Genomic DNA, 57,671 nt, shown 5'->3' with positions numbered 1-57,671 from the left:
TGCTTTTGGTCGCCAGCGGGAAAGCTTTGAAACAGACTTGGACATTAAAGGGATTGAGGAACCGGTTCGTGCTGTGTTTATACGCGCGCCATTAATACAGTCTGTTGGAACGGGAGTAGATGTACTGTCTAAGTATAACGGCGAGATCGTGGCGGCCCGTCAGGGTCATTTGCTGGCTTCATCCTTCCATCCGGAATTAACGGACGATTACCGGTTGCATCAGTATTTTGTGGATATGGTCCGCGAATAGCAGAAAGTCAGGTTTGTAGTGTAGGAGGGGTTACCTGTGTTAGATATAAAGATTTTACGTAATGAGCTTGGTCGAGTTGAAAAAGCTTTGCAAAATAGGGGTAAATCTCTGGATCTGATAAATGGCTTTACGGATCTGGATGTTCGTCGTCGTGAGTTGCTTCAGGAAAGTGAAGCGCTCAAAAATCGCCGGAATGTCGTATCCGGTGAAGTAGCCAAGTTGAAGAAGAATAAAGAAAATGCGGATGACCTTATTGTCGAGATGCGTCAGGTTTCTGACCGTATTAAAGAATTGGATGAGCAAGTGCGCGAGCTGGAGGTTCAGATCGACGAACTGGTGATGTCCATTCCAAATATCCCCAACGAGTCGGTGCCTGTAGGTGCTTCGGAGGAGGATAATGTAGAGATTCGCCGCTGGTCGGAGCCACGCGAGTTTTCTTTTACGCCTAAAGCACATTGGGAGCTGGCACAGGAGCTGGATATTCTCGATTTTGAGGCGGCAGCGAAGGTGACGGGTTCCCGTTTTACGTTCTACAAAGGATTGGGAGCACGTCTAGAGCGTGCGTTGATTAACTTTATGATGGATCTGCATAGCAGTGAGCATGGTTATGAAGAAATGCTGCCCCCATACATTGTGAACCGGGACAGTCTGTATGGAACAGGACAGCTTCCGAAGTTTGAAGAGGATTTGTTCAAGCTGCGTGATACCGAGTATTATCTCATTCCTACGGCTGAAGTTCCAGTAACGAACTATCACCGCGAAGAGATTATGAACGCGGATCAGCTTCCAAAAAATTATGTAGCATACAGCTCTTGTTTCCGCTCTGAGGCAGGATCGGCAGGACGGGATACACGTGGTTTGATCCGTCAGCATCAGTTCAATAAGGTAGAGATGCTTAAGCTGGTTCACCCGGACACCTCCTATGAGGAACTGGAGAAAATGACGAATAATGCAGAGCGTGTTTTGCAACTGCTTGGGCTTCCATATCGTGTGCTGGCACTTTGCACCGGGGATATGGGCTTCACGTCTGCCAAAACGTATGATCTGGAAGTGTGGCTGCCTGAGAGTGGCATGTACCGTGAGATTTCTTCTTGTTCGAATACAGAAGATTTCCAAGCACGTCGTGCAAACATCCGGTTTCGGCCGGAGCCGAAAGCAAAGCCTGAATTTGTACATACACTGAACGGTTCAGGACTGGCTGTAGGACGCACAGTGGCTGCTATTTTGGAGAACTATCAGCAAGAGGACGGAAGCGTTGTGATCCCGGAAGTGCTGCGTTCATACATGCGAGGCGCTGAAGTTATTGCTCCCAAACAGTAAGCATTGCATTCGTTTAAAGTCTGTGGTAAAATAATTTTGTTGCGCCCGAGATTATTTTAAATGGGAAGCAACTTTATCCAATTACCACCTGGAGAGGTACCGAAGCGGTCATAACGGGGCGGTCTTGAAAACCGTTAGAGTGCAAGCTCACATGGGTTCGAATCCCATCCTCTCCGCCATATTATAAATGAACCAAGCCATCCGATACGATAGCTGATACATTGGCCTTTGCGCGCTGATGATTAGAGATCGTAAAGAATGGCTTTTTTGTTGTATAAAAAGCCTGTTTTTTTCACACGTTATCAGATGTGGAGGTGCTGGCATGAATCGAGAAATGACAGTAGATCAGCAAAAGCTGGTAGAAGCCTGGCAGGAACAACTGGCGAGACTTTTGAATTCAGGGGATAAATCACAGGTACAAGCAGATGAAGCAGACAATCGCACTATACGCATCCATATCGAGGTAGAGGGCAGACAAATGTACTCCTTTGATTTTGCATGTACTTATGTAGATTCTCGGGAAGTGAAGGTTAGCTTGGTCGATGTAGAACGGGACGGACAGTCTGTGGATGAACGAACAGATATCATTCAACAGCTGGTGTCCGACTATACTCGGCATATTCATCAGTGTGCTCAGTCGTTGCAGTCATTGACACATTCGTAGTCATGAAGGAATGAGGGGGAAGCTACATGACAAAAGCCAAAAACGGACTGGATAAAAACCTGTCTAACATTGTGGATGATTTGGAGCAGCGTCCGGTTAACAGTCATCAGGCACAACAAGTACAGCAGGACCGTAATGACCGCCGTCATCAAGATGCACTTAACCATGATGAAACGGAAGACCTGCACCATCTATAGTCCTACTTAAAATGGTAATAAACGGTTTTGCCGATGTATCAAAATATAGTCTGAGAACGGAGGATGCATAAATGAGCAAGCCTAAAGCCATTCCTGTTCCCGAGGCACAGGACGCCGGTGGAGGAAACGAAAAGCGTGAGCGTAATCATCAACAGGAGCCACTATCCGGTTCCAAAAAGGTGAAGCAGCGGAATCACGTAGACCACCACAACAGAGAAGGATCATAAGCAGTTAGACTTTTTGCCTAAAAATTATGGTAAAGTACAGGACACCCTGGTTAAAGAGCCGGGGTGTCTTTGTGCTTATTGTAAGAAAATTTTCCAATAAGTGTTTCATTGCCTGTGAGTATGCGGTAAAATAGGGGGGTGTGTATTTTTTGTTAGTATTATAAAAGGGGTTAATTACGAGAGGAGAGAATCTACACAATGAGTAAAAAGTTATCCGTCTTGGTACTCACTATGGTGTTGCTTTTGACGGTAGCCCTGGTAGGTTGTAGCAAGAAGTTAGAACCGAAGGAAGCTGTTACGAACGGTACCGCTAATGCAATGAAACTGACTTCTTATGAATCCAAAAGCCAATTTACGGTTAAAGATTTGACGATTACGTCTGCTTCCGTCCCAAGCGAGCAAAGTGCAATGGTGACGAGCATGCTGAAGAATGCGGACATTACGCTGGATGGTGTATACCAAAAAGAACCTTTACAATCTGAAATGACGCTGGGCATTCATTTGAAAGGTGACCTTTCCACCAGCTTCACGATTCCAATGGTTATGACCAAGGATAAATTGTACGTTAAAATTCCGAACATTCCATTTTACCCGCTTCCACAGGAAGTTGTGGGCAAATTCCTGATTATTGATCCGCAGGAGCTGGCTAAACAGTCCGGACAAGAATTTAACCCTGCATCAATGGATCAGGAAAAATCGCAGAAATTTGCGAATGAAGTCATTGCTGCTATTCTGGGTGAGTATGATCAAGCTACGTACTTCTTTGATATTGATCCTAAGGATGCTAAATTGCCACAAGGCATTAAAGCTAAACAAGTCGTACAATTTAAAGTGACAAATGACAACGTGAAGCAAGCGACAAATACATTTATCACTAAGGCGCTTCCTAAAGTTCTTGATGTGATGTCTAAAGACGAATACGCTAGCATGCTGCAAGTGAAGAAGGAAGAGCTGGCTGAAGCGAAGAAAGAACTGCAATCCAACACCAGTGAGGTTAGCAAAAAGCTGGATGAGTTGAAAAACTATTTGACGGTGAAACAGTTCGACATTAATACAGCCTTGAACAAGGATGATATTCCTGTGTATCAAGACCTGAATGCGAATGTAGAAATGAATGACCCGTCCACAAAAGACAATGTGAAATTGTCTGTAACTGGCTACACGCAATACAGCAAAATCAATGAAAAAGCAACATTTAAAGTGGGTATTCCAACAGGGGACCAAGTCCTGACGATCGAACAATTTCAACAAAAAATGCAAACCGTTGCTCCTTAAATAAAGGAACGACGTGATTGTAAAGGCATTATCCATATCATATGATGTAATGCGAAAAACCCGCTTGGCTTAGAGCCAGGCGGGTTTTTGTCATATATAGCTCTGAGCAGATGGTGTACCTGTCCAGGTCTGCCACACGTGATCTTCGGCTAAAAGCCCGAACATGCGATGATCCTGCCATGTCCCTTGAATTTGTACCAGCTTGCGAGCAATACCTTCAGGCTGAAAGCCGCACTTTTGTAGTACACGCTGTGAGCGCTCGTTATGCAGCAGGGTACCGGCTTGTAGACGGTGAAGCGATAGGGCGCGGAAGGCAAATTGTATGGCCAGCTTCAAAGCTGCGGTCATATGCCCTTTGCCTTGTTCATGCTGATCCATCATGTAGCCGATATCGGCGAATTGTCCCATGCCGCGCACAAGATTAGAAATGGAGACATAGCCGATCAGACGCTCGTCCTCCAAGAGAAAGATACCGAACGAATATCCCCGATCCTCCTCTGCTTGACGCAATTTCTGACGGATATATTCCTCCTGTTCTTCCAGCGTGAAAAATGAATCGCCGTGAAGTGGCTCGTACGGCGCATGGGACTCCCTATTTGTAAGCCTGAGGGCAAGTAGAGCTTCACTATCGGCCAGGCTAAATGGCCGTAACAAGATACCTTGAGGCGTATTATACAAGCTCATAGGCATGGGCTGATCTCCTTCCATGGGAAATTAGCAATGAGACGTCAATAACGGCTGCATTACGGTTGTGTATAAGTAAGCGATCCTAACTACCTATCCTCAGGATGAAGATGGTGGGGAAGACAACTTGGCAGCGGACCTTTTTTGCCGGAGCTGACGAAAAAAATCTGTCAGCAGCGAGGCGCATTCCTCTTGAAGAACGCCGCTGATCACCTCAGTGCAATGATTGAATCGAGGCTCCTGTAGTAAATTCATCAGCGTACCCGCACAGCCTGCCTTCGGATCGGTGGTGCCATAGATCAAATAGGGAACCCGTGATTGTACAATGGCTCCGGCGCACATGGGACACGGCTCCAGAGTGACATACAGCCTGCAATCCAGCAGGCGCCAGGCTCCCAGATGCTCGCTGGCCTGACGAATGGCGACCATTTCGGCATGTGCTGTCGGGTCAGCGTCCGTCTCTCGCAAGTTGTAGCCGCGTCCTATGATTTCATTATCTTTTACGATGACAGCTCCGATGGGCACTTCACCCAACGCTTCTGCCTTATACGCTTCTTGAATAGCTTCTTTCATCCAATAAGCGTGATCTATTGTGGTCACTGGTAAAAATGCCCCTTTCAAATGCGAATTATCCAACGAACAAATATTCCGTTGTTAACATGATGTGAATAATTTTGTGGATAACACGACACTTATCCACAGGTTTATCCACAGTTTATAATAAAAGCTGTGTATTTGTGGACGACTTGTGGATGATTATCTTGTTATATTGTAGGCAAACGTTCGCATATTGACAACTGTATACAAGCTGTTTGTATTTATGTTTATCCGGGAAATGTAAATGCTGGTATCACAGGCGCTATTACGGTATCATTGAATTAGCAATTGCCAGTAATCGCCAGCATACGGCAAGAGGTGAGAAATCAGTGTGTCGATAAAAATCAAAATTACGATCATTTTGTCGGGGTCCGTTCTGTTTATCCTTTTGTTAAATATTGCACTCAACTATTACACGACCCACGAAAATTTAAGAAGTGACAGCGAAACGAAAATGGTTCTGACGGCCAAGATTATTGGAGGAGCCATTGAACAAACTCAACAAAGCTGGGTGGCCGTCGACAAGCAGCTTGGATATAAGTTGTGGCTATCTGCCATGCTGGCTGCCAGCCAGCTTGATCCTGATATCGATCATGTTACGCAGGAACAACTCGAACAGCTGACCAAGCGCAGCGGGGATATTGATATTTCCCTGATGGTGCGTGATGGGAAAGAGTACAAAGTTGCCAAATCGTCCAATCCGAAAGAGATCTTGTCTGGCGATCCATTGACAGGCTATTGGAAAAATGCAGTTGATCAATTATATGAGCATGGACAGGCTGGAATGGTGCATGGTCAAAATCTGGATCATTTTTGGACTGGAGCATTTGACTATACAGGCTCAGATGCCACCCATATTAACAAATGGGGATTTTATTATGACAAAAAGCGTAACTATATGATCCGAATCTCCTTTCAGGACAGTGAAGTGCAAAATTTTATACCGATCCTCAACCCCGATGAAATCGTAAAGCAAACCCAACAAGTGGATTACCGCATCATGGAGATAACGGGAATTAACCCTACAACCTTCGGTGGCTCTACGATGGACAACCATGGAAACGACCGAAAATATTATTACATGTACAACAAGCCTATCCGATTCGGCACTTATCAACTAGCGAGGGTACAGGAGGATCGTTTGGCTGTTTCCAAGGCCATGTTCTCCGGGGAGAGTATTGTACAAGACTGCTATATTAAAGGCGAACGGGTCCTCGTCAGTTACATACCATTTTATCCGGCTAACCGTGACGCCTATGTCATTCGTATTGTTATGAATTATGATACGATCTCTTCCGTTATTTATAAGCAATTAATCAGTCTGATTGCCATCTCTATTGTCTTACTGGAGGTTGTGATCATTGGCAGCTATGTGCTAGCAAGTTTTTTTGTCCGCCCAATTCAGTCGATATTGGGAAAAGTGAACGAGATGGCTGACGGCCATTTTGACACACGACTACAGATTAAGGGTGGTCATGAGCTTGCTCAGCTTGGTGAACGCATCAATGCGATGGCCTACAATCTCGGGATGTATACACGGAGACTCGAACAGATGTATGAGGAGAACCGTTCTGTAAAAGAACATCTGGAGTCTGTCATTAATCAGACCGCTGATGCGATTCATGTGACCGATCAGGATGAGCGTATCATCCGGGTCAATCATGCTTTTGAAGCCCTGTACGGCTGGACCAAAAAAGAATTGGTCGGGCGTAAACTCCAGTTCGTACCGCCACAGCAAGAGGAAGAGTACGAATTTCAGAAGGAAAGATTGCTTCAGGGAGAGAGTATGGTATCTATTGAGTCCATTCGAATGCGCAAGGATGGAAGTACGGTAGAGATTAGTATGAGCATGTCGCCCATTCTGGATGAAGAAGGCGAGGTCCTGGGATTCATCAGCGTCTCGCGCGACATTACAGGCCGCAACCGGATGGAGGAATTGCTGCGCAGATCGGAGAAACTGACGACGGTAGGGCAACTGGCGGCAGGAGTTGCGCACGAAATTCGCAATCCGCTGACCACGCTGCGCGGGTTCCTCCAGTTACAGCAGCAAAATAAAGTGCTGAATCTGAAGCATAATGATATTATGCTGTCCGAGCTGGATCGTATTAATCTGATCGTCAGCGAATTTTTAATATTGGCAAAGCCGCAGGCGGTACATTTTCAGAAAAAAGATGTGCGTTATATTGTAAGTGACGTCATTTCCTTGCTTGATAGTCAGGCGCATCTGCTAGGCATTGTGTTCAATCTACAGGTAACGGAGGAGCCTACCCTCGTATACGCCGAAGAAAACCAGTTAAAACAGGTATTCATTAATTTGCTTAAAAATAGTATGGAGGCCATGAGCAAGGGTGGTACGATAACGATTCATTTGTTCTTGGAGGGAGAAAGCGTTAAAATCTTCATACGGGACCAAGGGACGGGTATTCCGGCAGAAATGCTGTCCAAGCTGGGGGAACCCTTTTTCACAAACAAGGAAACAGGTACAGGACTCGGACTTATGGTCAGCCAGCGTATTATACAGAGTCATAAAGGCACACTGGATATTGATAGCATAGAGGGAGAGGGAACGACAGCCCTTGTGCAGCTTCCAACTGCCGAGCCTGAGCCATTGGATGGGCAGCAGAAGGAAGCGTGACAGTAGAAATGGAGGGTACACAGGTTGCGCATTAACAAGTTTATCAGCGAAACCGGTTTTTGCTCGCGCCGGGAGGCGGACAAGCTGGTAGAGAGCGGCCGCGTGACGATTAACGGCGAGGTGGCGGTGCTGGGCAGTCAGGCGGAGGAGGGCGACGACGTCCGTGTGAACGGCAAGCCACTCCGTGAAAAGTCCGGTCACGTATATATTGCATTGAACAAGCCGGTGGGGATTACAAGCACGACAGAAAGCCACATTCGAGGGAATGTTGTCGACTTTGTGGGGCATCCGCAACGGATTTTTCCCATCGGACGTCTGGATAAAGATTCGGAAGGTCTCATTTTACTTACGAATGACGGAGACATTGTGAATAAGATTTTACGGGCGGAAGGCAAGCATGAGAAGGAGTATATCGTAACGGTGGATCGACCCGTCACACCATCTTTCGTGCAGGGGATGTCCACAGGTGTAAAAATACTCGGTCAGCTGACGCTCCCCTGCGAAGTGACGCGTGTATCTGAGTACGTATTCCGCATCATCTTGACGGAAGGGAAAAACCGTCAGATCCGGCGCATGTGTGCTGCCTTTGGCTATGAAGTGAAGAAGCTGCAACGTCTGCGGATTATGAATATTCGTTTGGGGTCGCTTCAGAGAGGCGCCTGGCGTGACCTGACAGAGACGGAGAAGCAGGAACTAGGTGAGATGCTGAATTATACACTCAGCTAAGCCTGAGGGCTTCTCATGGCTGATAGATGGCAGGGTAATGGATAGGGCTAGAATGGGATAGCATAATGAAAAGGCACCGACTGCATAAAAAATGCGGCGGTGCCTTTGTCTATATAACATATACATAATCAACCTTCATTCGAGCTTGAGGTAGGACTGATAACTTGTGTGCCGTTCTGATATTTACGTAGTACGGAAATTTCGACACGGCGGTTTTTGGAGCGTCCTTGACCATCCTGATTACTTGCTAGTGGACGATACTCACCATAACCGATGGATACAAATTTGGTTGGATCAAGCTTCGGATTGAGTAGCAAAATGCGCAAGAAATTCAGAGATCGTTTGGCACTCAAATCAAAGTTGGACGGAAACTGACTATTGGAAATCGGCACATTATCTGTATGACCTGATACGATAACATCATAGCCAGGAAACTGCTGGAGCATGCTGGAGATGGACTTGGCCAGCTTTCTCGCTTCCGGCTTTACCTCAGCCTGACCCGATGAAAACAAGGCGTTATCACTAATAGTTATCATGAGCTGGGATTGGTTCAGTTTTGTATTGAGCAGCGGAGTCAGGCCATTATTTTCAATATACTGATCCATTTGCTTTTTGAGCTTTTTCAAATCCTCTTCTTCCCGCTGGGCGAGTTGCTTTTGCAGTTCAGCCGTAGAAGTGGCTTTAGACTTTATAGGTTGTGTTACCTGTTCTTTATTTTTGCCCATATCTGCGGATTGTGACGATGGATTGGCGGCAGAGTGATCCAGTATGCCAGTGCCGCCACTAAAAGCCGCACTCATGGATTGAGCCATAGTTTCAAATTTTTTGGCGTCGAGTGCACTCATCCCGAATAAGACGATGAAAAGAGCTAGCAGAAGGGTCATCAAGTCGGAATATGGCAACAGCCAGCTTTCGTCGGCATGCTCCTCGTGCGGTTCATGTCTTTTTTTACTCACCGGAATCCCCATCCTTCTTGGTCAGGGTAGCCCGTTCGGTTGGAGTCAGGAATATCGTCAGCTTCTGGCTGATTGCAATGGTGGATATACCTGATTGAATTGAGAGCAGGCCTTCGACCATCATCAATTTAAGCTCCACTTCTTTTTTTGATAACCGTTTCAACTTATTGGACATTGGATGCCACAGGACATAACCTGTAAAAATACCGAGCAACGTCGCAATAAAGGCTGCCGCGATGGCATGAGACAGCTTGGCCATATCACTAAGATCGGCCAGAGCGGCAATCAGACCTACGACGGCACCGAGTACCCCGAGCGTTGGAGCGTACATACCAGCCTGAGAGAAAATCAGCGCGCCGGAGCGGTGTCGATCCTCGGTAGCGTTAATGTCCTCCATTAGAACGTCACGTACGAATTCCTGATCATTACCATCAATAATCATACGCATACCACCACGCATAAAGGGATCGTCGATCTCCTCTACCTTGGATTCCAGCGCAAGCAGACCTTCGCGACGGGTAATGGATGCCCATTCGGTAAACGTGCCGATGAGCTCTTTACGGTCCAAAAGCTTTTGTTCCGTGAAAATAACCTTGAACAGCTTCGGAATCCGTTTGATTTCTTCCATCGGGAAGGCCATAAAAATACTTGCTGCCGTTCCGACAAAAATAATCATGTAAGCAGCGGGGTTGTTGACCAAGTTGATCACTGGCGCGCCTTTGAGAATCATCCCGACGACCAATGACACAATCCCGAGTACAAGTCCGATAATGGTTGAAATTTGCATGATACACCTCATCCATGAGAATAGATTTTGAATCCTTTCATGCCGCCGGGGTCGTCCTTGCCCCAGGCACGTCATTACAAGACGGATTATAGTATTTATCGACAAAACTCTCTTTTTTGTTAAGTACGAATTTCCGGTATAATAAGGTGATTATCTAATGAATGGTGGAAGAATTGGAGGAAATGGCATGGGAGTGAAGCACGGACGGGAGTATGAACAAATTTTGAACGATTTGACAGAGGCTGTGGGACACATTCCGGATAGCTATGAATTTTTCGAAATGGAAGCAGAAGATTGGGACAGGCTGGACCCGGCAGGGCATCAGGAAGTCAATGAAGCGCTGGCTGAAGACCTGTTTTATGCGCTGGGTACAGAGCCCGTTATCGCTGTGGGCAGCGGCGTTGTCATCTATGAACCGGAGCAGCACCGTATCTATGTGCTCATTGGGGATGAGGAGCTAACGTCGGTACCTTTGATTTGAACAGGTCCGTCTTATGGATTTATCAACGGGGCCGTGGTAATATGGACACCACTATATTGTAGTTTTAGTCGCATTCAAAGCGGCTGAAAGGCTTCCGTATAAACGGGGAGGAGTCGTAACATGCCTTTTACACAAGAAGAGATTGAAGCACATCTGGAGAAGCTGGAGGGCTGGGAACTGGAGGAAGGACGCTGGATTGTCCGCAAATATAATTTTTCCAGTTTTATGAAAGGGATTGCATTCGTGGATGAAGTTGCTGCTATATCGGAAGCATTTAATCATCATCCATTTATTACGATTGATTATAAGACCGTGACCCTGCGCTTAACCTCCTGGGATGACGGTGGCATTATGGCCGTAGATATTAAGGAAGCCCAACAATATAATGAAGCTTTTGAGAAAATGCGTAGCAGTCATTGAGCTGATCATGGTCTGCCATATGATAAAAGCGCCTTCGATATACAACAATGCCGTTGTATGCCGAAGGCGCTTTTATCATTGAACACGAGGTTGGGGGTCAGGATGATATACCATACAATGAAACGGCTTTTTGCCATCGGGAGTCTGACGTTCATAGGTATCCGTAATCTCAAATCCGGCTGCCTTGTAAGCCCGAATGGCGCGCCCATTCCAGGTCAGTACCTCCAGATCAATTTCATTCTCCGGGTTGCGTCGTCTGGCTTCCTCGGCAATGGCACGGACAAAATCGGCTCCTCTGCCATGTCCACATAATTGGGGGTGCATTCCCAGACCCAGCCGGGTCACTCCAATCATCGGGAAATATTGAGCAAATCCGGTTAGCGTATTCTCGTCATCCAGTACAGCAACATATTGCTCTTGGCGAAGCGTGGGGCTTCCAAATTCGACTTCAAGTGCCTTCATTTGTTCCCAAGGTAGCCAGCCGTATATGTTGTAGGGTGGATCATAGCGCCACTCACATATCGCAGCCGCCTGCTGTTCGTCCATCGGTACGATCCGGTAGTTAGATATTGAGGCCGGCATGTCTCCCCATCCTCCTTTTACAAGTACTTAAACCATTAACAACAGATTGTAGACAAGTTGCAGGGGATTGGCAAGCGGTGTTTATTTCATACCCAAGTCGGGTATACATTCAATAGGAAGGCTTTACTGCTCATATGCTCCCCCAGCCGTGACGGTAAGACCGACGATGTTCGCAAAATCTGAAACCTTTTGAGGTGTCAGTTCGTCAGTAACGATAAAGTTTCTGATGTTGTGGACATAAAAAACCGCAATTCGATTCCGGCCAGAATCAAATTGCGGCTCAGGGTTAGCTTGCTGTTCGTTAGTTATTCTACGTTGTCGTCATCAGGAGTTTCAGAAGCTACAGCGTGGTAAGCGTCTGTGCTCATAATTCTTTTAGCACCGACATAGCGGTTAGCGTAATAGTTTTCGTTCAGTGAGCTAACAACTACACCACGTGAAGATGAGGAGTGGGCAAATTTCCCTTCACCTACGAAGATACCTACATGGGAAATGCCTCTTCCTGTGGTGTTGAAGAACACCAGGTCACCAGGTCTCATTTCGTCGCGGGATACGGAAGATCCCATTTTGAATTGTGATCCAGATTGATGGGGCAGATTAATTCCCAGTTTGTGATATACATACATTGTGAAGCCGGAGCAATCGAACCCGTCGAGTGTAGTGCCTCCGCTTCTGTAGTTCGTTCCTTTGGCATCTTGGATGACCTGGTCCATCTTAGAGTCTGCAAATGCACTTCCTCCACCGAATGTAAAAGATGTAAAGGCAATGGCGAGACCCATGGCTGCGATCGTTAGCTTCTTCTTCAAAAAAAATATACCCCTTCCAATGCCTGCGAGGTTAGCTTAAGGATTCGGTAGAAGGTTCCCCTATGACCACTCTGTTGCGAGATCAATTCACCCAAACTGGTTCCCCCGCTTCCCAGGTGCCAGGAATTAGGCTTAACTTAAGATGTGCACCTTGGAGAGCAGTATTCACGATAACGATGTTTTTAAGGTAAAGGTTACAATAAAGATTACAAAGTTGTTACTATCAGTTCACTGCGATTATTGTAACAAAGTCGGCTGGCTTTGGCAAATGTTTCATCGCAAAAAGTTACAAAAAAATCTGCTCCCTTTATCGCGGGAACAGATTTTGTTAAGAGTATTCAGTTATGTGCCGTTTGCCTGGATATGACTGGAGATGGATAGTTGTCTTTGGACAGCCAGAAATTGTTCGGGAGGAACGGAGTGAAGGTTCAACCTCTGCCGGAGATATCGGTATGCCATAGTCGGTACTGTGAACTGATGTGCCATAGCCTGACCAGACTGGTAACAAAATGATACGTTTGCTGGAGAATGAGTGCCAGCATGCCAGTCCAAATCATCGCCATCGTGCCGAATAGACCAAGGACGAGCAGTACACCTGCACCGAGCAGAAGCGAAATACCGATAGCCGGGAGGATTTGGCGAAAGAAGGCAAGCAGCGACGATAGTATGGCGTGACCACCTACGGTGCCTAGCTGCATGTACAGGATGCACTGGCGGATGAACCAGCCATAAGCAATCCAACCGATGGCATAGGGCAGCACATGCAGGAGATAGGCGGGAGATTGCAGCGTCCCTGCCACGATAGGGTAGAGCTTTGGCACCACCCAGAAAGCAGGGAGCAGCAGGAGTCCAAGCTCGATGACGTAATAGATCAGCGATGACAAGCCATGACGTTTCATTCCGCGGAAAAAGGACAGACTCTGTGGCTCGGTCGCATGGGTGTGCAGACTTTGGTATATTCCCGCCCGGATGAAGGGGGTAATCAGTGTACGCAGCACCGTTGCCCCCAGTAGTATCCACAGATACATATGAACCTCTCGGTTGTCCGTCAGGGCAATCTGGCTCTCCATCCAAAACAACGTCTGTCCCAGTTCATTTTGACCCTGATCGGGGTAGCGCAGCAGCAGGGGAGTAACGGCGGATTGTACCAGCCGATAGAGAAAAACGCCCCATAGCAGTCGATACAGAAACAGAATGATGACAATATAAAATTGTATGCGCACAAGCGCCCAGCCTTCTTTTATAACAGTACGCATCTATAGACACCTCACCATGACAGACTTCCAAGCAGTGTCTCCAGCAGCTTGGTTACACTTATGCTCCAACGGGTCTGGGTTTTTTCGTTCAGTTCGGCCTTCAGGCTGTTGTTGATATGCTTGTTCTCCAGCGCAATCGTGTACAGTGGATCAACAATCACATGGGAGACCGGAGATGCGCTTTTTAGTCGATAGGTGGTGCTTTTGCCCGTGCCGTCCCATGCCTTAAATATCGTTGTGCCGTCCTTGAAGGTAAATTGAACAGGGACCTTGGGATAATCCGCCCCTTTTTTGCTGAGTGTAATGGTTGCTTCGTATCCATTGGCCAGCTTGCGGTTCGTAATGCGATCCACTGAAAAATCCGCCATCTGGCCGTCGTATACATATTGTTCAAAATAGTGGCTCCACGAACGTCCGGTGACTCTTTCGACGATACGCTGAAAATTCTGCGAGGATGGATGCTTGAATCGGTAGGTCTGGACGTAGGTACGCATAATGCGATCCATTTTTTTCGCGCCGACCTGTCGTTCAATGCCACGCAGCACCAGTTTGCCCCGAGAATAGGCATTTTGTGCATATTTAGCAGCCGAGCCGTACTTCCAAGACTCACGGTTTAACGGCTGAGGGGATGATACCTGTCCAGACTGTAACGGCAAGTTAGGGACGAGCCCATATTCCTGCTCCATGAGTCGTTCCTCTGCATAAGAGGTAAAGCCTTCATCCAGCCATGGTTCCTCGAATTCGTTGTTTGCCACCATTCCATAGAAATATTGATGCCCAATCTCATGAACGACCGTCCGCTCCAGACTATAGCCGGGATTCGGATTATCCGCCGCTGCAGCCGTAATGAGTGTGGGATACTCCATGCCGCCCGCGCCGCTGCCTGCTTTGGGTGGTACAACGATGGACAGGGTCGAGTATGGATAAGGCCCGTACCACTTGCTGTAATAGGAAAGGGCGGCCTTGGCTGCGCTCATATAGCGTCCCTTGAGCTCCTTGTGCGATGGGTCGAGATACAGCTTGATTTTGACACCCGGCACCTCGGCAGAAGAAAATGGCTCTTCTGCGGCTACAAAATTCGGTGAAGCGGCCCATGCAAAGTCGTGCACGTCATCGGCATAGAATTGATATATTTTTTGTCCATTTTGCCGGACTGCTCCACGGGTGGGAAATCCGGTTGCAGCCACGATGTGTGTTTCAGGCACTCGAATCCGCACACTGTAAATTCCGAAATCTGCGTAAAACTCGGAGTTTCCATGATACTGATGCAGATTCCAGCCTTCCTCGGCGCGTCCGCGCTGTCCTGCGGTTTCGTAGACGCTGAGTTTGGGAAACCACTGACCTGCCATGACAAAATCATCTGTTGCGCCCATACGTGCGAAGATGGCGGGTAGCTTTACCTCAAACTTCATATATAATGTAATGCTTTCACCGCCTCGGACCGGCTTGGGGAGACGTACCTTCATGAGCGAGCGGTCGTTCACGTTACCGTCATCCGGCTGCACGTATTGAGTCCGGTGCATGAGGGATAAACCGTCTTCCGTTTTAAGTTCAGTTAGTGTCATGGAGCCAAAGCCGTTCTTGGGCATGGTGTCGCCGCGCAGCTTGCCCCCGGATTCCTTCATGAAGGTGGTTTCCATGGAAGAGAAGGCATTGGGGTACAGATGCAGGTACAGATCGTTCACGGTTTTGGTGCCCGGATGCTTCCATGTAAGCGTCTCGGTGCCCCGCAAAACCTGTCCTTCTTCCAGAGACACGTCAATGTGGTATTCCACCACACGCTTGCTAAGAATCTCCGAAGCAGGCTGTGGAGGACTTTTGGGAACGTCAGGCAGGATGTTTGCCCCCAGGGGCTTGCCCATATTTGGCGCAAGCGCAGACTTCGACTGGGAATCGTACATCGGTTTGCCCAAGGATTGCGAATTCGACTCGGATTGAGGCTGCCAGGCAAACCATAACGTCCCTGCGAGGAGACCGAGGGCTAGTGTAGACAATAAAACGATTTTGGTGCGTGCTGGGGTCATACAATGGATACCTCCCGTTGACAAGCATCTACAGCATGTATATGTTTGCTTTCGGGAGATTATTAGTTAAAATATTTATAGTGTAGAATGATTGTGAAGACGGGAAATGGAGGCTTAGTGACGCATGAGTGAAAATCAGCCGGACGGCAAAAAACAGATTGCACTGAACATTGTCAGTGGCAAGAGTAAACATAAGGGCTTCGGCGCAGGCTCAATCGACCTGAACAGCATGTCCCCGGTCATTATTGACCGCGGCGAGGCGAAAATTGATATCGGTGCCATGCATGCCAAAAGTAAAGTAGAACGCGGGATTAAGTTTTCTACCAATAAAGAGGATGTACCGAACGGACGCCAGGTATGGCTGGTATGGGTAGCCGTGGATCGTACGCCCGAAGGACGTGTGTACGGTGGAGCGACTGCCTGTGAGATGCTGATTGACGACGAAGCCAAACGCGGCTGGAAAATCCTCGCCGATCACGTCAACCGCATGGACTACGCGCTCAAGCGCCGTTTCATGCTGGACGATCTCGGCAGCGAGGATAAAGCTGCGCTCAAAAGCCTGCTGATCTCGCATAACGAGGAATGGTGGGACGCTTCGCCGGAGGAATTGAAGCAGGCGCTGGAAGGGTAATAACTTTGGTTAGGAGCAGTTTCTCCATATTGGGGAACTGCTACTTTTATATGTAGGAAGCCGAAGAATGAATCTCATAAGTTGATGAAATTTCTGCACAACGCACCTTTATTCCTTTGGATATTATCTATTGTGATCATACCTCTTCTGCCTATGAGTTGGTACAACTATGCATTGAAGCAAAGACAAGGTGAAGATTTTATTAATCGGTTAAAAGACGGCTTCTGAATGGATCAGGAGTCGTCTTTTTTTGCCTAGCAGCTTCTTCTATTCACATATTTCAGATATACGCTGATTACAATTATCTTCGTAAAGCCCTCCATGAAAGCAAATCACTTTTTTAATATCGTATGTTAACAAATTTCCAAGAGATTTTTTCGCCATATTGAAATCACAGCAGTATTGCGGGTCTGGAGCCAGTAGCTCGCCGCTTACTACGCGCAGAGTATCTCCTGCAATCAGTATTTGGCTTGGCTTATGGTAAAAACTCAGGTGTCCCGGTGTATGACCAGCAGTGTCTATAGCGACGATCCCTCCGCAGAAGGGCAATTCCTCTCCAGCAATGATGATGGAGTTTACTACAGCTCTTGGGGGATTTTCTAGCGTACGCTGAAATGCATTTTTCCACTCTAACGGAACAGATTCAGGCATAGAGTTTACAGCTTGAGCTATCGCCTCAGGCGTCAGTTTTATAAGTTGCTTCTCACCCTGTATGTAGGGCTTTTCAATAGAGCTGGCACGCACTTGAATTGCGGATGAGCAAGCTTGTATCACATCTGGTAAGCTGCCGATATGATCAAGATCTTGATGTGTAATTAATATCAATGTAAGTTTATCGATTGTAAATCCGATTTTTAAAATAGCCTCTTGTAAAAGCGGTAGTTGCCCGGGGTAAGCTGTGTCTACTAGAATGACGTTATCCGTGTCCCAAATCAAAGTGGGGTAAATGCTCTCCGTCTTTCCCATAATAGTAGAAGAAAGCTGAAGCATGTGTATTCCCTTGTCCAAATGCATCGAATCCCTCCAAAAAGAGTTGATGTAATCCAAGGGAGATCGTATCATGAAAACAAAATATGTAAATCCATATTATAACACAAAAATAATTATTTGTAAATATGTAGTATTTTAAATTTGTGTGACAATATCAGTAATATAAACCTTTTAGCTAACCAGCCAAGATTTGATTTAAGCAAACACCATCTTTTAATCTTTGTTCATACATGGTGGACTCAGCTAATCCTTGCAGAAGAGTAATATTACTTTCATATTCATAAAATGGACTTCTGGCTTCTTCCGGTATCTAGTGAGATCATTTTTATTCCTCCAAAATATATATTTTATTATACGGAATAAAGTATTATATCAAGAGAACATGAACATATTTTTGATATTGTAAAGATTATTGAATATAATCGAAGAAAATGAACTTCTTGAAAGGATCCAATCCATGATTAGTTACAAGCCATTACAAAAGTTATTGATTGATAAAGAAATTAAAAAGCAGGAATTGGTGAAATTGACGGGGATATCGTCGGCAACGATGGCGAAGTTAAACACAATGAGTATGTGTCATTAGAGGTCATTGATAGCGCCTTGACATCATAGAAAGGCATTCACTATAATTCAGGTAGAAATCTGTCCCAATTAGGTTTTAATTTTCTCTTTTGGTGGAACCGGTTCCAATGAAGAGGGAAGTTAAGTCTTATTCACTGTTTATGAATGTAATCTGTAAATAAGGTGGCGTTAGTAGAATGTTTAAATGGTTGAAAAAGAAAGCAACTCCACGTGTTAAAGAATTCGACATCGTAGCGCCGATTAAAGGACAAATGGTTTCCCTTGCAGAGGTTCCAGATCCTGCGTTTTCTACGAAGGCAATGGGGGACGGTATCGCTATTCATCCGTCTGAAGGAAAGGTTACGGCTCCTTTTACGGGCAAAGTGGTTCATGTGATGGAGAAAAGTAAGCACGCCCTGATACTTGAGCATGAATGCGGTGTACAAGTTTTGATACATGTCGGGATTAATACGGTCTCTCTCAAAGGACAGGGCTTTAACCCTTATGTCCAAACAGGAGACAACGTTAAAGCAGGGCAATTATTGATGGAATTTGATATGGATTCTATCCAACAGGCCGAATTATCTCTAATTACTCCGGTCATCGTTCCAGACGGGCAAGAGATGATCAGCCATGTGGAAATATTGCAAGATTTGTCTGTTTCTCCAGATGCACCTGTGTTAAGAGTCCATTTGAAAGGCTAGTCAACATTTAAGTACCTGTTATGCAGGATTATCGGATGAAATCACAGGGTCTAACAGTAGAATGGGATAGGGCTAACCAGGGTTTCTGGTTGGTCTTTTCTTTTTATATGAGAAGAAGATTAATTTTATAGCAAACTAGCTTAAGCGTGGGTACTTAAAATTGACCTCTTACGGCGGGCGGATTATATTGTCCATAGGGCGAAAGGAGGTAGATACTATATGAAAAAGATATATTTCGTCAGGCATGCCAAAGCAACCGGACAAGAGCCTGATGCCCGACTGACCGAAGAGGGTGTCAGACAGGCTGAGCAGTTGTCGTCTTTTATGGGAAATGCAGGTGTAGAATATATCGTATCTAGCCCGTGGGAACGAGCTTTGAGAACCATTCAGCCTTTGGCTGAACAGAAAAAGTTGCAGGTATATACGGACCTACGTCTTCAGGAACGGGTGCTCAGCAGTGAACATTTGGATAATTGGATGGACGTGCTGAAACAGACCTATCTGGATGAGGACTTGAAGCTGGAGGGGGGCGAATCATCCCGTGAAGCAGCAGATCGAGGAATACAGCTTGTTCAGGAGCTTATGAAACGGACGGAAAAAACAATAATCATTGTAACTCATGGGGCTTTGCTGTCACTTCTCATTCGACATTACGATTCGCAGTTTGGGTTTGATGAGTGGAAAACACTTTCGAATCCTGACGTATATTTGCTTGAACTAAAAGAAGCAGAAGCCAAGATTCGCAGAGTGTGGACTACGGGTTGAAATTAGTGAAGCACGTTCACCATAGTGGTTTAAGTATGATTGGAATCGAAAGGGGAGGCGCATGTTGAATGCAAACCGTTTTTTAGAATTGGAAGAGGCGCCGTCTTAAGCTTGGTCTTTGGTGTACAAGTTGAGCTTGAAAAATTAACATAAAAACGGAGTAGGCGGAATGGTGCTGTAGAAAGGGAGAACGATGGGAAGCACCATCCGACCCCGAGGTGGAATTTTATGTAACTTTCAGTTCAACTTGCATAGAGGGCTAAACATATTGCCTCAGTAGGTTTGGAGTTTATTTTTTATCTGAGAACAAATAACAATTATATCAAATCTAATCTAACCAATGTTTTGGAAAGCTTAGAGAAGGGGGGAACTTGGTTTTACAATTGCCTTTAGCCGAATTTAATTGTGCTTGTGTGAGGAAAATACTTCCTTCGAGATTAGCTCCACTTAAATCAGCGTCTCTGAAATCTGCACCGATAAGGTCGGTCATTCTCATATCAGCTTCTCGGAGGTCAGCAGCAATAAGTAAAACTCCTCTCAAATTGGCACCTTTAAGATTAGCCCCTCTTAAATTTGCACCGATAAGGTCTTTTTTCTTAATTTTTTTACTATATTTACTGTGTTCCATGTTTTCCTTAACTTTTTCACGCACTAACTCACTTGTTTGTAAAAGTAAATCATTAACAAGTGCCCTATGGGGTGGTACATGAAGATTTATGAGGGATTTTGGAGTTTGATCAGTAAGTTGCTCGGTTTTCGCCATAGCTTTTTGTAAGTCTGTATAGATGGGTTGAGTTTCTTCTAAGCTAAGGGCTTCATTTAAGTAATAAAGCATTTCGTAAAGCTGTTGCATGATGGGAAATACATTGAACATTTCCTCAGCTATTGCCGGGTTGTCTCGCCAACTTTTTCCGTTGTACATAACTTGAGAAATCTTTTGACCTGCCCCAAAGCAATCATATACAGTACAGCCTCGCAAGCCGTTATTTCTTAGTTTCTTATGAATACCACAACGATAATCCGCTTGCAAGTTTTGACAAGGAGTCCCTCCATCCTTGTTAAAAGCAAAATCAGCAGATTTTGCATAAGGTAAAGCTACACAGCATAAACCAAAACATTTTTCACAATCTGCACTAAAATTTTTTTGAATATTGTTATTGCTTAATTTATTAGACAATTTTACACATCCTTCTACTAACAAATATCAAATTTAATATTATCATCAAAAAAAGATGGAATATTGTTTTAATTATACCCGTTCGTATTTAGGAAGAAAAAGATAACTGTAAAAGTTTGGTGTTGTCTTGCTTATTGTAAACAGACAGGAATTGACCAGTATGTTTTTTATTCAATATAACATGCTGTAATTTGTCTGGAACGGAATCGCGAATTTGTTGAAAGTATTGATCGCATGAAGTAGATAATTCTATGTAGTCTGTTTTTGATTTTAGGAGATTAGCGTATAATAATTCTAATCGTGTACGGCAGTAGGGTCGAATGGTAGACTGATACCTTGGTTGGGGGGGTCTACTCCTTTTTCATCTAGGTAAGCAATGCCAGAATGAACATGCCAAACATGATCATCAAGGTAAGGTCAGCATGTGATCATGAATGCACTTCAACAATAAATAACCCGACTGAGATCAGAGTTATCTTAGTCGGGTTATTTTGCAAATCGGAATATTAGGATATCGTAGGTTACCCTTTTGCCAAATTCAACTGCCATGAAACTCCGTACTTATCTTGAACCCAGCCAAATAGCTGGCTTACGGGCGAGGCCTCGAGCGACATTAGAACTTGTCCCTCCTGCGATAGCTGATCAAACACGCGATGAATTTCTTCTTCCGAGTCACAGGTGACGAACAGCGATAGAGCCGGAGTAAAAGGGTGCTTGTCCTGATGGTTCTGGTCAATAGCCATGAAGGTTTGACCTTTTAGAGCGAATACAGCATGTAACACGCTTCCATCCTCTTGATAGAATACACTGATGATGTTGGATGGCTCAAAAACAGAGGTATAAAATTGCATGGCTTCTTCTGCTTGACCGGAGAACATGAAAAATGTTGTAATTTTTGGACTGGAATCCTGCATAAGGTCAACTCCTTGGACTGGATGTTAGATGTTAACATCTTCTCTCTTTTTTAAAGGAAATATTCAGCGATATAAGAAGCACGTCATGAAGAAAATCATACTCTCGGACAGGGAGTTAATTGGGTCAGGATGTAAGAATTATGGATGTAAAGGGGCGAAATAGCAAAATGCAGTGGCGGTATGGGGATTCGCCCAGTCCACGGGCTGATGTCACGCATAGGATACATCAGCCTAGAGCACAAGGAGTGAACCGCATGTCTTTAATGCCACAGGGTCCTTTCGGACCGCAAACGGGGTTTCCGGGTCCATCCATGCCGCCAGGAACAGGCCCTTCGAGTCCACAATTTCCTGGTACAACACAGGGTCCTTTTGGCCCGTCAACAGGGCAAGGGTCGTTTTCGCCGCCGCCGGGATCATTCGGTCCGCAAGGAGGACCACAAGGCGTTCAGGCTCCGACTGCTCCACCACCGCAATTTACACCACCGAAGCCGCTGGTCTCGGCCTATGCTATTGATCCCGGAGCCATTTCCGGCTGCTTGTTCCGCAACACGTTTATATGGCTGACGAATGGAGAGCGCTTCTGGCTGTATCCGGTCTTTGTAGGCAGAACATCAGTGGCGGGATTCCGGTGGAACGGCCGTTTCTGGACATATTTTGGGATAGACACCAACCGCATTGAGTCGTTTAGCTGCTATTGGTAAGCATGATGTTGCGGTTGATGTAAAAAGAAAACAAAAAGACTGAGGGAGCACTGATAGCGTTCCTTCAGTCTTTTTTTGTGATTAATCCATCCACCATCGCTTGAAATTGCTCCACCATGACTTCTTCTCTGCCTGCTGCTCTGCTTGGTCATTCTGCGTTGCTTCCGGCGGGTTGTTCTGCCCCGACAGTGTTTCCTTCGGCTCTGTTCCGCTTACGAACACTTCCAGCCGCTTGTCGGGACTGTCCGGTGCAGCCAGCTTGCCGCTGGCCGGATCAATGTAGGCGCTGACGACGCCGTCAGGAATGGGAAAGATTTTGGGCGGCACATTCTCCAGTGCTTTCTCCGTATACTGCGCGAAAATCGGTGCCGCCCGCCGGGCATCCTGCGTGCTGATGGCCTTACCCTTGTCGTAGCCGACCCAGACGGCGGTGGACAGCTCGGGTGTGAAGCCGACCATCCACGCATCGGTGTTGGTCGTGCCGCTCTTGCCGGCAACCGGGCGCTTGATCAGCTTCGCGACCCGGTTGCCGGTGCCGCCTTCCTCGAACACGCCTTCCATGAGGCGTGTGAGGACGTAGGCGGAGGCGGGCTTCACCACCTGCTCGGGCGCGGCCTGCGGCGCTTCATAGAGCGAGCGCCCGACTGCATCGGTGATGCGCAGCACCGCCACCGGAGCGACCTTTTGCCCGCCGCTGCCGATGACCGAGAAGGCCGAGGCCATCTCGAACGGGCTGACGGGCGACACGCCCAGCGCCAGCGAAGGCACGGGTTTCAGCTCGCTCGTGATACCCATTTTGCGGGCAAGGTCCATGACCTTATCCGTTCCTACCTTCAAAATGGTGCTTACGGCATAAATATTATCGGACGCCGCAATCGCGCGTCGCAGATCAATTTCGCCCAAATATTTGTCTCCAAAATTTTTGGGCTTATAGGTTTTGCGGTTGTTGTCGTAGTGAAACAACGTCGGTTGGCTTTCGAACTTGGACGTACTCGTCAATTCTCCGGAATCAAGTGCGCTCAGATACATAATCGGCTTGAAGGACGATCCAGGCTGCCGGGTCGTGGCGAGCGCATGGTTGTACTGGTTGGCGACATAGTTGGCTCCGCCGACCATCGCTTTGACGTGTCCGCTACGCGGGTCGATAGAGATCAGCGCCGTCTCCAGACCGTTGCTGCTCTTCATGCCTTCGCTTACTGCAGCCTCGGCTGCCTGCTGCATGTGCATGTCCAGCGTGGTATAAATACTCAGACCGCCATGCTCTAGCACGCCCTCGCTAATCCCAAGCTGATGAATCACGAGCTGGCGAACGTAATCGCGGAACCAGGGCGCGGCTTCGACCGTCCTGCGCTGGCTCTCGGGCCGCAGGGCAAGCATTTCCCCATAGGCCTTGGTGGCTTCGGCCTGAGTGATCTTGCCAGTGAGTGCCATGGAATCGAGTACAACCTTTTGCCGATCCTTGGCGTTTTTCATATGATTATACGGCGAATAGTAGGTTGGTCCTTTCGGAATACCTGCCAGCAGTGTGCTTTCAGCCAGATCGAGATCTTTGGCGGATTTGCCAAAATACATCTGGGAAGCTGCCTCAATGCCGTAGGCACCGTGACCATAGTAGATTTCGTTCAAATACATTTGCAGCAGCTCGTCCTTGGTGTACTTCATTTCCAACTGCGCTGTGTAGATGGCTTCCTTGGCCTTGCGTGTCCAGGTTTTTTCATGGGACAGATACAGGTTACGTGCAAGCTGCTGTGTCAGCGTGCTGGCCCCTTGCGACATGTCCCAACGGGTCACATTGACGAGCACCGCCCGGCCCAGACCTTTGAAATCAAACCCGAAATGATCATAAAACTTCCGGTCTTCTACAGCCAGCGTAGCCGCAATCAGATCGGGTGAAATGTGATCCAGTTGGACAGGGATAGACTCCTTGCCTCCGGCAGAGAAGGTAGCAATGACTTTCCCCTGACTGTCGAGCAGCCGTGAATTCCGATCCGTATCCGCGAGCGGAAGACTGGTCGTATATAAATATGCGAGCAGAATGCAGGCGGCGATGACCGTCAGAATGGTGAGTGACAGCAGTCCCTGAAACCATCGAACCCAGAGCGGTTTGCGCTTGGGGGATTGCTTAGTTGTACCGGCCATCATGCCACCTCCTTCCTTGGTTGATGTTCTCAGTATTGTCAATCCGAAAGCGTCTATTCATCAGATGCGCGTACGTGTACATTTTATACAAGATCCAATCTAAAAAGGCTTTTGCAGTCTATCCGGGTATCGCTTATAATGCGAAAAAGTGTGAAAGTACAGTGTGTTTGGTTACAATAAATATATCAAACCCGGCGATTATGTGTTGCAGATATCGTGTTATAGATATAATGAAGTCGCTATTTATATTGCCACGACCAGAAAGAACAACGAGGGTGCGACCTGGATGATAAAGGAATTGTCGGACATATACTTAATGAGAAAGAAGGTTGAAATGATGGACTTGTGGTTTACGGAGAAGCAAACTTCCTCTTTCGGCATTACGGCAAAAATCAAACAGACCTATGTCTCCGAGAAAACGGATTTTCAGGATCTGGCGATGATGGAGACCGAGGAATTTGGCAATATGCTCGTACTGGACGGCATGGTGATGACGACCGTGAAGGATGAGTTCGTTTATCATGAAATGGTAGCGCATCCGGCTCTGAACACACACCCGAATCCAAAGAAGGTTTTGGTGGTGGGCGGCGGCGATGGCGGTGTTATTCGTGAGGTCATCAAGCACCCTGAGGTCGAAAAGGCCGTGCTGGTTGAAATCGACGGTAAGGTAATCGAATATTCCAAACAATATTTGCCCGAAATTGCCGGAAAGCTGGACGAGCCTAATGTGGAAGTGCTGGTCAATGATGGCTACATGCATATTCTGGAGCACAAAAATGAATACGACGTCATTATGGTCGATTCCACGGAACCCGTTGGCCCGGCAGCACCGCTGTTTGAACGCGGTTTTTACCAAGGCATCTTTGAAGCGTTGAAGGAAGATGGCATTTTTGTGGCGCAAACAGATAACCCTTGGTTCAAAGCCGATCTGATTCAGAAGGTCAACAAAGATGTGAAGGAGATTTTCCCGATTGTACGTGTGTACGGGGCGAATATTCCGACCTATCCGAGCGGCCTGTGGACATTCACATTCGGCAGCAAAAAGTATGATCCGCTCGAAGTCGACGAGGCACAGATTCCCGAAATGGACACCCGATATTACAGTCCGCGTCTGCACAAAGCAGCGTTCGTGCTGCCTAAATTTGTGGAGGATTTGACGAAGTAGCCCTTGTATCTGTGAAATGTTGCTCGGCTCTGTAAATAATTTAAATGTAAATTTAGTAAGCGTCTAGGCATTCTTTGTAACCTGTTTTTGGGTGAAAAAGAGCGCTATAGGCGCTTTTTTGATATTTAATAAAAGGGGCAAATGAGCGTGAGAGCATACTGGACAGCGGATTTCCTTTTAAGATAAAAGAAGGAAATTTAAGGGTGTGTGTAGAATATACAAAAAACCAAACATTAGACAGAATTGAAATATCATCTAGGGGAGGTTTGGTTATGTAAACAAACCAAATCGGCAATGTACGAAAGAGGGGGAAGTTGTTTTGATCAGACGTTCTTTTTATTATCTGTGGGGGTCTCAGACGATCTCCAACGTAGCAGATATCATCTACATGTTGAGTGTAGTGGTATTGGTGTTCAGCTCCAGTAATTCTTTAATGACGACCATTTTAATTCCGTTGTTCCGCTTGTCTGCGCAGGTGCTTAGTGGACTGGTGGCTCCCGTGGTTCTCAGTCGTTTCCGGCTAACGAGGGTGTTGCTGTTTTCCCAATTTGGGCAGTTTGTCATTTTTACATTACTCCTGCTTTACCTGTGGATCACACCTGAGCAGAGGTCGTTTCTGTTCATTTTTGTGATGGTGTTCGGCATGTCATTTTTGGATGGCTGGACCAACCCGGCACGTAATGCGCTTGTACCCCGATTGGCAACTGGCGAGGGGCTGATGCGTGCGAACGGCATGGTGGCGGTCAGTGATCAAGTGGTTAAATGTGCAGGCTGGGCGTTGAGCGGCATTATTGTGGCCTGGCTCGGTTCCCTAAATACGCTTGTGATCGCATCCTGTTGTTATTTGGTGGCTGTAACTGTTACTTCATTCATTCGTGATCCGCTGGAACAAAAGCAATTAAGCCCCGAATCCTCAGAATCCTCGAACAATTCAACAGATACAGCAAAGTCAAAAGAAAAAGGCTCTCACTGGAAGGAGCTTGGTGAAGGATGGAAAATCATTTGGCATAACCGCCGCATCCGGTCTCTGATGATCGTGGATAGTGTGGATACCATTGGGGGAACCTCCTGGCTGGGTGTATTTATTTTGGCGTATGTTACTCAGGTGCTGCATCAGGATGCAAGCTGGTGGGGCTTTATGAATGCTTCCTTTTTCTCCGGAACAATTCTGGGTGGGCTGCTTGTCGTCGGCTTGGTTAAGCGGCTGCAAAAGAACAGCTTCCTGTACATGCTCGGAGCGTTGCTTGTGTATGTGCTGATTACGATAGTGTTTGCGCTCAATACGATCCCGGTCGCTGCGCTTGTTCTTTTTGCTGTATCTGGCTTACCGGTTCAAATGGCTGGCATCATTCGCCGCACCTTGCTGCAAACGAGTGCCCCGGCCGCTCAGCTTCCCAAAGTGATGGCGGGTATCGATGTGCTTACGAATCTCGCTTTCGGCCTATCTTTGCTGTTCCTGGGCTGGTATGCAGACCGCTTTGGTATGGTGCAGGTATACCTGCTGGCTGCGGCTATGACGACCATTGCTGTCCTGATCGGCTGGTTCTATCGCCGAGATTTTCAGGAAAGTGAGCAAGTGGACCATCCAACCGCTACGAGCGCAGGAATCTGAAGCTGAGGCATTCGTGAGACGGGCCAACTGGTATTGATGGACTACATAATAGTTTCACTAATTTCTAGCTTAGAGTAAGAAAATAAGCCAAGCCTGTCATATCCAAGGCTTGGCTTATGTGTTATATAATTTAAATTAAATTCACACATTATCATATACATATTCTTTTTGTAGATATCTTTCTCAGAAAGGGTTGTTCATTTTTCACCGGACTTTTTTGCTATATATTTACTTATCGAAAAAGTAGAGGTAAGCGGTTTAATAGTTTGCTTTATAAACACAGGCTTATTAGCACTAGGATATCTCGCTGTGTATTCAATAAAGAAAGTGCGTAAATGAAACTGCATTTCTAACACCGACTCGATTCCGAAGTTGTTAACGAAGTACCTTCTGCTTTAGCATACATCACAGCCCAAAAAGCCGATTGCATAAGAGCAATCGGCTTATCCCCTCAATCCGCTATGCTAGGCCGTAGTGAACTGGCTGTTATAAAGCGAGGCATAATGCCCACCGCTTGCAAGCAGGCCCTCATGGGTTCCGCTTTCGACTACATCGCCGTTTTTCATGTATAAAATCAGATCCGCTTCGCGGATGGTTGATAGTCGGTGGGCGATCACAAAGCTGGTGCGTCCGGCAATCATTTTCATAAACGCCTTCTGAATACGCGCTTCTGTCAGGGTGTCTATACTGCTGGTCGCTTCATCCAGAATGAGCATAGGTGGATCGACGAGGATTACCCGCGCGATGGTGAGCAACTGCTTTTGACCTTGCGACAGGCTGTCGCCTGAACCGCTGATGACCGTATCATAGCCATGAGGCAGCCGCTTGATGAAGCTATGTGCATTGGCAGCCGTTGCAGCCGCAATAATCTCTTCTTCCGTCGCTTCCGGCTTTCCGTAAGCGATATTGTCCCGAATCGTACCGCTGAACAGCCATGTATCCTGAAGTACCATACCAAAATTAGTCCGCAGACTGTCCCGGCTCATGTCATTGATATTGACCCCGTCGATGGATATCGAGCCGTTATCTACATCATAGAACCGCATGAGCAGGTTGACGAGTGTGGTTTTACCAGCTCCGGTCTGCCCGACAATCGCAACACGGGTACCCGGCTTAACCTCCAGACTAAAGTCCGTAATGAGCGTACGTTCCGGGTTATAGGAGAATTTCACATGATCAAAAAGAATCGTGCCTTTGCTGCGCTCCAGCTGTACGGCGTTCGATTTTTCCGGCTGCTCAGGCGGCGAGTCCAAAATAGCAAATATGCGCTGGGCAGAAGCCGTAGCCGACTGGAACTGGGTCAGAACACCCGTAATTTCATTAAAAGGCTTGGCAAACAGGTTCGTATAGATCAGAAAACTTGATAATCCCCCTACCGAAATCACACCCAAAATGATGGATATACAGCCGATCATCGCCGTGACCGAGAAGGTCATGTTGTTCACCAGCCGAGTGGAGGGATTGGACAATGATCCGTAAAACTGTGACTTCACCCCGGCTTGATACAATTGTTCGTTTTTGGCGGAAAATTCCTCAAACGAACGGTTTTCATAGTGAAAGGCTGTGACCACCCGCTGTCCGCCGATCATTTCCTCTACATAACCATTCAGACTTCCTAAAATTTGGGCCTGTTCGCGGAACATGCGCTGGGATCGTGTGGTAATGAACCGTGCCACACCATACGTGACCGGAGCTGACACCAGCACGACCAGCGTCATCATTGGACTGATGTACAGCATAAGCACAATCGAGCCTATAATCGTAATAATCCCGGTAATCAAAGTAGAAAAGCCTTGCAGCAATCCATCTGACACAGCATCCATATCGTTCACAAAACGGCTGATGCTGTCACCTTGCGGGTGATTGTCGTGGAAGCTTAACGGGAGGATATTAAAATGATCAAATAACTCCCGCCGCATATCATTGACCGTCTGATAAGCAATACGGTTCGTCAAATAGGTGAGCAGCCAGCTAAACAAACTGCCTACGGCATACACCATGCCTAATCCGGCAAGAATGTGCGCAATCCCTCTAAAATCCACCGCACCCTTATCCACCATGTGGTCGATGGCCTGACCAATCATGTAGGGGCCGATCAGACTGGCAAGCACGCTGAGAATCGCGCTGATAATGACCCAAAAAGTTGTTTTTTTATATTGACCTACATAGGTTAACAATCTTCTCCAGGTTTCCTTGGCGCTCATTGGTCTACCTCCTGCGTTGAGAGCTGGGAACGATTAATTTCCTGGTATACATCGGAGCTGCTCATCAACTGTTCATGTGTGCCGACACCGACAATTTGTCCTTCATCAAACACAATAATTTTATCGGCATGCTGTACGCTGCTCACCCGTTGCGAGACAAGCAGGACGGTCATGCTGCTGCTGTTTTCCCGTAACGATGTACGCAAGGCGGCATCGGTTGCAAAATCAAGTGCACTTGAGGAATCATCTAAAATAAGGATTTCCGGATTCCCTACAATAGCTCTAGCAATGGTGAGACGTTGCTTTTGACCTCCCGACAGATTAAGACCCCCGCGTGCAATCGGAGCATCGTATTTTTCGGGCAGATTGGAAATGAACTCATCCGCTTGCGCAATCGCTGCAGCCCGGGCGACTTCCTCATCGGTGGCGTGTTCATGACCCCAGCGAATATTATCCGCTATGGTGCCGGTGAACAGCAGCGCCTTCTGTGGAACAATCCCGATTTTTTGCCGCAATGGCTCAAGCTTATATTGGCGAACGTCAATGCCATCAACCTGCACATGCCCCTCCACCGCATCATAGAACCGGGGAATGAGATTCACAAATGTTGATTTTCCCGAACCCGTTCCTCCGATGATGCCGACCGTTTCACCAGGGTAGATGTTTACGGTAACATCGTTAAGCGCCAATTGCCCCGTTTTATTGTATCCGAAGGAGACGTGGTCAAAAGCGATAGTCGGTACGGTGTCCTGTTCATTTGATTCAGACTGATTTGTAGTCGTAGTCACATCGGAAATCGAAGCTTGTGTATCCAGAACTTCCTGAATCCGTGCTGCCGAGGTTGCGGCCTTGGTGAACAGAATGATTAAATTGGTCACCACGATCAGAGCCAGCAAAATCTGCGTGATATAATTAATAAAAGCAATAATCTCCCCTTGCGTAAGAGATCCGTATTGAATATGAATGCCGCCGACCCACAGAATCGCAATAATGGCTCCGTTAACCACCAACAAGGTGGCCGGGCTGAGCAAAGCGGAAATACGCCCGACACGAATGGCGGTTTGGGTCAGGTCATCCGATGCTGTGTTGAACTTGACTCGTTCAGCTCCTCTTTTGGCAAAGGCCCGTATGACCCTTACCCCTGTAAGATTTTCGCTTAGCACAAGAGCGATGTTGTCCAGCTTTTTCTGATACATTCGGTACAGCGGTGAAGCCTTCGTAATCACCAGATACAGGATCAAAGCCAGGATCGGCGTAGCTGCCAACAGAACCAGAGCAAGGCGAAAGTCCAAGATCATCGACATGATAATAGCCCCAATACAAATAAAAGGAGCGCGAATGACCAGACGAATCAGCATCGCCACTGCCGTCTGGAGCTGATTCACATCGTTCGTGATCCGATTAATGAGTGAGGGCGTACCAAACTTATCGAGATCGGCATAAGAGAACGATGAAATGTGCTTAAACATCGTATTGCGCAGCGTGGTTCCGAATCCCTGAGAGGCCCGGGCTGCGTAAAACTGGCATACCATTGAGCTGCCAAAGCCCAGCACGGTCATAAGCAGCATCAATAGACCCATTTGCCAAACATAATGGGTATCTCCTTTGCCCACGCCATGATTGATCATTAGAGCTACCATGGTAGGCAGCAACAATTCCAGAATAGCCTCAATCAGTTTAAACAGAGGCCCAAGAATGCTTTCCTTTTTATAGGGTTTCAAAAAAACAGCAAATTTCAGCAAATAAACCATCACCTAACCTGAATAATGTATAAAGCCCGTTGACCCAACCTGATAACTGAATATGATTATGGCATATCCCAAACCATATGAATAATATTTAATATATATTAGAGGTATATGTATTACATATATCAGCACCGGAGGTTCATGATGGAATTGAGACATCTTAAGTATTTTCTGGCGATTGCAGAGGCAGGACAAATCACAGCGGCAGCCAAAAAGCTGAAAATCGCACAGCCTCCCCTAAGTCAACAGCTCATGCAGTTGGAGGAAGAGCTGGGTGTAAAGCTCGTGCATCGAGGCCCGCGAAGCATTCATCTGACAGAGGCCGGAATCATTTTGCAGAACAGGGCCAAGCAGATTTTGGAGCTGACCGATGCCACGATGAGGGAAATAAATGATTTTGCCAAGGGTATGAAGGGAACGCTCACGATTGGAACCGTCTCTTCTTCCGGCGCAGCCCTGATGAAAGACAGGCTTTCCGAATTTCACAAAACCTATGCGGGCGTAAAATTCGAAATTCATGAGGGAAATACGTTCATGATCCTCGATCTGTTGAACAAGGGGATTGTAGAGGTTGGTATCGTCAGAACGCCGTTCAACACCACCGATCTGGGGTGCAGATATGCAGCCTCCGAGCCGATGGTCGCGGTGATGACAGAAGAGCATGACTGGAACCCTGACCAGAAGACGATTCCGCTGTCTGATTTGAAAGATAGACCCCTCATCGTATACCGCCGCTTTGAGCAACTGATACTCGATGCCTGCATGAAGCATGGCTTTGAGCCGGATGTCTTTTGCAAAAACGATGATGCCCGCACTACGCTTCATTGGGCCAATGAAGGATTGGGGATCGGTATGATTTCACGGTCCGCGCTGTCTCTGGGCAGTAATAACCAGTTAATTGTGAAGGAAATTATGTGTGAAGAATTGCATACTCGTGTGGCGGCTGTCTGGCTGAAGGATAGATACATGTCTTCTCTGGCTTCCCGATTTATCGAAAGCTTCAGCCAGGCATCCGATGAGGTCACTCCGCGGTAGCTGTTTTTTTTGTGGATGAAAGCATCTTTTTGTAAAATCTCATTTGAATTGCAAACGGGAACTGGATATAGTAGTACAGTAGGATAGCGATAGAATGGAGTTTGAACACATGCCACACAATGCAAAGGTCCAAATCCGTCTTCATAGTCATCATGACGGAGAAGATGTGGTGCAGGAGCTTCCCGGAGAAGCGATCATGCGTGGGAAGCATCTATATATAAGGTACGATGAACCCCAAGAGGGACCTGAGGGCGGAACGACACGGAACACGGTCAAAATCGGACCGGATGAGCTTAAGCTGATTCGCCACGGTGAGGTGCAGTCGGAGCAGTCATTTGCGCTGGGACTAAGATTGCCGGGATTTTACCGATCGCCTTATTTAAGCCTGAACATGTCTGCGCATACGCAGAAGCTCGATATTCGGATGGACGGATTTACCGGACAGGTGAGCTGGACTTATGATCTATACGTATTTGAGGATTTCTCGGGGCACTTTGCCATCAGTTTGTATATACAGGAGGAGCAACAATCATGACAAGCAATCCACTGGAACTCATTAATCAAAAGGTGACCTCAGCTATCGAGGCAGCGGTACTGGCTGCCGGTATCGTGAGCCGCGAAGAGCTGCCGACAATCACACTGGAGGTGCCGAAGGACAAGTCGCACGGTGATTTGGCTACGAATGCTGCGATGCAGCTTACCCGTATTGCGAAGAAAAACCCGCGTCAAATTGCAGAAGATTTGATCGCAAATATGGACTTGGCTGCCGCTTCAATTGAAAGCGCGGAAATTGCCGGACCGGGCTTTATTAACTTCCGCCTGAACAAGAGCTACCTCTATGCAGTTATTCAGCAAGTGCAGGAACAGGGAGCAGATTACGGACGTGTGCAGGAAGGTGCAGGCAAAAAGGTACAAATCGAGTTCGTCAGTGCGAACCCGACAGGTAGCCTTCACTTGGGCCATGCGCGCGGTGCGGCAGTAGGGGATGCCCTCTGCAACGTGCTTGATTTTGCCGGATACAAAGTAACTCGTGAATACTACATTAATGATGCGGGTAACCAGATTTACAACATGAGCCGCTCGATTGAGGCGCGTTATTTGCAAGAGCTGGGACAGCCTGCTGAGATGCCGGAGGACGGTTATCACGGTGAGGACATTATCGGATTTGCCAAGGAACTGGTGGCCGAGAAGGGCGATTCCCTGCTGTCTTTGACACCGGGCGACCGCGCAGCTTATTTCCGTGACTACGGTCTGGAAAAGGAACTGAACAAGATCAAGCGCGATCTGGAGCTGTTCCGTGTACCTTTTGACTCCTGGTTCAGCGAAACATCGCTGTATGAGAACGGTGAAGTGCTTAAAGCGCTGAACGAGCTGCGTGACCGTGAGGAGATATACGAGAAGGACGGAGCCACATGGCTGAACACAACCAAGTACGGCGACGATAAAGACCGTGTCTTGATCAAAAATGACGGTACATACACGTACCTGACCCCGGATATCGCTTACCATCGCGACAAATACGCCCGTGGGTATGATACGATCATCAACATTTGGGGAGCGGATCACCACGGCTACATTCCACGGATGAAAGCAGCTATGGAAGCACTGGGTAACGACCCGGATAAGCTCAAAGTGCTGATTGCCCAAATGGTCAGCCTGTTCCAAAACGGGGAAAAGGTGAAAATGTCCAAGCGTACCGGTAAGGCCGTGACGATGGAAGACCTGATGGAAGAAGTGGGCGTGGATGCGATCCGCTACTTCTTCACGATGCGCAGCATGGATTCGCATCTGGATTTTGACATGGATTTGGCGATTTCCACTTCCAATGAAAATCCGGTATTCTACGTGCAATATGCCCACGCTCGCGCGTGCAGCGTATACCGTCAAGCCGAGGAGCAAGGAATTGCCGTACTGCCGTTGGCAGAGGTTGATCTGTCCAAACTGACGGCTGAGCATGAATACGACCTGTTGCGCAAAATCGGCGAGCTGCCGGAGGAAGTATCGGTAGCGGCTGCGAGCTTTGCGCCACACCGTATGATTCGCTACGTCTATGAGTTGGCATCGCTGTTCCACAGCTACTATAAGGCAGAACGTGTGATCACTGAGGATGCCGCTCAAACGCAGGCTCGTTTGGCGCTGTTTGGCGCGGTGCGCACCACCATTGCCAATGTGCTGAAGCTGGTAGGCGTGTCTGCACCGGAACGCATGTAAGCAACCATTTTAATGATAAAAGGAACCGTCCGTACCATCCCCAGCAGGGTGGCACGTGCGGTTCCTTTTTTGTTCGAGCAGCTTAGTAGCGTTCCAGCACTAAATTTGTTTTCAGGGAATCGGCGGGAACCAGCCATCCTTTGGATTGCAGCAGATTGATCAGCTTGGTGCGATTGCTGGCGGCAACGCTGTAGTCCGAGGTTTTGAAGGAGATTTCGATGATGTTATCTGTACCTGATCCGTTCGCACTGCGGATAGGCCAGACTTCAACGTCGGTATCCAATCCTTGGAAGCTGCCTCCATATTTGCTGACCTGTACAGGACCGCGTACTCTGGAGTCTGCCAGGGTTTGTTTGCCCCAGTTGCTGGTTTTCCAGTTTTGCAGCTTGCCCGGAAGATTGTCCAATAGATGCTTTAACGCCTGATCCGGGGAAGGAAGGGTTAATCCTTTGGAAGCGTTCGTTTTTTTATCATTGGAAAAGCTCAGCGTCTGCTTGCTATAACCCCAATCCACTTCAGCATCGTAGTTATCGTCGGATGCGCTGAAGCCTTCTTTATTCGCTTGGGTGAGAGCCGCGTTGATATCTCCGTTCGTGACTGTGTACCGCTTCTTGTAGGTTAATTCATAATTCTTTTTATCTTCTTTTTTGCGAAATCTGACATTCCAGCCCTCGTTGTTCAATTGCAGTTGATCCGTGTCAAAATATTCGACGCTCAATCGTTGCGCAGCTTCGCTAATTTGAAACTCGTTGGCTACGCTGCTTTTCAAAGAGCCGTCCGCATTGAGGACCTGAGCTGTATCCAGCAGCAGCTTTACCTCATAGCTTGGTGTGGCATTGGCGGCAGCCTGTGCAGGCTCGGCACCTTTCCATCCCGTTACAAGCAGCACTGCACTTAGGGTTAATACCGACAAAGCCTTTGTGATACGAAGACCAGTTTTCATCCAATCATCTCCTGTTCGTCCGAATGGGGGTACACGCTACACTTTACGGGTGTAATGTCAGTCGTATGTCAAGGCAAGCTGGTACTCCGGTTAAAAAATAACATAATTTCTATATGACAGGTAAGATTTATTCTTGGTTCCCTGACAAATATTCAGCAAATTCGCGGATTAGCGCCGAGCGGTGACGGTCCTTATTGCTAACCATATAAATGTACCGCTCCACACGCTGGCCCGGAATGGGCCGTATGACCAGCATCCCGCGTTCGACCTCGGACTGCACAGCTATGCGGGAGACAAAAGAGACATGCTCTCCCAGCATGACCGCCTGTTTGATCGCCTCCAGCGAATCTAGCTCCAAATAGGAGGGGAGACGGCGTCCGCCACGCTCCAGCCATTTGTCGGTCATTTGGCGTGTGCTGGAATCCTTGCCGTGCAGCACGAAAGAGGAAGAAGAGATTCGCTCAGGTGTTAAATCGGTTTCGCTTGCGAGCGGGTGCTCAGGTGCGCAGATCAGCACCAGCTCATCCTCGCCCAAGGATTCCGATACCAGCGTGGGCACTTGAAACGGCTCTGTTGAAATAACGCCAAGGTCAATTTCGTGACGGGCGAGCATGTCCTTGATCACTGGAGCTGTTTTCACGGACAGGGCAATATGAATCCCTGGATGTTCCCGGGCAAAACGGTGCAGCACCGCAGGAAGCACATAGGTAGCCGGTACATAGCTGGCGCCGATTCGAATGCTCCCCCGCTGGAGTGTGTCGAACTCGCATACAACCCGCTCAGCCTCGGCGGCAAGCGCATTAATCTTGGCAGCATAATGGAGCAGCGCGTGCCCGGCATCCGTCAGAATGATTTTTCCCATACGCGTGTCGAACAGCTTCACCCCCAAATCCCGCTCCAGATTTCTCATATGAAAGGTAATGGTCGGTTGTTTCAGGCCGAGAAGCTCGGCTACTGTGGTAATTTTATGGTGCTTGTCCAGCAACTCTACAATATGCAGCTTCAAAAGACTTAAATTCACTTGGAATGCCCCACTTTCAGGTTGATCGGAAACTCATGCCCGCCTCATACGCTGCGGTATCAATCCCCTCTATATAGATTAAATCTATGAGTGTTAACACAATTCATTGAAATAATTAATTTTGTTTTAACTTTCCAATAACACAGGCTGCGAATTCAAGCTTTACACTGGGGTCAGTCATAAGAACAGGCAGGTAATGCGATGAATCAGGATTTGTATATTCACGGGTTGAGTAAAACCTTCGGCCATATGACCGCATTGCACGAGACGAATCTGGTCGTAAGGCGGGGACAATTCACGACACTGCTCGGGCCCTCCGGCTGCGGGAAAACAACGCTTCTGCGCATGATCGCAGGGCTGGAGACGCCGGATACCGGCACGATCACGATGGGAGAGGAAGTTCTTTTTTCGGCTGAACGCAAAAAGGATATTCCCGCGCATCTTCGTCATTTTGGCATGGTGTTTCAGGATTTCGCACTGTGGCCGCATATGACGGTGTTTGAAAACGTGGCCTTCGGCCTGCGTGCGAACAAGCATGGAAAAGGCCCCGGTTCTGGTAGCGTGCGTGGCAAGGAGTTGCGAATAGCGGTGCTGGAGGCGCTGGACAAGGTCAGACTGTCGGGGATGGAGGATCGGTATCCTCATCAACTGTCTGGTGGCCAGCAGCAGCGGGTCGCTTTTGCCCGTGCGGTTGCCATCCGGCCGCGGCTTGTCTTGTTCGATGAGCCGCTCAGTGCGCTGGACGCGGTACTCCGCGAAGAGATGCGCATCGAAATGCTGTCGCTGGTGCGCGATCTGGGGCTGACTGCCCTGTACGTCACCCATGATCAGATCGAGGCCATGTCAATGTCCGATGAAGTGGTCGTCATGAGAAGCGGACATATTTTGCAGACCGGAACACCGGAGGTGATCTACGGTCGTCCATCTCATCCAGAGGTGGCGAGGTTCATCGGCAAATCGAACTGGCTGGAGCCGGAACGAACACTATTCCGTCCCGAGCATGTCCGCTGGGAACAGGATCAAGTGGATCAGCGCTCTTTTACAGTGGAGATTCGTCATATCAGCTATGTTGGGGACCGTTATGAAATCCGTATACTGGCAGAGAACGGCGAGCTATGGACTGCATATCATTCCACTCGCTTGCCTATCGGGGAACAAAAGCAAATTTGGGTATCACCGCAACACATCCACCAACTCGATTCATAGGGAAAAGGGGTATAACACAAGATGATGAACAAGCACGTTTTTCGTACAGGTTGGAAAAAGGGCGCGATGCTCGCATTAACATTGACCTTTGGACTGGCTGTCGCAGGCTGTGGAACGGCTACACCATCCAAGGATGGAGCGCAAGCCACCGGATCAGCAGGACAAGCCGGAGCGGCATACACCGATCAGAAGTTGGTTATCTACAGCGCAGGCCCTGACGGGCTGGCGAAAAAGCTGGTAGCGGGGTATGAGGCGCAAAGTGGAGTGAAGGTCGAGCTGTTCCAGGGAACGACGGGTAAAATTTTGGCCCGGATGGAAGCTGAGAAGGCGAATCCGGTAGCAGATGTGGTGGTACTGGCATCTCTTCCGTCCGTGCAAGGCTTGAAAAAAGACGGCCTTACGCTCCCTTACCCGGATGCCAAAAACGCGGACAAGCTGAATCCCGATTGGTCTGACAAGGAAGGCAACTACTTCAGCACCAGTGCTTCCGCATTAGGTATCGCATACAACACCAAGCTGGTGAAGACACCGCCGACTTCATGGGCCGATCTCGCGAAGCCGGAGTACAAGGACCAAATTAACATTCCTGATCCGTCGCTGTCTGGTTCGGCGCTGGATTTTATGACAGGCTACCTGAGTGCCAATGGCGATGGGGGCTGGACGTTGTTCGAGCAGTACAAGGCTAACGGCGTAGCGATGGCTGGAGCCAATCAGGAAGCGCTGGACCCGGTAATTACCGGAGCCAAAAGCATGGTCGCTGCTGCGGTTGATTACATGACTTACAAGGCCAAGGCCAAAGGCGAGCCGATCGACATTGTTTATCCGAAGGAAGGAACAGTCATCAGCCCGCGCCCTGCGGCGATTCTCAAATCGACGCAGCATGAGCAGAATGCCAAGGCATTCATTGACTATCTGCTGTCGGACGAGGCACAGAAGCTGGTAGCGGACGCTTCCTTGCTTCCGGGCCGCACGGATGTCAAAGCAGATAAGCGCGCCAATCTGGATGAGATTCCGTTGCTGAAAACCAATTGGGAATGGATGGGCGAGCATGGTCCTGACGTGACAGAGAAGTTCACGCAAATGTTCAAGTAAGCGGATGGGGGTCTCATCCGCCAAACAGATCAGAGCGTGGAGTCTAATACTTGCTCTGATCGCGCTTGCTTTACTGATCGTGCTGCCGTTACTACAAATTTTCATCCAAAGTGTGTATGTAGACGGACAATTACAATGGTCTGCGCCTTTCCAGACGTTGGCTGCATCCCGATTTGCGGGTGTGCTGTTCGGCTCGATCTGGCTAGGCATCTGTGTTATTGCCGGAACGACGGTGCTTGCACTTCCGTTGGCGTGGATCATGTCCAACACGCGTCTCGCTAGCTGGCGCTGGTTGGATGTGGTGCTATTGATTCCGTTTATGACCCCGCCCTATATCGGGTCCATGGGTTGGATTTTGTTTATGCAAAAAAACGGGTATTTGGAGCAGTTGTTTCCGAGCCTGCATTTCTTGACCCCGTTCTTTTTCAGCTTTGGCGGCATGGTGATGATCATGAGTCTGCATCTGTTTCCGTTCCTGTACCTGCTGCTGCGTGGTGCGCTGGTCAGGATTGGCGGCAGTCTGGAAGAGGCCGGAGCCGTTATGGGCGGCGGCTTTCTGTACAGGTTCCGCCGGATCATTTTACCACTGCTGCTGTCGGCTTACGGAATGGGCGCACTGCTTATTTTCGTCAAAACGATTGCCGAGTTTGGAACCCCCGCCACCTTTGGACGACGTATCGGGTATGAAGTCATGACATCGGAAATTCACAAATACATTTCCAGTTGGCCGATTGATTTCGGCAAGGCGACATCCATGGCCTCGGTGCTTTTAACCGCCTGTCTGCTCGTGTGGTATGTGCAATCGGTAATCAACCGTAAGTATACATACAGGCTGGTAGGTGGTAAAGGTTCTCGTCCTTCCCGTCTTCGTGTATCTGGCTGGACTACGGGATTAAGTGTCACATTTATCCTATTGTTGCTAATTGCGTCCATTGGTATCCCTTATTTTTCAATTATCGCCGCTTCCACCATGAAGCTGCGGGGGATCGGCTTGGCTTGGGATAACTTTACGCTCGGTTACTACAAGGAACTGCTGTCTTGGGGCTCAGAGAGCATGGAGGCGCTGCTGAACAGCGTATTTCTCTCTTTGGGTGCATCGACGATTGCCGTTGTGCTGGGCACATGGTTTGCACTCGTTATTGGCGGCTCACGTACGAAGCTCCAGCGGACAGTGGATGCATTCAGCTTGCTTCCGAACACGGTTCCGGGGATTGTTATGGTAGTCGGCCTTATTTTATGGTGGAACTCGCCGTGGATGCCGATTCCGTTGTATAACACGTACGGTATGGTCATTCTGACGTATGTTGTCTTGTTTGTTCCTTATACAGTCCAGTATGTCAAAAGCGCCTTTACGCAGGTAGACACTGCTCTTTTTCAGGCAGGACAGGTGTTTGGCGGTCGCCCGTCTTATGTATTCCGCCGGATTGTGCTGCCGCTGATTGCACCGGGAATGCTCGCTGGCTGGATGATGACATTTACCATTGCTTCACGCGAGCTGGTAGGATCGTTGCTGATTTTGCCGCCATCCGTTCAGACGTCTGCAACCTACATATTTGCCCAGTTCGAACAGGGGCAGGTGTCGCTTGGTATGGCAATGGCGGTCATATCGGTCGGTTTGACCACACTGCTGCTGGTCTTAATGGAAAGCTTAAACTCGCAAAGAAAGTGGAAATGATGATGACCAAGCTTCGAATTTGGGGCGGTGCGGGCGAACACGGCCGCTCCTGCTATGTTTTGGAAGGAAAGCAGCATCGTATCATGCTGGATTGTGGTGTGAAAAAGGAAGGAACCGGGCAGTATCCGGTTTTTCCGCCGCAGGAGGCGGAGAGGCTGACCGCTGTATTGCTGTCTCATGCACATGAGGATCATTCAATGGCGCTCCCCTTACTGTATAAGTATGGATACCATGGAGAGGTCTGGACGACAAAGGCCACCGCCGAGCAGTTGGGTTCCTATTTCCGCTCCTGGCATACTTATGTAGAATCCAGAGGCGGCAAATTGCCATACGACGAACGGGATATCGAATCCATCACTTACCGCTATCTGGAGGATGAAGCGCCGTCAGGGGTATGGCAGGAGGCTTGTCCGGGTGTGCGGATCATGTGGGGACGCAGTGGGCATTTGGCTGGCGCAGTGTGGTACATGGTAGAAATGGAAGGGAAGCGGTTATTCTTTTCGGGAGACTACAGCCGCGAATCCGAACTGCTTGCTACCGATGCACCGGAACCCAATCTAGCCGATATCTCCATTATGGATAATGCCTATGGCATGGATATAGACCCGCAGCCTGTGAAGCTGGAGCGGCTGCGAGCCGGGATGGAACAGATATTGTCCTCTGGTGGTCATGTGCTGCTTCCGGTGCCCGCCTTTGGCCGGGGACAGGAGTTGATCGTGTGGGCCAGTGAGCAGTTCCCTGAACAAGCAATGATTGTAGAGCCGGACATATGGAAGGGATTGCAGCGCTTGAGCGGTTTGAAAGAATGGCTACGCCTGGAAGCACCTGCGCGGATAGAACGTGTGCTGCACAGTGGCCGGATCTTTGTGCCTCGTGATGCTGCGGAGCGAGTGCGGCTGCTGGAACAGAATGCTGCGGCTATGATCGTAACCGGGGATGGCATGATGGATTCGCCACGGGCGCGCGGGTACTATCAGTATTTATCAGATCATCCGCCGAGTGCGGGGGATGGCGAAGGTAGCGGAAAAAGTAATCATAACGGGGTTATTTTAACGGGACATGCTTCGAGCGGTTCTTTTGGTAAACATCTGCTGGAGCATGCAGATCAGAATGACCGTTGTATAGTTCGGCATTTGATTTACAAGGTGCATCAGGGGATATCGGATGTGAGGCAAATGTTGAAGGAGTTGCCTGGTAAACAGGTTGTGCTCGTTCATGCGCCCAAGCCGCAGACTGATCTTGTGCGTGACGAGCTGATGAGAGAAGGTTGGACCGAACACGAAAGCTCTGTAAAAGTCATTCACTCTTTGGAGCCGGGCGCAACGTTAAACGTTTAGATGATTCATTTACTCCATCCGTTATTTTGTACCCTCCTGCATCAGTCGGAAGGCATCGACTTCCCCAAGTTTCGTGGATATAGAGTTGCGCCCGGTGCTTTTACGAAGGCGCAGCGGTGTAGCGGTACGCTTGAGCAGTGCTTTGATTTCTCCAGGCTCCATCTCCGGTCTCAGTGAAAGGAGCAGGGCAATGCTTCCGGTCACGTGGGAAGTAGCCATAGACGTACCGCTCATTTCGTGATGCTTGCCGTGTATCCATGAGGAAATGATCTTTTCACCCGGTGCGTACACGTCTACGAATTGTCCCCGGTTGCTGAAAGGCGCGATGCGTCTGTATTTATCGGTAGCTCCGACTGAAATGGTCTGGGAATAGCGTGCCGGGTAGTCAATACTCCGGCGCTTGCCCTCGTTTCCCGAGGAAGCTACGATCACGATACCGTTTTGATACGCTTTGTTCACCATATCAAGCAGCGCCTTGCTGCGTGATTTCATACCGAAGCTCATATTGATGATATCGATACGATTCAATACGCACCAATCGATGCCGAGAATAATATCGGAGACGTAGGCGGCTCCGTTATGGTCAAATGCTTTTACAGGATGAATCAGCGCCTGAGGTGCTACGCCAACCATACCCCCATCATAGTTGGATGCCGCGATGGTACCGGCAATATGAGTGCCGTGACCGTTATCGTCATAGGGCAGCATGGTCCGATTAAGCAAATTGATGCCTCTGGCGAGAGAATGCCGCAGATCAGGATGTTGAAAATCCGCTCCTGTGTCGATCACGCCAATCCTGATTCGGTTTCCTGTAGAGGAAGGCCAAGCCTTGTGTGCGCGCACCTGTTTAACCCCCCACGGCATGGGCAGGTTTTTCTCCGCCTTCGGCATCTGGGCCGTTCCTCCATGTACCCTCATGCGAGTATCTTCTTCAACGGTAACACCGTTGTGATATTTGCCCAGCCTGTCTCCCCCTGGAAGCGGGGCGATCAGAGCGCGAATCAGTCGGGCCGGCTGTACTTGCCGCAATCCCGCAAGCTCGGGCTTCAGCTTCCTGAGATAGGACAGGCATTCCCGGTATTGGTGAGGCTTATCGAACGTAATGATCTGTTTGTGTCGTCCACTGCTGGACGGCTCCGAAATACCCTCGTGCAAACGCTGCAAAAAACCCGGATAGTCCATTTGAGACAGTCCCCCTCCGATGAGCCATGCTGAGGTATTGTATGAGCAAGCATCAGCAGCGGCATGGGAAACCTGCCCCTTTTTTATGGAAATAGGCCTGCTCGTCGTGTCAAAGTGATTGTGGACACATACGATACATGGAGGGCAAAAGCTCTTGTGCAACAACTTTGGGGGACTTCTCCCGGAGCGGGTACAGTCGGAGACGGGGGGGACCCCGTCTTTTTAACGTGCGCCGCCTTGTTCAAGGCATACTACTGCAAATTGTACGGATACCCATGTTTAACTTGCAATTTGCTTCCAAATAGGTTTTACTTAGTTTTGATAATGGATATGTTAGTATTGCATGTATCGTGTATGCTCTGAAACATGTTCTTGTGAATTACGTGTGAGAGGAAGTGTCCCTAGGTGAGTACCCCACTCAACTTGAAGATTGACCCGGAGAAAGTCCACGAGACTCCAATGGTGGATTTGGCATTTATGGTATTGAAATCGGCCAATACTCCATATTATTACCGTGACCTGATGAATGAAGTCGCCAAATTGCGCGGCATGTCCGACGAAGAAATTAATGACGTTATCGCTCAGCTATATACTGAAATCAACATTGACGGGCGTTTCGCCTGTGTCGGTACGAATCTGTGGGGCTTGAAACGTTGGTATCCAGTGGATAAATCCGAAGATACTCTGACAGGCGCCAAGCGTCCTCGTATCATTAATGACGAAGACGATGACGACGAAGAGGAATATCATGAGGAAGAAGAAACTTACAGCGCCGATGACGACTTCGATGCAGACAGTGAAGACGAGGATGGCGAAGAAGAGCTGTTCGACGGTGAAGATGATGATAGTGATGAAGACGTGGTTATAGACGATGAAGACCTCAGTGATGAGGAAGATACAGAAGATGAAAATGACGACGAGTCGACGGAAGACGACGATGATTCGCTTCGTTAGGATCAGGCTGTAAGGGGAGATGTATTCTCCCCTTTTTCATGACCATTTTCTTGAAACTGCCTTCTGATTTGAAGCATTCAGATGGATTCCCTCTAATCTTGTTCAACGGGCAAATTAACACAGATAACTTCCTTGACAGCGGATTGGACACGGGGTAAACTATTGCTTGGGCTTATGATTGATTCACTTATATGTTTGCTTTTTGTATAAAAGTGCCCCGTACTACGGGAGTGCTTTTTTGTTTTTTTATAGGGTGTTTGCACTCATGAAAGAGGGCTAGGGGCGGCGGGCATGGAAAATGATTCCGCTGCCTTCTTCATGGATGATAATCCGTGTAAACGGGTTACGATAACATCATAATGTCGCCTGAATTTTGGACTTTATTTAGGAGGGTTTTTAACAGTGACAAAGTATATTTTTGTGACAGGCGGGGTTGTGTCTTCCTTGGGCAAAGGGATTACGGCAGCTTCACTGGGAAGGCTTCTGAAGAACAGGGGACTGAAGGTAACGATTCAAAAATTCGATCCTTACCTTAATGTCGATCCAGGGACGATGAGCCCTTACCAGCACGGTGAAGTGTTTGTAACGGATGACGGTGCGGAAACGGATCTCGACTTGGGACACTATGAGCGCTTTATTGATATTAATCTGTCCAAGAACAGCAATGTCACGACAGGCAAGGTATACTCCAGCGTAATCAGCAAAGAGCGTCGCGGGGAGTATTTGGGCGGTACGGTGCAGGTTATTCCTCATATTACGAACGAAATCAAGGAGCGCGTATATCGTGCAGGCCGTGAAGCGGGTTCGGACGTAATTATCACAGAAATCGGCGGTACCGTAGGCGATATCGAGAGCTTGCCATTTTTGGAAGCTATCCGTCAGCTCAAAAGTGAGGTTGGACGGGAGAATGTAATGTACATTCACGTAACCCTCATTCCTTATATTAAAGCTGCTGGTGAGGTTAAAACCAAACCAACTCAGCACAGTGTAAAAGAACTGCGCAGCATCGGCATTCAGCCGAATGTCATTGTTTGCCGTACAGAGCATGAACTTTCTTCCGATATGAAGGCCAAAATCGCGCTGTTCTGCGATATTGATGCTAACGCAGTAGTAGAATGCCGCGATGCGTCGACTTTGTACGAGGTTCCATTGAACCTGCGTGAAGAAGGCTTGGACGAGATTGTAGTCAACCACCTCAAGCTGACAACACCTGCACCGGATATGACGGAGTGGGAAGGGCTTGTTGAACGGATCAGAAAGCTGGATAAAACGGTTGAAATCGCCATTGTTGGTAAATATGTTGCACTGCATGATGCTTATTTAAGTGTGGTTGAATCCCTTTCACACGCCGGATTTGATGCCAATGCGGATGTGAAAATCCGTTGGGTGAACGCAGAAGAAGTAACGGACGAGAACGTAGCGGACATGCTGGGCGGCATTGGCGGTATTCTCGTACCGGGCGGCTTCGGTGATCGCGGAATTGAAGGTAAAATCAGCACCATCCGTTATGCACGTGAACAGAAAATCCCATTCTTCGGTATTTGTCTTGGCATGCAGGTATCTGTCATTGAGGTTGCCCGTTCTCTGGCTGGTCTCGAAGGAGCCAACAGCTCGGAAATCAATCCGGCTACGGATTACCCGGTCATCGACTTGCTGCCTGACCAAAAGGACATCGAAGATATGGGCGGCACCATGCGTCTCGGATTGTATCCGTGCAAACTGACGGAAGGTTCGCTGGCTTCGGCTTGCTACAACGATGAGCTGGTATATGAAAGACACCGTCATCGGTATGAATTCAATAATGAATATCGTGAAGTTATTGAAAAAGCAGGTCTTCGCATTTCCGGTACTTCACCGGACGGACGTTTGGTAGAAATTGTGGAACTGCCTGAGCATCCATGGTTCCTGGCGGTACAATTCCATCCGGAATTTACTTCCCGTCCGAACCGTCCACAGCCGTTGTTCCGTGAATTTGTTAAGGCGGCATTGCAGCCTCAAGGCTAATGCTACAGCCTGTTAGACCTCCTCTGGGAGGTCTTTTTTTATTCCACGCTTCCTGATTATGAAAGAATATTCCACAATTATGTATAAGAGAAGGATTTTCTTTTTGCAGGAGCGAATATAGTTTAGGGTATGGGACGGATATTGTACGTCATCGGACGCTGTTATGGCAATAGCTGCATGATCCTCGTTTTAAGATCTTAGGAGGTTAAAACATTGGAAAAGAAAAAAGTATTAATCGTCGATGACCAGAATGGAATACGAATTTTGCTGATGGAAGTGTTCGGAAGTGAGGGTTACGAGACCTTTCAGGCAGCAAACGGAAAAATTGCACTTGAAATTGTTGAAAAGGAACCGCCTGATCTGGTTCTGCTCGATATGAAAATTCCGGGTATGGACGGACTTGAAATCTTGAAGCATCTAAAGACCATGAATCCCGATATCAAGGTTATTATGATGACAGCTTATGGTGAATTGGACATGATTAAAGAGGCGACGGAACTGGGAGCACTCATGCACTTTACCAAGCCCTTTGATATTGATGAAATGCGAATCGCCGTAAACAAGCAACTCAGGGGTGACGAAACGAGTCACTTTGGTTGAAAAACTCTGTTAACACAACAGGGTTTTTTGTTTGTGTTTATGGGAAATACTGAAAGTAAATCCTCTCCTTATACAATTCTATGAAAAAACGGCGTCCTGGGCGTGATTTTCGTATGTGTTGATGTGCAAAAGCTTGTTTAGTATTTAACATGGGTTGTGGTATAATAAGCCCGTATGTGATGTCGGCTAAAATATAGACAAACCCAAACACCCTTAGGAGGACTGTAACCATGCCATTGGTATCTATGACAGACATGTTGAACAAAGCACTTGAAGGAAAATACGCGGTAGGTCAGTACAACATTAACAACCTGGAGTGGACTCAAGCTATTCTGGGCGCTGCTGAAGAAGAAAAATCCCCGGTAATCCTGGGTGTATCTGAAGGCGCAGCACGTCACATGGGCGGTTTCTACACTGTTGTTAAAATGGTAGAAGGTCTTATTCATGACATGAAAATTACGGTTCCGGTTGCGATCCATTTGGACCACGGTTCCAGCTTTGAAAAATGTAAAGAAGCCATTGATGCTGGTTTCACATCTGTTATGATTGACGATTCCCACAGCCCAATCGACAAAAATATCGAAACGACGAAAAAAGTCGTTGAATATGCACATTCCAAAGGCGTTTCCGTTGAAGCTGAAGTTGGAATGGTTGGCGGTCAAGAGGATGATGTTGTAGGTGACGTAATGTACGCGAAGCTTGACGACTGTCTTCGTATCGTTAACGAAACAGGTATCGACACACTGGCTCCTGCACTGGGTTCCGTTCACGGACCTTATAAAGGCGAGCCAAACCTCGGATTCAAAGAAATGGAAGAGATCTGCTCTGCAATCAAACTTCCACTCGTTCTGCATGGTGGTACTGGTATCCCAACGCATGACATCAAAAAAGCAATCTCGCTGGGAACTTCCAAAATCAATGTAAACACAGAGAACCAAATCGTGTTCGCGAAAGTGGTTCGTGAAGTGCTTGCTGAGAAACCGGATGCTTATGACCCACGTACATTTATCGCTCCAGGTCGTGAAGCGATTAAACAAACCGTTATCGGTAAAATCCGTGAGTTCGGTTCCAACAACCAAGCGTAAGAATAAGTTGATTGACTGTGCATCTGCATGGTTCAATGTATCTTTTGATTGTAATTGTATTTCTGCACAGAAGATTTGAATCTGTTCAGTTGAATAGTTTGACTTGGAAAGCACACCGCTTAGCCGGTGTCTTTCCATTTTAACTACCAAAAAGTTGAAACTTTATTATTTGACCGACTGCAAAACAAGTAGGGGGACCCTCAAGCTTATGGAAAAATTGATGATCACCGGTGGACGGCCGCTTCAAGGTACAGTTTCCATCAGCGGTGCCAAAAACAGTGCCATCGCCTTGATTCCCGCCGCCATTCTGGCAGAGTCGGAAGTCATTTTGGACAATTTGCCGCTGTTGAGTGATGTGGCGGTGTATTCCGAAATACTGGAGGAACTTGGTGCAACCGTTGCCTGGGAAGGCAGCCAGATGAGAATAGATCCTTCCTCCATTAAATCCATTCCTATGCCGAATGGACCTGTTAAGAAATTACGAGCATCCTATTATATGATGGGAGCCATGCTAGGCAGATTCAAGGAAGCGATCATCGGTTTGCCAGGAGGGTGCAATTTTGAACCCCGGCCCATTGATCAGCATATCAAAGGTTTTGAAGCACTGGGTGCTACGGTTACGAATGAGCACGGTGCTATTCATTTGCATGCCAAAGAGCTACGCGGTACCAAGATTTATTTGGATGTCAGCAGCGTAGGAGCTACGATTAACATTATGCTGGCGGCCGCACGTGCCAAAGGCGCCACAATTATCGAAAATGCGGCTAAAGAGCCTGAGATTATAGATGTAGCAACCTTGTTAAACTCCATGGGGGCCATTATTAAGGGCGCCGGAACGGAAACGATCCGGATTGAAGGCGTGTCCGAGCTACATGGCTGCCGTCACTCCATCATACCTGACCGCATACAAGCGGGCACATATATGATTGCTGCTGCGGCTACTCGTGGTAATGTTCTAATTGACAACGTAATTCCCAAGCATATGGAGGCGCTCACTGCAAAAATGCAGGAAATGGGTATCGGTATAGAGGAATACGACGAAAGTATTCGTGTTTTGGGCTCGCCTTCCTATGAGCATGTTGATGTTAAAGCCTTAATTTACCCCGGATTCGCCACAGACTTGCAATCTCCTATGACCAGTTTGCTTACCCAGGCGCAAGGGGTCAGTGTACTGAGCGATTTTGTGTATAGCAATCGTTTTAAACATGTCCCTGAACTAGTACGAATGGGAGCTAAAATCCGTGTGGAAGGTCGTTCGGCTATTATTGAGGGCGGCAGGCTTAATGCGGCTAAAGTCAAAGCGGCCGATCTGCGTGCTGGTGCAGCGCTTGTCATTGCCGGACTTACGGTAAGTGAAGGCGTAACCGAGGTGTCAGGTGTCGAATACATCGATCGTGGTTATGATCATCTCGTCCCCAATCTGCGTCTTTTGGGCGCGGACGTATGGCGGCAGACAGAATAACAAACTTCGTACATTTTTTGAACACCCGAAACGGATGAACAATAGAATGGATAGGCTCTATGCAGCCGCTGCATGATACAAGATACAGGTTCATACCTAACAATCTTTTATCGGAAAACCGGAATAATTCGGTATAATCCAAGCAGGTGGCTGCATAACTTTATTTGTTTTGGTTAAAATTATGTTAATGGTGTTTATGATATCATTGTCTATCATTTAGTTTTGAATGGACTTAATAATTGAATAGGTGGTTATTATATGGATCTGCAAATTTCCGATCTGGAAGAAATGAAGCTGACCGATCTGTACAAGCTGGCCAAGCAATACCAGATCCCGTACTACGGAACGCTCAAGAAGAAAGAATTAATTTTTGCCATCCTGCGCGCACAAGCCGAGAAGAGCGGATTGATGTTTATGCAGGGGGTTCTGGAAATACTTCCTGAAGGTTACGGCTTTCTGAGGCCGATCAATTATCTCCCGAGTACCGAAGATATTTACATCTCTGCTTCACAAATCCGCAAGTTTGACTTGAGAACAGGCGATCTAGTATCCGGTAAATGCCGGACTCCGAAAGAGAATGAACGATATTTTGGATTGCTTCAAGTTAACGCAGTCAATGGAAGAAGTCCTGAACAAGCTGCTGAGCGGCTACACTTTCCTGCACTGACTCCACTGTATCCGCAAACCAAATTAGTCCTTGAAACTACCCCCAATAATTTGTCTACGAGAATAATGGATATATTGGCCCCTGTCGGACTTGGACAGCGTGGACTCATTGTGGCACCTCCCAAAGCTGGTAAGACACTTCTCCTCAAAGAAATTGCCAATAGCATTTCTACTAACAATCCCGAGATTGAGCTGTTTGTCTTGTTGATTGATGAACGTCCGGAAGAAGTGACCGACATGCAGCGTTCTGTTAAAGGTGAAGTTGTTGCTTCCACTTTTGATGAACTGCCTGAGAACCATATCAAGGTAGTGGAATTGGTTCTAGAGCGTGCCCTTCGCCTCGTAGAGCATAAAAAAGACGTGGTTATCCTGCTGGATAGCATTACTCGTCTTGCGCGTGCCTATAACTTGGTTATTCCAGCTTCCGGTCGTACACTTAGTGGGGGTATTGATCCAGGGGCCTTCCACCGTCCAAAACGTTTTTTTGGTGCGGCGCGGAATGTGGAAGAGGGTGGAAGTCTTACCATTTTGGCCACGGCGCTCATTGATACTGGATCGCGGATGGATGACATTATCTATGAAGAGTTTAAAAGTACAGGCAATATGGAGCTTCATTTGGACCGCAAGCTTGCGGAACGCCGCATATTCCCGGCTATTGATATTCGTCGCTCCGGTACCCGGCGTGAGGAAATGTTGTTAGGCAAGGAAGAATTGGATACCATTTGGGCCATTCGAAAAAATATGACGGAAAGCCACGATTTTGTGGAAGGCTTCCTAAAGAAATTACGGAACAGCAGCAACAACGCAGAGTTTTTGGCCTCGTTTGATACAACGGCACCGTCCAGCGGATCACAAAGCAGCTCAGGCACTCCGCAACGGAGAACCACGCGTTCCACCGCAGCATCGGTTCCAGCTTCAACCAACTAAATCCAGCAATATAGCTACAGCTACCCTCAATAACAATGATCAGCCTATGGATAAACGTAATTTCCATGATAGGTATTTATCTGTTCCTCAAGCACGCACCCGTTACGGTTCTATTTGTTTCAGGCGTGCGCTTGGTGGAATGAAAGGAGCTCCACAATGTATTTGGTGTATGCCGACGAAAAAGGCAATGTATATGATCATGCTTCTTTGTATGGGCTTGCCCGCAGTGCAGACATGATTGTCGAAATCATGGAAGATGAGCTTATTCCGCTACCGGAAGGAGCTACGCTGGTAAGTCTGCCCAACACACGCCCGGTCGGTATGAACCCTGAATCCGGGGAAATGGTTTCCTTGCCAGGCGATATGCAGGCAGTGGGGGCCTTGTTGCCTCAAGGCTTTACACGCTTATGCCTGCCAGGGTATGTGAAGACAGATAAAGAGTATAAGCTCCCCCTGTTTGGCTATTCAGCCGTGGTCTGGAAGGATGGAGCCTTTTATGTAACGGCTGAGCGGAGTGATAATCCGTCCAAATGGAATCCGGAAAATTGTGACCGCCAAGAGGTAAAACAGGGTGTGCAACGGATGACAGAGCAGTACCCGGAAAATCGGCTGTACCAACATTTGTCCAACTGTGCCTTAGGCTATGAGTGTCTTACCTCCTCGAACACGTTCCTGAATCGCTGGGAGGGTGGAGTTCCGGTATCTTACTCTTGTAATGCCGGATGCTTTGGCTGCATCTCGGAACAGCCGGATGACAGCGGTTTTGTATCCCCTCAGACGAGAATGAACTTCCGCCCTCGTGTCGAGGAGATTGTGGAAGTCATGCTGGAGCATTTGAAAACACCGGAGTCCATTATTAGCTTTGGCCAAGGGTGTGAAGGGGAGCCTTCTACTCAAGCCAAGCTGATTATTGATTCGATCAAAGAGGTCCGTTCCGTTACAGATATGGGATACATCAATATCAATACGAATGCAGGCTTGAATGACCATATCCGGGGTATTGTAGATGCCGGGCTTGATCTGATGCGGGTCAGCACGATTAGCGCACTGGACGACCATTACAATGCGTACTACAAGCCGCGTGGTTACACGTTAGCCAATGTGGAAAAATCACTTCGTTATGCTTCCGAGCAGGGTGTATATACGTCGATTAACTATTTGATTTTTCCGGGTGTGACAGACCGTGAGGAAGAAATCGAAGCGATGATTGAGTTTGCCAAACGCAGCAAGCTCAAGCTTATTCAGATGCGCAACCTGAACATTGATCCTGAAAGCTATTTGGAGCTGATTCCACCTGCCCAGGGAGAGATTCTTGGCATGAAGCAAATGCTTGAGATTTACCGGGAGGAACTGCCTGATGTTGTTATCGGGTCTTACACCCACATACCGCCTCAAGGGCTGGCGCGTCCCAAATTTGCCAAGGCCTAAAATGGTCAATATCAAGTTGAACTACACCTGTTTTACGCCATTTTTGGATACACAAAAGAGTTGTTGAAACGCTCATATCCAGGTGCTATAATGTGAACATGTGTTCATATAACTCTGGGCCGATAGGACGCTCAGGGCGGAAAGAGGTGAAAGTTCAATGCAACAAGCTATTCAACCGAAATTTAACGTAACTAATGTCACTTGTGCTTGCGGAAATACGTTTGAAACCGGTTCTGTGAAAGGTTCTCTGCGCGTGGAGATATGCTCCGCTTGCCACCCATTCTTCACAGGGAAGCAGAAATTCCTTGATGCTGGCGGCCGTGTGGATCGTTTCAAGAAGAAATACGGTATCTAATCGATTACCGCAGGTTATAAAGTTATTAGAGCCTTCTGCTATTGCGGAGGCTCTTTTTGTTGTGGATGTTTGCTTTTTGTGCTGCCTTGAGATATACTTATTTTCACCGTGCTAGATGGGGAGGTAGCGGTGCCCTGTAACTCGCAATCCGCTATAGCGAGGTTGAATTCCTGTTAGAGGTGTTGTTGATGTGAGGCTGGTCCCTGCGCACAATGTTGACGGTTGGGTCCTCCGCAATGAGTACTTGTGAACCTGGTCAGGTCCGGAAGGAAGCAGCCATAAGCGAGAACACTCTTGTGCCGGAGGGCGGCCTAGCCCGAGTTGTTGTTCAGGATTGCCGCTCGGATCACAACGATCAATAACAGGTGCACGGTATATATTGGATATTAGAACATCTTGGCAGTCACTGCGAAGATGTTTTTTTGTGTTTGGCGCTGTATAATTACATTGTTGATAATTGATTAATAAGAACAGGTGTTCTGTAATTAGGGGTGCAACGTCTTACGGAGATGATTTACCCATGGATATCAATGAATTGAAGAAGCTCGCTGATGCTTTGGATGATAGCGGTAAGCAGAAACTCATCATACATGCGATTAATGAAATCCAGGAGCGGAAGCATAAAGATGGGCTTGCCTGTCCGCATTGCGATAAATATGCTGGTCACTCGTTGCTGTTTGCTGTTCATGAGACAAACACCAATCTTTGTAGAGCATGTTTTTCCTCCTAAACTAACTGGCAGGGAGATTACAAATGATGGATTAGTTGTTAATGTGACATAAAGGGGGGAATAAAGATGAGAATTGTTTTTGCAACTGATTCAGACCATGGATACATACGAGACCGTGACCATCATATTTCAGAGAGTTTAATACAGGTAAAAATAAAGGGAAATGAAATATACATAATGCGGAACCAAGATGAAAGTAATATCGGATGGATGAGGTATGGATATTTTTGGGACAACACACCTTTTCTGAACATGATTTGGGTCGATGAACAATATCGAGACAAGGGTGTAGGTAAGCAAGTTGTCCTCTTTTGGGAAGATCAAATGAGACAAAAGGGCTTCAAATTGGTTATGACATCTACTCTGGCAAATGAAGAGGCACAGCACTTCTATAGAAAATTAGGGTATCGGGACGCAGGGTGTTTATTACTCGAAAATGAGCCGTTGGAAATAATTCTGACCAAAAAATTATTTTAATTCATTTATTATCCACTTAAAAAGGATTAGTTTAACCGCTTTTCATAAGGCGGTTTTCTTTTGCTCGAATATCAACAATAAACAAAAACATAGCCTTGTGTTTATAAATTGAAAGGTGTCCGGTTTAGATTCGGACGGGAGTATAGTATAATGAAGTGAACATTAATGTTCATGAAAGTGAATGGGAAAGAGGGTAACGCACATTGGAACATATAGCGTTGTACCGTGCTTGGCGGCCTCAGTCGTTCAAGGACATGGTAGGACAACAGCATATTATCCAGACATTGCAGAATGCCATCCGCGAAAATCGCACGTCCCATGCCTATCTGTTCAGCGGTCCGCGAGGAACGGGTAAGACGAGTGCGGCCAAAATTTTGGCCAAGGCAATTAACTGTGAGCATGGACCGGCGCCGGAGCCTTGCAACGAATGCGAAGCCTGTAAACGGATCACAGCCGGAGCGGTCATGGATGTACAGGAGATTGATGCAGCCTCCAACCGGGGCGTTGAAGAGATTCGTGATTTGCGCGATAAAGTCAAATATGCGCCGACGGAAGTACGGCACAAGGTTTATATCATCGATGAAGTGCACATGCTGACGACGGAAGCGTTCAATGCGTTGCTTAAGACGCTGGAAGAACCGCCGCCACACGTGATGTTCATATTGGCTACCACAGAACCGCACCGGATTCCGGCGACGATCATTTCGCGTTGTCAGCGTTTTGACTTTCGGCGGGTATCGCTAGAGGAGCAGACGGAGCGGCTTGACCTTATATGTCGACAGGAGAACATAGAGGCTGATTCGGACGCATTACAGTACATTGCGCGTCTGTCAGATGGCGGAATGCGGGATGCACTTAGCGTTCTGGATCAGATATCTTCGTTTACAGACGGTCGGGTTACTTATCAGCAGGTGCTGGATATGACGGGAGGTATTGCGTCTGAACAATTCGGCAAGCTTGCCTTGGCATTGCTGAAAGAAGATGTCGGCACAGTACTTCAAATGATTGAGAACTTTATGCAAGAAGGTAAAAGCGCAGATAAATGCATGGAAAATCTGCTGTACTATTTCAGAGATCTGCTTATGATTAAGATGGTACCGCAGGCAACTAAAATGACAGAGCGTGTGCTGGAGCCGGAGCAGTTCAAGGAAGTGGCAGAAGCTTTTACCAAGGAGCAACTCTTTAGCATGATCGACACGCTTAATCGCTATCAGAGCGAGATGAAGTATGCCGTTCAGCCGCAAACCTTGTTTGAGGTAGCTCTATTGAAGCTGTGCAGCATTCCTGGGGAAGCTGGAGCTGCTGCTCAGTCGACCGCGCAGCATTCCGGCGCTGCCACTGCCAATCAGGAAGATGTAGCTGTTTTGAAGCGCCAGCTTGCCGAGCTGGAGAAGAAGCTTGAACGTGCGTTGCAAGGCGGATTGGCTGCCGGGACAGGGCAGGATGCATCGTTGGGGAGCCGTCAGGCCCCCGGAGGGCGCGCTCCCGCTCCGCGGATTTCTGCGCCAGCCAAGCTCCCTTCCCAGTTAGATCGCTATATCGCTGAGAAGTCGGGAGAGGCATTTGCGGCTGCGGGGCGTAAGTGGAGCCAAATTTTGCAGGGAGTCAAAGAAGCGAAAGTCACAGTTCATGCATGGTTTATGGACGGCGAGCCTGTGTCTGTATTAGAGGATAGCGTGCTCGTGGCGTTTAAGAATAACATTCACCGTGAAACTACTGAAAAGCCTGCCAACAAGCAGGTCATTGAGAAGGTTCTGCACGAACAATTGGGCCATCCCTATCGTCTGGTGACGATGATGCAAAAGGATTGGAATGCTGCGATTGAAGGAGTTCCCGTCCAGCCTGCCGAAGAATTCCAACTGGAGCAGGAGCATGACGCGCCGGGAAAGTCCAAGGAGCCCTGGATTGATGAAGCTATTGAACTTTTCGGGGAAGATCTGGTAGTTATAAAGGATTAAAATCAACGTGTCTGGATGTATACTTCATTAAAGGAGATGATTGAAATGAACAATATGAACCAAATGATGAAGCAAGTGAAAAAGATGCAGGAGCAAATGCTGAAAGCCCAAGAGGAGCTTGGTGGAAAAGTAATTGAAGGTACTTCCGGCGGCGGTGTTGTGACTGTAGAGGTAAACGGACATAAAAAAGTGCTTTCCATCACCATCAAACCGGAGGCTGTAGATCCTGATGATGTGGAAATGCTGCAAGATCTTGTGTTGACTGCGGTCAACGATGCTTTGTCCAAAGCAGATGAACTGGCTAATGATGATATGGGTAAATTTACAGGCGGTATGAAAATTCCAGGCTTGTTCTAGACTGTGCATAAAGGAGAAACACACTATTGTATTATCCGGAGCCGATTGCAAAGCTGATTGATGCATTTACGCGCCTGCCGGGAGTGGGGCCGAAGACGGCTGCCCGGTTGGCTTTTCACGTACTGAAAATGAAGGAAGACGATGTGATTGATTTTGCCAAAGCACTGGTCAATGTGAAACGCAATCTTCACTTCTGTTCCGTTTGCGGCAATATTACGGACACGGACCCTTGTCGGATCTGTCAGGATAAGACGAGGGATGCTTCCGTCATTTGTGTTGTTCAGGATTCCAAGGATCTGGTAGCTATGGAGCGCACCAAGGAGTTTAACGGCTTTTATCATGTGCTTCATGGAGCAATCTCTCCTATGGAGGGAATTGGTCCTGAGGATATCAAGCTCAAGGAATTATTGAACAGGCTTAGTGATGAACGCATCAAAGAGCTGATTTTGGCTACGAATCCGAACATTGAAGGAGAAGCGACGGCCATGTACATTTCCAGGCTGGTGCGTCCTTTTGAAATCAAGGTTACTCGTATTGCCCACGGATTGCCAGTAGGCGGGGATTTGGAGTATGCCGATGAGGTAACACTGTCCAAAGCGCTGGAAGGCCGCAGAGAGCTGAACTAATAAGTACATGTATATGTTATAGATATTTTTAGTGTCGATAAATCGTATGGATTGTCTCGACACAATGGGGAGCCGTTATGGCTCCTTTTTATTTTGTGATGATAGGGCTGGTATGGGCAGTTCTTGTTCTAAGTTTGTCCTCTGTTAAATAAGTATGAATAAGGTAGTCTTACAGACTGTGCACATAATTCAGCTTGTGAGGAGGATGAATGGATGTGGGAACGGATGAAGCAAAATTTTCGTCGACAAGAGCACGGTAAATCGGAAGCAGAGTATCGTCAGGAGTTGTTTGCCCAGATTCGGGCTTCGCACGCAGAATGGTTAAGAGCGCATCGGTTATTTCATGAAGCTACAGGCGAGGACGAAATCGACTATGCCATTTTTGTTCTGGAAGCTGCGGAGCGTAAATATCAGATACATTTAAAATGTGCCAAACAGCAAGGGTTACATCGTTTCCACCTGCCCGCAGACGAACCGGGGTATGCCAATGATGCAGATCGTGTTCATAAACGGAGGGCCGAATGAGAAGTGCTGTCTGGCTTGTTCTGATTGCCTGTGCTGTGGTGCTGTCATATCTTATCCTCAAAAAACGTCTGGGTATCGGCTGGCTTACTGTGTTTGGAGCACATATGGCTCTGGCGGCAATTGCACTGTATGTCATTAATTATTCGGGTTGGGTCACGCAGGTGTATATCCCGATTAATCCGGTAACGATGGGAGCCGTAACGGTTTTGGGAGTGCCTGGAATCGCGCTTTTACTGGGATTGAAAATGATATTGTTTGGACAGGTTATGTGAGTGTGTATAGAGTTTAATCAGGGAAAAGGATTGTATGTGAGTTTTCGCGTAAGGGCAAAGCGGAATATGCTTTTGTTTTAAAATATAGTTGACGACCAATTCAATTATATGATACATTAATTCTCGGCCCTTAAAGCCCGGGAATTTTTTTGTGAGAACAACGCTGAAATGAAATTGAAAAATAATTTTAAAAAAGTGTTGACTTAAATCCCGAATGTATGTTATATTAATCAAGTCGCCGCTGAGATGCGGTGGTGAAACAAAGCAAGAGAATATGAAGGTTTGATCTTTGAAAACTGAACAACGAGTGAGTGAACCGCGAAGGTTTCGGACATGCTGCAA

Annotated in this window: 55 protein-coding genes, 1 tRNA gene, 1 other RNA gene, 2 pseudogenes and 1 riboswitch (1 of these 60 running past the window's edge); of the genes and pseudogenes, 41 read left to right on the top strand and 18 right to left on the bottom strand. The window is 47.7% G+C overall.

The features are described from left to right. The 7 genes from pdxT to ACWXW9_RS26515 all read left to right on the top strand — a co-directional run. Positions 1-250, top strand: the 3' end of a protein-coding gene (gene pdxT / locus ACWXW9_RS26545) for a pyridoxal 5'-phosphate synthase glutaminase subunit PdxT (protein ID WP_494931817.1). Its footprint begins 317 nt before the window's first position; only the last 250 of its 567 coding nucleotides appear in the window; the start codon falls outside the window, past its left edge; its stop codon occupies positions 248-250. A gap of 36 nt (positions 251-286) precedes the next feature. Continuing rightward, on the top strand, positions 287-1,570 hold the full coding sequence (gene serS, locus ACWXW9_RS26540) for a serine--tRNA ligase (RefSeq protein WP_494931816.1): 1,284 nt from the start codon (positions 287-289) through the stop codon (positions 1,568-1,570). Positions 1,571-1,660: 90 nt separating this feature from the next. Further along, positions 1,661-1,749: transfer RNA gene (locus ACWXW9_RS26535), tRNA-Ser, on the top strand. Positions 1,750-1,892: 143 nt separating this feature from the next. Further along, positions 1,893-2,234, top strand: coding sequence for a hypothetical protein (locus tag ACWXW9_RS26530; RefSeq protein ID WP_354454509.1), 342 nt, complete (start codon positions 1,893-1,895; stop codon positions 2,232-2,234). A gap of 26 nt (positions 2,235-2,260) precedes the next feature. Beyond that, positions 2,261-2,431: a hypothetical protein gene (locus ACWXW9_RS26525; RefSeq protein ID WP_494931815.1), complete on the top strand. Its 171-nt coding sequence runs from the start codon at positions 2,261-2,263 to the stop codon at positions 2,429-2,431. 71 nt (positions 2,432-2,502) lie between these two features. Continuing rightward, positions 2,503-2,658 carry a small acid-soluble spore protein P gene (locus tag ACWXW9_RS26520; protein ID WP_134911701.1) on the top strand — a complete coding sequence of 52 codons (156 nt, stop codon included), beginning with the start codon at positions 2,503-2,505 and terminating at the stop codon, positions 2,656-2,658. 198 nt (positions 2,659-2,856) lie between these two features. Then, entirely contained in the window at positions 2,857-3,933 is a 1,077-nt protein-coding gene (locus ACWXW9_RS26515) for a hypothetical protein (RefSeq protein ID WP_494931814.1), read from the top strand. 90 nt (positions 3,934-4,023) lie between these two features. Here ACWXW9_RS26515 and ACWXW9_RS26510 read toward each other — a convergent pair whose 3' ends face one another. Continuing rightward, complete coding sequence (locus tag ACWXW9_RS26510; RefSeq protein WP_494931813.1) at positions 4,024-4,623, bottom strand: GNAT family N-acetyltransferase; 600 nt, start codon at positions 4,621-4,623, stop codon at positions 4,024-4,026. A gap of 93 nt (positions 4,624-4,716) precedes the next feature. Further along, positions 4,717-5,217, bottom strand: a complete 501-nt coding sequence (gene tadA, locus ACWXW9_RS26505; RefSeq protein WP_494931812.1) for a tRNA adenosine(34) deaminase TadA — start codon at positions 5,215-5,217, stop codon at positions 4,717-4,719. A 328-nt stretch (positions 5,218-5,545) separates the two neighbouring features. On the opposite strand from tadA, the gene ACWXW9_RS26500 reads away from it, so the two are divergent. Both ACWXW9_RS26500 and rluF read left to right on the top strand, forming a co-directional pair. After that, entirely contained in the window at positions 5,546-7,849 is a 2,304-nt protein-coding gene (locus ACWXW9_RS26500) for a PAS domain S-box protein (protein WP_494931811.1), read from the top strand. Between the two features lie 24 nt (positions 7,850-7,873). Continuing rightward, positions 7,874-8,575: a 23S rRNA pseudouridine(2604) synthase RluF gene (gene rluF, locus ACWXW9_RS26495; protein WP_149096309.1), complete on the top strand. Its 702-nt coding sequence runs from the start codon at positions 7,874-7,876 to the stop codon at positions 8,573-8,575. Between the two features lie 128 nt (positions 8,576-8,703). On the opposite strand, the gene motB is transcribed toward rluF, so the two are convergent. Further along, on the bottom strand, positions 8,704-9,531 hold the full coding sequence (gene motB / locus ACWXW9_RS26490; RefSeq protein ID WP_494931810.1) for a flagellar motor protein MotB: 828 nt from the start codon (positions 9,529-9,531) through the stop codon (positions 8,704-8,706). Then, complete coding sequence (motA, locus tag ACWXW9_RS26485) at positions 9,524-10,318, bottom strand: flagellar motor stator protein MotA (protein WP_044646838.1); 795 nt, start codon at positions 10,316-10,318, stop codon at positions 9,524-9,526. Before motA ends, motB begins: the two co-directional genes overlap by 8 nt. 187 nt (positions 10,319-10,505) lie before the next feature. On the opposite strand from motA, the gene ACWXW9_RS26480 reads away from it, so the two are divergent. Further along, a complete protein-coding gene (locus ACWXW9_RS26480; RefSeq protein ID WP_494931823.1) occupies positions 10,506-10,799 on the top strand; it encodes a hypothetical protein in 294 nt (97 codons plus the stop codon). Positions 10,800-10,919: 120 nt separating this feature from the next. Next, complete coding sequence (locus ACWXW9_RS26475) at positions 10,920-11,219, top strand: 4a-hydroxytetrahydrobiopterin dehydratase (protein ID WP_007428083.1); 300 nt, start codon at positions 10,920-10,922, stop codon at positions 11,217-11,219. A 75-nt stretch (positions 11,220-11,294) separates the two neighbouring features. Here ACWXW9_RS26475 and ACWXW9_RS26470 read toward each other — a convergent pair whose 3' ends face one another. The 4 genes from ACWXW9_RS26470 to ACWXW9_RS26455 form a co-directional block, all read right to left on the bottom strand. After that, the gene (locus ACWXW9_RS26470; RefSeq protein ID WP_149096312.1) at positions 11,295-11,801 is read right to left on the bottom strand and encodes a GNAT family N-acetyltransferase; all 507 of its coding nucleotides are present in this window, start codon (positions 11,799-11,801) and stop codon (positions 11,295-11,297) included. Between the two features lie 305 nt (positions 11,802-12,106). Further along, complete coding sequence (locus ACWXW9_RS26465) at positions 12,107-12,607, bottom strand: C40 family peptidase (protein WP_431085590.1); 501 nt, start codon at positions 12,605-12,607, stop codon at positions 12,107-12,109. A 5-nt stretch (positions 12,608-12,612) separates the two neighbouring features. Then, positions 12,613-12,750, bottom strand: a riboswitch (cyclic di-AMP (ydaO/yuaA leader). 285 nt (positions 12,751-13,035) lie between these two features. Further along, a complete protein-coding gene (locus ACWXW9_RS26460) occupies positions 13,036-13,863 on the bottom strand; it encodes a hypothetical protein (protein WP_494931809.1) in 828 nt (275 codons plus the stop codon). An 11-nt stretch (positions 13,864-13,874) separates the two neighbouring features. Next, a complete protein-coding gene (locus tag ACWXW9_RS26455; RefSeq protein ID WP_494931808.1) occupies positions 13,875-15,887 on the bottom strand; it encodes a M1 family metallopeptidase in 2,013 nt (670 codons plus the stop codon). A 124-nt stretch (positions 15,888-16,011) separates the two neighbouring features. Between ACWXW9_RS26455 and ACWXW9_RS26450 the strand changes: the two genes are divergently transcribed. Beyond that, on the top strand, positions 16,012-16,518 hold the full coding sequence (locus tag ACWXW9_RS26450) for a YwhD family protein (protein ID WP_494931807.1): 507 nt from the start codon (positions 16,012-16,014) through the stop codon (positions 16,516-16,518). 267 nt (positions 16,519-16,785) lie between these two features. Here the strand turns inward: ACWXW9_RS26450 and ACWXW9_RS26445 are convergent, their stop codons facing one another. Continuing rightward, entirely contained in the window at positions 16,786-17,532 is a 747-nt protein-coding gene (locus tag ACWXW9_RS26445; protein ID WP_494931806.1) for an MBL fold metallo-hydrolase, read from the bottom strand. A 433-nt stretch (positions 17,533-17,965) separates the two neighbouring features. Between ACWXW9_RS26445 and ACWXW9_RS26440 the strand changes: the two are divergent. From ACWXW9_RS26440 to ACWXW9_RS26430, 3 genes and pseudogenes are all read left to right on the top strand, one after another. After that, a pseudogene (locus ACWXW9_RS26440) lies at positions 17,966-18,123 on the top strand (helix-turn-helix domain-containing protein). Between the two features lie 146 nt (positions 18,124-18,269). Continuing rightward, positions 18,270-18,776 carry a PTS sugar transporter subunit IIA gene (locus ACWXW9_RS26435; RefSeq protein ID WP_494931805.1) on the top strand — a complete coding sequence of 169 codons (507 nt, stop codon included), beginning with the start codon at positions 18,270-18,272 and terminating at the stop codon, positions 18,774-18,776. Positions 18,777-18,995: 219 nt separating this feature from the next. Further along, positions 18,996-19,541, top strand: a complete 546-nt coding sequence (locus tag ACWXW9_RS26430) for a histidine phosphatase family protein (protein ID WP_494931804.1) — start codon at positions 18,996-18,998, stop codon at positions 19,539-19,541. A gap of 328 nt (positions 19,542-19,869) precedes the next feature. On the opposite strand, the gene ACWXW9_RS26425 is transcribed toward ACWXW9_RS26430, so the two are convergent. The 3 genes and pseudogenes from ACWXW9_RS26425 to ACWXW9_RS26415 form a co-directional block, all read right to left on the bottom strand. Next, positions 19,870-20,718 carry a pentapeptide repeat-containing protein gene (locus ACWXW9_RS26425; protein WP_494931803.1) on the bottom strand — a complete coding sequence of 283 codons (849 nt, stop codon included), beginning with the start codon at positions 20,716-20,718 and terminating at the stop codon, positions 19,870-19,872. 365 nt (positions 20,719-21,083) lie between these two features. Then, positions 21,084-21,134, bottom strand: a pseudogene (locus tag ACWXW9_RS26420) (putative holin-like toxin); the annotation flags it as partial. A gap of 105 nt (positions 21,135-21,239) precedes the next feature. Continuing rightward, entirely contained in the window at positions 21,240-21,632 is a 393-nt protein-coding gene (locus tag ACWXW9_RS26415; protein ID WP_494931802.1) for a VOC family protein, read from the bottom strand. 254 nt (positions 21,633-21,886) lie between these two features. On the opposite strand from ACWXW9_RS26415, the gene ACWXW9_RS26410 reads away from it, so the two are divergent. Next, positions 21,887-22,333 carry a transporter gene (locus tag ACWXW9_RS26410; RefSeq protein ID WP_431085576.1) on the top strand — a complete coding sequence of 149 codons (447 nt, stop codon included), beginning with the start codon at positions 21,887-21,889 and terminating at the stop codon, positions 22,331-22,333. Between the two features lie 81 nt (positions 22,334-22,414). On the opposite strand, the gene ACWXW9_RS26405 is transcribed toward ACWXW9_RS26410, so the two are convergent. Beyond that, a complete protein-coding gene (locus tag ACWXW9_RS26405) occupies positions 22,415-24,472 on the bottom strand; it encodes a transglycosylase domain-containing protein (RefSeq protein ID WP_494931822.1) in 2,058 nt (685 codons plus the stop codon). A 337-nt stretch (positions 24,473-24,809) separates the two neighbouring features. Here ACWXW9_RS26405 and speE point away from each other — a divergent pair, with 337 nt between their 5' ends. Continuing rightward, positions 24,810-25,637: a polyamine aminopropyltransferase gene (speE, locus tag ACWXW9_RS26400; RefSeq protein WP_494931821.1), complete on the top strand. Its 828-nt coding sequence runs from the start codon at positions 24,810-24,812 to the stop codon at positions 25,635-25,637. Between the two features lie 319 nt (positions 25,638-25,956). After that, complete coding sequence (locus ACWXW9_RS26395) at positions 25,957-27,249, top strand: MFS transporter (protein WP_494931801.1); 1,293 nt, start codon at positions 25,957-25,959, stop codon at positions 27,247-27,249. Positions 27,250-27,713: 464 nt separating this feature from the next. On the opposite strand, the gene ACWXW9_RS26390 is transcribed toward ACWXW9_RS26395, so the two are convergent. Further along, positions 27,714-29,453 (bottom strand): ABC transporter ATP-binding protein, encoded by a 1,740-nt coding sequence (locus ACWXW9_RS26390; RefSeq protein ID WP_494931800.1) that lies wholly within the window; start codon positions 29,451-29,453, stop codon positions 27,714-27,716. After that, positions 29,450-31,195: an ABC transporter ATP-binding protein gene (locus ACWXW9_RS26385; protein WP_494931799.1), complete on the bottom strand. Its 1,746-nt coding sequence runs from the start codon at positions 31,193-31,195 to the stop codon at positions 29,450-29,452. The genes ACWXW9_RS26390 and ACWXW9_RS26385 overlap by 4 nt, the downstream gene beginning before the upstream one ends. 150 nt (positions 31,196-31,345) lie before the next feature. Here ACWXW9_RS26385 and ACWXW9_RS26380 point away from each other — a divergent pair, with 150 nt between their 5' ends. From ACWXW9_RS26380 to argS, 3 genes are all read left to right on the top strand, one after another. Then, on the top strand, positions 31,346-32,236 hold the full coding sequence (locus tag ACWXW9_RS26380) for a LysR family transcriptional regulator (RefSeq protein ID WP_494931820.1): 891 nt from the start codon (positions 31,346-31,348) through the stop codon (positions 32,234-32,236). A gap of 94 nt (positions 32,237-32,330) precedes the next feature. Beyond that, positions 32,331-32,771 (top strand): YwiB family protein, encoded by a 441-nt coding sequence (locus ACWXW9_RS26375; protein ID WP_494931798.1) that lies wholly within the window; start codon positions 32,331-32,333, stop codon positions 32,769-32,771. After that, positions 32,768-34,447 carry an arginine--tRNA ligase gene (argS, locus tag ACWXW9_RS26370; protein ID WP_494931797.1) on the top strand — a complete coding sequence of 560 codons (1,680 nt, stop codon included), beginning with the start codon at positions 32,768-32,770 and terminating at the stop codon, positions 34,445-34,447. Before ACWXW9_RS26375 ends, argS begins: the two co-directional genes overlap by 4 nt. A gap of 82 nt (positions 34,448-34,529) precedes the next feature. Here the strand turns inward: argS and ACWXW9_RS26365 are convergent, their stop codons facing one another. Both ACWXW9_RS26365 and ACWXW9_RS26360 read right to left on the bottom strand, forming a co-directional pair. Then, positions 34,530-35,390: a hypothetical protein gene (locus tag ACWXW9_RS26365; protein WP_494931796.1), complete on the bottom strand. Its 861-nt coding sequence runs from the start codon at positions 35,388-35,390 to the stop codon at positions 34,530-34,532. 127 nt (positions 35,391-35,517) lie between these two features. Beyond that, complete coding sequence (locus ACWXW9_RS26360; protein ID WP_494931795.1) at positions 35,518-36,411, bottom strand: LysR family transcriptional regulator; 894 nt, start codon at positions 36,409-36,411, stop codon at positions 35,518-35,520. Positions 36,412-36,612: 201 nt separating this feature from the next. Between ACWXW9_RS26360 and ACWXW9_RS26355 the strand changes: the two genes are divergently transcribed. Genes ACWXW9_RS26355 through ACWXW9_RS26340 form a run of 4 tightly spaced genes read left to right on the top strand, consistent with a single transcriptional unit; the run spans position 36,613 to position 41,721 of the window. Continuing rightward, complete coding sequence (locus ACWXW9_RS26355) at positions 36,613-37,617, top strand: ABC transporter ATP-binding protein (RefSeq protein ID WP_494931794.1); 1,005 nt, start codon at positions 36,613-36,615, stop codon at positions 37,615-37,617. Positions 37,618-37,638: 21 nt separating this feature from the next. After that, positions 37,639-38,709, top strand: a complete 1,071-nt coding sequence (locus ACWXW9_RS26350; RefSeq protein ID WP_494931793.1) for an ABC transporter substrate-binding protein — start codon at positions 37,639-37,641, stop codon at positions 38,707-38,709. Between the two features lie 4 nt (positions 38,710-38,713). Continuing rightward, positions 38,714-40,384 (top strand): ABC transporter permease, encoded by a 1,671-nt coding sequence (locus ACWXW9_RS26345; protein WP_494931792.1) that lies wholly within the window; start codon positions 38,714-38,716, stop codon positions 40,382-40,384. Next, on the top strand, positions 40,381-41,721 hold the full coding sequence (locus ACWXW9_RS26340) for an MBL fold metallo-hydrolase (protein ID WP_494931791.1): 1,341 nt from the start codon (positions 40,381-40,383) through the stop codon (positions 41,719-41,721). The genes ACWXW9_RS26345 and ACWXW9_RS26340 overlap by 4 nt, the downstream gene beginning before the upstream one ends. 21 nt (positions 41,722-41,742) lie before the next feature. Here ACWXW9_RS26340 and ACWXW9_RS26335 read toward each other — a convergent pair whose 3' ends face one another. Further along, positions 41,743-42,903, bottom strand: coding sequence for a S8 family peptidase (locus ACWXW9_RS26335; protein WP_494931790.1), 1,161 nt, complete (start codon positions 42,901-42,903; stop codon positions 41,743-41,745). 405 nt (positions 42,904-43,308) lie between these two features. Between ACWXW9_RS26335 and rpoE the strand changes: the two genes are divergently transcribed. The 16 genes from rpoE to ACWXW9_RS26255 all read left to right on the top strand — a co-directional run bounded on the left by rpoE (position 43,309) and on the right by ACWXW9_RS26255 (position 57,329). Next, complete coding sequence (gene rpoE / locus ACWXW9_RS26330) at positions 43,309-43,857, top strand: DNA-directed RNA polymerase subunit delta (RefSeq protein WP_494931789.1); 549 nt, start codon at positions 43,309-43,311, stop codon at positions 43,855-43,857. Between the two features lie 402 nt (positions 43,858-44,259). Continuing rightward, positions 44,260-45,861, top strand: a complete 1,602-nt coding sequence (pyrG, locus tag ACWXW9_RS26325) for a CTP synthase (protein WP_494931788.1) — start codon at positions 44,260-44,262, stop codon at positions 45,859-45,861. 213 nt (positions 45,862-46,074) lie between these two features. Further along, on the top strand, positions 46,075-46,461 hold the full coding sequence (locus tag ACWXW9_RS26320; RefSeq protein ID WP_025683192.1) for a response regulator: 387 nt from the start codon (positions 46,075-46,077) through the stop codon (positions 46,459-46,461). Between the two features lie 230 nt (positions 46,462-46,691). Further along, positions 46,692-47,546 (top strand): class II fructose-1,6-bisphosphate aldolase, encoded by an 855-nt coding sequence (gene fba / locus ACWXW9_RS26315; protein ID WP_494931787.1) that lies wholly within the window; start codon positions 46,692-46,694, stop codon positions 47,544-47,546. Positions 47,547-47,754: 208 nt separating this feature from the next. After that, positions 47,755-49,008, top strand: a complete 1,254-nt coding sequence (gene murA / locus ACWXW9_RS26310) for a UDP-N-acetylglucosamine 1-carboxyvinyltransferase (RefSeq protein ID WP_494931786.1) — start codon at positions 47,755-47,757, stop codon at positions 49,006-49,008. 258 nt (positions 49,009-49,266) lie between these two features. Further along, on the top strand, positions 49,267-50,601 hold the full coding sequence (gene rho, locus ACWXW9_RS26305) for a transcription termination factor Rho (protein ID WP_494931785.1): 1,335 nt from the start codon (positions 49,267-49,269) through the stop codon (positions 50,599-50,601). Between the two features lie 156 nt (positions 50,602-50,757). Next, positions 50,758-52,029 (top strand): radical SAM family protein, encoded by a 1,272-nt coding sequence (locus ACWXW9_RS26300; protein WP_494931784.1) that lies wholly within the window; start codon positions 50,758-50,760, stop codon positions 52,027-52,029. Between the two features lie 157 nt (positions 52,030-52,186). After that, complete coding sequence (gene rpmE / locus ACWXW9_RS26295; protein ID WP_134911660.1) at positions 52,187-52,384, top strand: 50S ribosomal protein L31; 198 nt, start codon at positions 52,187-52,189, stop codon at positions 52,382-52,384. A gap of 106 nt (positions 52,385-52,490) precedes the next feature. Beyond that, positions 52,491-52,757: signal recognition particle sRNA large type (gene ffs, locus ACWXW9_RS26290), an RNA gene on the top strand. 147 nt (positions 52,758-52,904) lie between these two features. After that, entirely contained in the window at positions 52,905-53,114 is a 210-nt protein-coding gene (locus ACWXW9_RS26285; RefSeq protein WP_494931825.1) for a hypothetical protein, read from the top strand. 66 nt (positions 53,115-53,180) lie between these two features. Next, the gene (locus ACWXW9_RS26280) at positions 53,181-53,591 is read left to right on the top strand and encodes a GNAT family N-acetyltransferase (RefSeq protein WP_494931783.1); all 411 of its coding nucleotides are present in this window, start codon (positions 53,181-53,183) and stop codon (positions 53,589-53,591) included. A 203-nt stretch (positions 53,592-53,794) separates the two neighbouring features. Further along, positions 53,795-55,549 carry a DNA polymerase III subunit gamma/tau gene (gene dnaX / locus ACWXW9_RS26275; protein WP_494931782.1) on the top strand — a complete coding sequence of 585 codons (1,755 nt, stop codon included), beginning with the start codon at positions 53,795-53,797 and terminating at the stop codon, positions 55,547-55,549. Between the two features lie 45 nt (positions 55,550-55,594). Next, complete coding sequence (locus ACWXW9_RS26270) at positions 55,595-55,906, top strand: YbaB/EbfC family nucleoid-associated protein (RefSeq protein WP_013308226.1); 312 nt, start codon at positions 55,595-55,597, stop codon at positions 55,904-55,906. Positions 55,907-55,932: 26 nt separating this feature from the next. Then, positions 55,933-56,532, top strand: coding sequence for a recombination mediator RecR (gene recR / locus ACWXW9_RS26265; protein WP_025683200.1), 600 nt, complete (start codon positions 55,933-55,935; stop codon positions 56,530-56,532). 213 nt (positions 56,533-56,745) lie between these two features. Next, complete coding sequence (locus ACWXW9_RS26260) at positions 56,746-57,057, top strand: DUF2508 family protein (protein WP_494931781.1); 312 nt, start codon at positions 56,746-56,748, stop codon at positions 57,055-57,057. After that, positions 57,054-57,329: a pro-sigmaK processing inhibitor BofA family protein gene (locus ACWXW9_RS26255; RefSeq protein WP_494931780.1), complete on the top strand. Its 276-nt coding sequence runs from the start codon at positions 57,054-57,056 to the stop codon at positions 57,327-57,329. The genes ACWXW9_RS26260 and ACWXW9_RS26255 overlap by 4 nt, the downstream gene beginning before the upstream one ends. Positions 57,330-57,671 lie beyond the last annotated feature (342 nt).

Source organism: Paenibacillus sp. LT-B23 (assembly GCF_059417685.1).
Note: the sequence above shows the minus strand (reverse complement) of the source record. Positions and strands in the feature narration are given on the sequence as shown.

Excerpts from the sequence above, each read along its gene's own strand:
- ACWXW9_RS26350 (WP_494931793.1), top strand. The coding sequence starts at position 37,639 with ATGATGAACAAGCACGTTTTTCGTACAGGTTGGAAAAAGGGCGCGATG.
- ACWXW9_RS26410 (WP_431085576.1), top strand. The coding sequence starts at position 21,887 with ATGTCTTTAATGCCACAGGGTCCTTTCGGACCGCAAACGGGGTTTCCG.
- ACWXW9_RS26460 (WP_494931809.1), bottom strand. The coding sequence starts at position 13,863 with ATGCGTACTGTTATAAAAGAAGGCTGGGCGCTTGTGCGCATACAATTT.
- murA (WP_494931786.1), top strand. The coding sequence starts at position 47,755 with ATGGAAAAATTGATGATCACCGGTGGACGGCCGCTTCAAGGTACAGTT.
- ACWXW9_RS26375 (WP_494931798.1), top strand. The coding sequence starts at position 32,331 with ATGGAGTTTGAACACATGCCACACAATGCAAAGGTCCAAATCCGTCTT.
- ACWXW9_RS26255 (WP_494931780.1), top strand. The coding sequence starts at position 57,054 with ATGAGAAGTGCTGTCTGGCTTGTTCTGATTGCCTGTGCTGTGGTGCTG.
- ACWXW9_RS26380 (WP_494931820.1), top strand. The coding sequence starts at position 31,346 with ATGGAATTGAGACATCTTAAGTATTTTCTGGCGATTGCAGAGGCAGGA.
- ACWXW9_RS26270 (WP_013308226.1), top strand. The coding sequence starts at position 55,595 with ATGAACAATATGAACCAAATGATGAAGCAAGTGAAAAAGATGCAGGAG.
- ACWXW9_RS26435 (WP_494931805.1), top strand. The coding sequence starts at position 18,270 with ATGTTTAAATGGTTGAAAAAGAAAGCAACTCCACGTGTTAAAGAATTC.
- ACWXW9_RS26300 (WP_494931784.1), top strand. The coding sequence starts at position 50,758 with ATGTATTTGGTGTATGCCGACGAAAAAGGCAATGTATATGATCATGCT.
- ACWXW9_RS26415 (WP_494931802.1), bottom strand. The coding sequence starts at position 21,632 with ATGCAGGATTCCAGTCCAAAAATTACAACATTTTTCATGTTCTCCGGT.
- ACWXW9_RS26260 (WP_494931781.1), top strand. The coding sequence starts at position 56,746 with ATGTGGGAACGGATGAAGCAAAATTTTCGTCGACAAGAGCACGGTAAA.
- ACWXW9_RS26470 (WP_149096312.1), bottom strand. The coding sequence starts at position 11,801 with ATGCCGGCCTCAATATCTAACTACCGGATCGTACCGATGGACGAACAG.
- ACWXW9_RS26390 (WP_494931800.1), bottom strand. The coding sequence starts at position 29,453 with ATGAGCGCCAAGGAAACCTGGAGAAGATTGTTAACCTATGTAGGTCAA.
- ACWXW9_RS26280 (WP_494931783.1), top strand. The coding sequence starts at position 53,181 with ATGAGAATTGTTTTTGCAACTGATTCAGACCATGGATACATACGAGAC.
- speE (WP_494931821.1), top strand. The coding sequence starts at position 24,810 with ATGGACTTGTGGTTTACGGAGAAGCAAACTTCCTCTTTCGGCATTACG.
- ACWXW9_RS26345 (WP_494931792.1), top strand. The coding sequence starts at position 38,714 with ATGGGGGTCTCATCCGCCAAACAGATCAGAGCGTGGAGTCTAATACTT.
- rho (WP_494931785.1), top strand. The coding sequence starts at position 49,267 with ATGGATCTGCAAATTTCCGATCTGGAAGAAATGAAGCTGACCGATCTG.
- ACWXW9_RS26520 (WP_134911701.1), top strand. The coding sequence starts at position 2,503 with ATGAGCAAGCCTAAAGCCATTCCTGTTCCCGAGGCACAGGACGCCGGT.
- ACWXW9_RS26480 (WP_494931823.1), top strand. The coding sequence starts at position 10,506 with ATGGGAGTGAAGCACGGACGGGAGTATGAACAAATTTTGAACGATTTG.
- ACWXW9_RS26530 (WP_354454509.1), top strand. The coding sequence starts at position 1,893 with ATGAATCGAGAAATGACAGTAGATCAGCAAAAGCTGGTAGAAGCCTGG.
- rpmE (WP_134911660.1), top strand. The coding sequence starts at position 52,187 with ATGCAACAAGCTATTCAACCGAAATTTAACGTAACTAATGTCACTTGT.
- argS (WP_494931797.1), top strand. The coding sequence starts at position 32,768 with ATGACAAGCAATCCACTGGAACTCATTAATCAAAAGGTGACCTCAGCT.
- ACWXW9_RS26515 (WP_494931814.1), top strand. The coding sequence starts at position 2,857 with ATGAGTAAAAAGTTATCCGTCTTGGTACTCACTATGGTGTTGCTTTTG.
- ACWXW9_RS26450 (WP_494931807.1), top strand. The coding sequence starts at position 16,012 with ATGAGTGAAAATCAGCCGGACGGCAAAAAACAGATTGCACTGAACATT.
- ACWXW9_RS26475 (WP_007428083.1), top strand. The coding sequence starts at position 10,920 with ATGCCTTTTACACAAGAAGAGATTGAAGCACATCTGGAGAAGCTGGAG.
- ACWXW9_RS26430 (WP_494931804.1), top strand. The coding sequence starts at position 18,996 with ATGAAAAAGATATATTTCGTCAGGCATGCCAAAGCAACCGGACAAGAG.
- ACWXW9_RS26455 (WP_494931808.1), bottom strand. The coding sequence starts at position 15,887 with ATGACCCCAGCACGCACCAAAATCGTTTTATTGTCTACACTAGCCCTC.
- ACWXW9_RS26445 (WP_494931806.1), bottom strand. The coding sequence starts at position 17,532 with ATGCATTTGGACAAGGGAATACACATGCTTCAGCTTTCTTCTACTATT.
- ACWXW9_RS26335 (WP_494931790.1), bottom strand. The coding sequence starts at position 42,903 with ATGGACTATCCGGGTTTTTTGCAGCGTTTGCACGAGGGTATTTCGGAG.
- motA (WP_044646838.1), bottom strand. The coding sequence starts at position 10,318 with ATGCAAATTTCAACCATTATCGGACTTGTACTCGGGATTGTGTCATTG.
- ACWXW9_RS26355 (WP_494931794.1), top strand. The coding sequence starts at position 36,613 with ATGAATCAGGATTTGTATATTCACGGGTTGAGTAAAACCTTCGGCCAT.
- ACWXW9_RS26510 (WP_494931813.1), bottom strand. The coding sequence starts at position 4,623 with ATGCCTATGAGCTTGTATAATACGCCTCAAGGTATCTTGTTACGGCCA.
- ACWXW9_RS26340 (WP_494931791.1), top strand. The coding sequence starts at position 40,381 with ATGATGATGACCAAGCTTCGAATTTGGGGCGGTGCGGGCGAACACGGC.
- ACWXW9_RS26285 (WP_494931825.1), top strand. The coding sequence starts at position 52,905 with ATGGATATCAATGAATTGAAGAAGCTCGCTGATGCTTTGGATGATAGC.
- ACWXW9_RS26525 (WP_494931815.1), top strand. The coding sequence starts at position 2,261 with ATGACAAAAGCCAAAAACGGACTGGATAAAAACCTGTCTAACATTGTG.
- ACWXW9_RS26405 (WP_494931822.1), bottom strand. The coding sequence starts at position 24,472 with ATGGCCGGTACAACTAAGCAATCCCCCAAGCGCAAACCGCTCTGGGTT.
- fba (WP_494931787.1), top strand. The coding sequence starts at position 46,692 with ATGCCATTGGTATCTATGACAGACATGTTGAACAAAGCACTTGAAGGA.
- ACWXW9_RS26365 (WP_494931796.1), bottom strand. The coding sequence starts at position 35,390 with ATGAAAACTGGTCTTCGTATCACAAAGGCTTTGTCGGTATTAACCCTA.